This window comes from Streptomyces sp. NPDC005878 (assembly GCF_040629815.1).
GTDB lineage: Bacteria > Actinomycetota > Actinomycetes > Streptomycetales > Streptomycetaceae > Streptomyces.
Window position 1 is genome coordinate 1 of record NZ_JBEXWK010000010.1, and the last position, 57,671, is coordinate 57,671.

43 protein-coding genes, 8 tRNA genes and 1 riboswitch (1 of these 52 running past the window's edge) are annotated in these 57,671 nt (G+C 72.9%); of the genes, 20 read left to right on the forward strand and 31 right to left on the reverse strand.

Annotated features, from left to right (window positions below):
- Nucleotides 1–502: 502 nt before the first annotated feature.
- Complete coding sequence (locus ABZ404_RS17265; RefSeq protein WP_358837786.1) at nucleotides 503–1,078, reverse strand: MarR family transcriptional regulator; 576 nt, start codon at nucleotides 1,076–1,078, stop codon at nucleotides 503–505.
- Nucleotides 1,079–1,230: 152 nt separating this feature from the next.
- Between ABZ404_RS17265 and ABZ404_RS17270 the strand changes: the two genes are divergently transcribed.
- Nucleotides 1,231–2,508 (forward strand): MFS transporter, encoded by a 1,278-nt coding sequence (locus tag ABZ404_RS17270; protein ID WP_358990548.1) that lies wholly within the window; start codon nucleotides 1,231–1,233, stop codon nucleotides 2,506–2,508.
- Nucleotides 2,509–2,550: 42 nt separating this feature from the next.
- On the opposite strand, the gene ABZ404_RS17275 is transcribed toward ABZ404_RS17270, so the two are convergent.
- Entirely contained in the window at nucleotides 2,551–4,200 is a 1,650-nt protein-coding gene (locus ABZ404_RS17275) for a SpoIIE family protein phosphatase (RefSeq protein WP_358837426.1), read from the reverse strand.
- A gap of 101 nt (nucleotides 4,201–4,301) precedes the next feature.
- Nucleotides 4,302–5,765, reverse strand: a complete 1,464-nt coding sequence (locus tag ABZ404_RS17280; RefSeq protein ID WP_358837427.1) for an NAD(P)/FAD-dependent oxidoreductase — start codon at nucleotides 5,763–5,765, stop codon at nucleotides 4,302–4,304.
- Between the two features lie 323 nt (nucleotides 5,766–6,088).
- Between ABZ404_RS17280 and ABZ404_RS17285 the strand changes: the two genes are divergently transcribed.
- Nucleotides 6,089–6,943 carry a helix-turn-helix domain-containing protein gene (locus tag ABZ404_RS17285; protein WP_358837428.1) on the forward strand — a complete coding sequence of 285 codons (855 nt, stop codon included), beginning with the start codon at nucleotides 6,089–6,091 and terminating at the stop codon, nucleotides 6,941–6,943.
- Between the two features lie 656 nt (nucleotides 6,944–7,599).
- Nucleotides 7,600–9,279, forward strand: coding sequence for a sigma-70 family RNA polymerase sigma factor (locus tag ABZ404_RS17290; RefSeq protein ID WP_358990551.1), 1,680 nt, complete (start codon nucleotides 7,600–7,602; stop codon nucleotides 9,277–9,279).
- 27 nt (nucleotides 9,280–9,306) lie between these two features.
- Here the strand turns inward: ABZ404_RS17290 and ABZ404_RS17295 are convergent, their stop codons facing one another.
- Both ABZ404_RS17295 and ABZ404_RS17300 read right to left on the reverse strand, forming a co-directional pair.
- The gene (locus ABZ404_RS17295; RefSeq protein WP_358837531.1) at nucleotides 9,307–12,480 is read right to left on the reverse strand and encodes a BTAD domain-containing putative transcriptional regulator; all 3,174 of its coding nucleotides are present in this window, start codon (nucleotides 12,478–12,480) and stop codon (nucleotides 9,307–9,309) included.
- Nucleotides 12,481–13,138: 658 nt separating this feature from the next.
- Complete coding sequence (locus ABZ404_RS17300) at nucleotides 13,139–15,250, reverse strand: asparagine synthase-related protein (RefSeq protein ID WP_358990518.1); 2,112 nt, start codon at nucleotides 15,248–15,250, stop codon at nucleotides 13,139–13,141.
- A gap of 703 nt (nucleotides 15,251–15,953) precedes the next feature.
- On the opposite strand from ABZ404_RS17300, the gene ABZ404_RS17305 reads away from it, so the two are divergent.
- The 4 genes from ABZ404_RS17305 to ABZ404_RS17320 all read left to right on the forward strand — a co-directional run bounded on the left by ABZ404_RS17305 (nucleotide 15,954) and on the right by ABZ404_RS17320 (nucleotide 20,985).
- Nucleotides 15,954–17,369, forward strand: a complete 1,416-nt coding sequence (locus ABZ404_RS17305; protein ID WP_067162776.1) for an MFS transporter — start codon at nucleotides 15,954–15,956, stop codon at nucleotides 17,367–17,369.
- 70 nt (nucleotides 17,370–17,439) lie between these two features.
- Complete coding sequence (gene lhgO / locus ABZ404_RS17310; RefSeq protein ID WP_358835822.1) at nucleotides 17,440–18,648, forward strand: L-2-hydroxyglutarate oxidase; 1,209 nt, start codon at nucleotides 17,440–17,442, stop codon at nucleotides 18,646–18,648.
- Between the two features lie 51 nt (nucleotides 18,649–18,699).
- On the forward strand, nucleotides 18,700–19,482 hold the full coding sequence (trmB, locus tag ABZ404_RS17315) for a tRNA (guanosine(46)-N7)-methyltransferase TrmB (RefSeq protein ID WP_358835823.1): 783 nt from the start codon (nucleotides 18,700–18,702) through the stop codon (nucleotides 19,480–19,482).
- A 54-nt stretch (nucleotides 19,483–19,536) separates the two neighbouring features.
- Nucleotides 19,537–20,985: a PrsW family intramembrane metalloprotease gene (locus ABZ404_RS17320; protein WP_358835824.1), complete on the forward strand. Its 1,449-nt coding sequence runs from the start codon at nucleotides 19,537–19,539 to the stop codon at nucleotides 20,983–20,985.
- Between the two features lie 15 nt (nucleotides 20,986–21,000).
- On the opposite strand, the gene ABZ404_RS17325 is transcribed toward ABZ404_RS17320, so the two are convergent.
- The 14 genes from ABZ404_RS17325 to ABZ404_RS17390 all read right to left on the reverse strand — a co-directional run bounded on the left by ABZ404_RS17325 (nucleotide 21,001) and on the right by ABZ404_RS17390 (nucleotide 34,360).
- Nucleotides 21,001–21,945, reverse strand: a complete 945-nt coding sequence (locus ABZ404_RS17325) for an aldo/keto reductase (protein WP_358835825.1) — start codon at nucleotides 21,943–21,945, stop codon at nucleotides 21,001–21,003.
- Between the two features lie 62 nt (nucleotides 21,946–22,007).
- A complete protein-coding gene (locus ABZ404_RS17330; protein ID WP_358835826.1) occupies nucleotides 22,008–23,087 on the reverse strand; it encodes a M23 family metallopeptidase in 1,080 nt (359 codons plus the stop codon).
- A gap of 11 nt (nucleotides 23,088–23,098) precedes the next feature.
- Nucleotides 23,099–23,279, reverse strand: a riboswitch (cyclic di-AMP (ydaO/yuaA leader).
- Nucleotides 23,280–23,434: 155 nt separating this feature from the next.
- Complete coding sequence (locus ABZ404_RS17335) at nucleotides 23,435–24,571, reverse strand: PP2C family protein-serine/threonine phosphatase (protein WP_358835827.1); 1,137 nt, start codon at nucleotides 24,569–24,571, stop codon at nucleotides 23,435–23,437.
- Between the two features lie 116 nt (nucleotides 24,572–24,687).
- Nucleotides 24,688–24,981, reverse strand: a complete 294-nt coding sequence (locus ABZ404_RS17340; protein WP_358835828.1) for a hypothetical protein — start codon at nucleotides 24,979–24,981, stop codon at nucleotides 24,688–24,690.
- Between the two features lie 100 nt (nucleotides 24,982–25,081).
- Nucleotides 25,082–25,155: transfer RNA gene (locus tag ABZ404_RS17345), tRNA-Met, on the reverse strand.
- Nucleotides 25,156–25,220: 65 nt separating this feature from the next.
- Entirely contained in the window at nucleotides 25,221–26,288 is a 1,068-nt protein-coding gene (locus ABZ404_RS17350; protein ID WP_358835829.1) for a PhlD, read from the reverse strand.
- Nucleotides 26,289–26,431: 143 nt separating this feature from the next.
- Nucleotides 26,432–27,307, reverse strand: a complete 876-nt coding sequence (locus ABZ404_RS17355) for a helix-turn-helix domain-containing protein (protein WP_358835830.1) — start codon at nucleotides 27,305–27,307, stop codon at nucleotides 26,432–26,434.
- Between the two features lie 698 nt (nucleotides 27,308–28,005).
- Nucleotides 28,006–28,078 (reverse strand) — tRNA-Lys (locus tag ABZ404_RS17360).
- 113 nt (nucleotides 28,079–28,191) lie between these two features.
- Nucleotides 28,192–29,772, reverse strand: a complete 1,581-nt coding sequence (locus tag ABZ404_RS17365) for an amino acid permease (protein ID WP_358837223.1) — start codon at nucleotides 29,770–29,772, stop codon at nucleotides 28,192–28,194.
- Between the two features lie 130 nt (nucleotides 29,773–29,902).
- On the reverse strand, nucleotides 29,903–32,131 hold the full coding sequence (locus tag ABZ404_RS17370; protein WP_358990521.1) for a DEAD/DEAH box helicase: 2,229 nt from the start codon (nucleotides 32,129–32,131) through the stop codon (nucleotides 29,903–29,905).
- Nucleotides 32,132–32,363: 232 nt separating this feature from the next.
- The gene (locus ABZ404_RS17375) at nucleotides 32,364–32,921 is read right to left on the reverse strand and encodes a hypothetical protein (RefSeq protein ID WP_358837225.1); all 558 of its coding nucleotides are present in this window, start codon (nucleotides 32,919–32,921) and stop codon (nucleotides 32,364–32,366) included.
- Nucleotides 32,922–33,150: 229 nt separating this feature from the next.
- The gene (locus tag ABZ404_RS17380; protein ID WP_358837226.1) at nucleotides 33,151–33,513 is read right to left on the reverse strand and encodes a CrcB family protein; all 363 of its coding nucleotides are present in this window, start codon (nucleotides 33,511–33,513) and stop codon (nucleotides 33,151–33,153) included.
- On the reverse strand, nucleotides 33,510–34,013 hold the full coding sequence (locus ABZ404_RS17385; protein ID WP_358990524.1) for a CrcB family protein: 504 nt from the start codon (nucleotides 34,011–34,013) through the stop codon (nucleotides 33,510–33,512). The genes ABZ404_RS17380 and ABZ404_RS17385 overlap by 4 nt, the downstream gene beginning before the upstream one ends.
- A complete protein-coding gene (locus ABZ404_RS17390; protein ID WP_358836015.1) occupies nucleotides 34,010–34,360 on the reverse strand; it encodes a metallopeptidase family protein in 351 nt (116 codons plus the stop codon). Before ABZ404_RS17390 ends, ABZ404_RS17385 begins: the two co-directional genes overlap by 4 nt.
- Nucleotides 34,361–34,571: 211 nt before the next feature.
- Here ABZ404_RS17390 and ABZ404_RS17395 point away from each other — a divergent pair.
- The 3 genes from ABZ404_RS17395 (at nucleotide 34,572) to ABZ404_RS17405 (ending at nucleotide 34,859) form a co-directional block, all read left to right on the forward strand.
- Nucleotides 34,572–34,644 (forward strand) — tRNA-Glu (locus ABZ404_RS17395).
- Nucleotides 34,645–34,683: 39 nt separating this feature from the next.
- Nucleotides 34,684–34,758: transfer RNA gene (locus tag ABZ404_RS17400), tRNA-Asp, on the forward strand.
- Between the two features lie 24 nt (nucleotides 34,759–34,782).
- Nucleotides 34,783–34,859: transfer RNA gene (locus ABZ404_RS17405), tRNA-Phe, on the forward strand.
- 39 nt (nucleotides 34,860–34,898) lie between these two features.
- Here ABZ404_RS17405 and ABZ404_RS17410 read toward each other — a convergent pair.
- From ABZ404_RS17410 to ABZ404_RS17420, 3 genes are all read right to left on the reverse strand, one after another.
- Complete coding sequence (locus ABZ404_RS17410; protein ID WP_358836014.1) at nucleotides 34,899–35,741, reverse strand: cytochrome c biogenesis CcdA family protein; 843 nt, start codon at nucleotides 35,739–35,741, stop codon at nucleotides 34,899–34,901.
- Nucleotides 35,738–36,538: a thioredoxin domain-containing protein gene (locus ABZ404_RS17415; protein ID WP_358836013.1), complete on the reverse strand. Its 801-nt coding sequence runs from the start codon at nucleotides 36,536–36,538 to the stop codon at nucleotides 35,738–35,740. Before ABZ404_RS17415 ends, ABZ404_RS17410 begins: the two co-directional genes overlap by 4 nt.
- An 85-nt stretch (nucleotides 36,539–36,623) precedes the next feature.
- Nucleotides 36,624–36,989: a hypothetical protein gene (locus tag ABZ404_RS17420; RefSeq protein ID WP_358836012.1), complete on the reverse strand. Its 366-nt coding sequence runs from the start codon at nucleotides 36,987–36,989 to the stop codon at nucleotides 36,624–36,626.
- Between the two features lie 82 nt (nucleotides 36,990–37,071).
- On the opposite strand from ABZ404_RS17420, the gene hrpA reads away from it, so the two are divergent.
- From hrpA to ABZ404_RS17435, 3 genes are all read left to right on the forward strand, one after another.
- On the forward strand, nucleotides 37,072–40,992 hold the full coding sequence (hrpA, locus tag ABZ404_RS17425; RefSeq protein ID WP_358836011.1) for an ATP-dependent RNA helicase HrpA: 3,921 nt from the start codon (nucleotides 37,072–37,074) through the stop codon (nucleotides 40,990–40,992).
- Between the two features lie 118 nt (nucleotides 40,993–41,110).
- Nucleotides 41,111–41,185 (forward strand) — tRNA-Asp (locus ABZ404_RS17430).
- Nucleotides 41,186–41,556: 371 nt separating this feature from the next.
- Nucleotides 41,557–41,784 carry a DUF6274 family protein gene (locus ABZ404_RS17435; RefSeq protein ID WP_358836010.1) on the forward strand — a complete coding sequence of 76 codons (228 nt, stop codon included), beginning with the start codon at nucleotides 41,557–41,559 and terminating at the stop codon, nucleotides 41,782–41,784.
- A gap of 360 nt (nucleotides 41,785–42,144) precedes the next feature.
- Here ABZ404_RS17435 and bldC read toward each other — a convergent pair whose 3' ends face one another.
- A complete protein-coding gene (bldC, locus tag ABZ404_RS17440) occupies nucleotides 42,145–42,351 on the reverse strand; it encodes a developmental transcriptional regulator BldC (protein ID WP_003949541.1) in 207 nt (68 codons plus the stop codon).
- 542 nt (nucleotides 42,352–42,893) lie between these two features.
- Nucleotides 42,894–43,736, reverse strand: a complete 843-nt coding sequence (locus ABZ404_RS17445; protein WP_358836009.1) for a hypothetical protein — start codon at nucleotides 43,734–43,736, stop codon at nucleotides 42,894–42,896.
- 176 nt (nucleotides 43,737–43,912) lie between these two features.
- On the opposite strand from ABZ404_RS17445, the gene ABZ404_RS17450 reads away from it, so the two are divergent.
- Together ABZ404_RS17450 and ABZ404_RS17455 are read left to right on the forward strand one after the other, a co-directional pair.
- Nucleotides 43,913–45,016, forward strand: coding sequence for a Glu/Leu/Phe/Val dehydrogenase dimerization domain-containing protein (locus ABZ404_RS17450; protein ID WP_358836008.1), 1,104 nt, complete (start codon nucleotides 43,913–43,915; stop codon nucleotides 45,014–45,016).
- A gap of 292 nt (nucleotides 45,017–45,308) precedes the next feature.
- A complete protein-coding gene (locus ABZ404_RS17455) occupies nucleotides 45,309–45,572 on the forward strand; it encodes a DUF3073 domain-containing protein (protein ID WP_358836007.1) in 264 nt (87 codons plus the stop codon).
- A gap of 119 nt (nucleotides 45,573–45,691) precedes the next feature.
- On the opposite strand, the gene purM is transcribed toward ABZ404_RS17455, so the two are convergent.
- The 4 genes from purM to ABZ404_RS17475 form a co-directional block, all read right to left on the reverse strand.
- Nucleotides 45,692–46,765: a phosphoribosylformylglycinamidine cyclo-ligase gene (gene purM, locus ABZ404_RS17460; RefSeq protein WP_358990527.1), complete on the reverse strand. Its 1,074-nt coding sequence runs from the start codon at nucleotides 46,763–46,765 to the stop codon at nucleotides 45,692–45,694.
- A 46-nt stretch (nucleotides 46,766–46,811) separates the two neighbouring features.
- Entirely contained in the window at nucleotides 46,812–48,338 is a 1,527-nt protein-coding gene (gene purF / locus ABZ404_RS17465; protein ID WP_358837543.1) for an amidophosphoribosyltransferase, read from the reverse strand.
- 340 nt (nucleotides 48,339–48,678) lie between these two features.
- On the reverse strand, nucleotides 48,679–49,485 hold the full coding sequence (locus tag ABZ404_RS17470) for a sterol carrier family protein (RefSeq protein WP_358837542.1): 807 nt from the start codon (nucleotides 49,483–49,485) through the stop codon (nucleotides 48,679–48,681).
- A gap of 552 nt (nucleotides 49,486–50,037) precedes the next feature.
- Entirely contained in the window at nucleotides 50,038–50,697 is a 660-nt protein-coding gene (locus ABZ404_RS17475; protein WP_358835786.1) for a TetR/AcrR family transcriptional regulator, read from the reverse strand.
- A gap of 219 nt (nucleotides 50,698–50,916) precedes the next feature.
- Between ABZ404_RS17475 and ABZ404_RS17480 the strand changes: the two genes are divergently transcribed.
- Nucleotides 50,917–52,362: an MFS transporter gene (locus ABZ404_RS17480; RefSeq protein ID WP_358835787.1), complete on the forward strand. Its 1,446-nt coding sequence runs from the start codon at nucleotides 50,917–50,919 to the stop codon at nucleotides 52,360–52,362.
- Between the two features lie 98 nt (nucleotides 52,363–52,460).
- Here ABZ404_RS17480 and purL read toward each other — a convergent pair whose 3' ends face one another.
- Genes purL through purS form a run of 3 tightly spaced genes read right to left on the reverse strand, consistent with a single transcriptional unit; the run spans nucleotide 52,461 to nucleotide 55,644 of the window.
- The gene (gene purL / locus ABZ404_RS17485; RefSeq protein ID WP_358835785.1) at nucleotides 52,461–54,710 is read right to left on the reverse strand and encodes a phosphoribosylformylglycinamidine synthase subunit PurL; all 2,250 of its coding nucleotides are present in this window, start codon (nucleotides 54,708–54,710) and stop codon (nucleotides 52,461–52,463) included.
- A complete protein-coding gene (gene purQ / locus ABZ404_RS17490; RefSeq protein ID WP_358835784.1) occupies nucleotides 54,710–55,390 on the reverse strand; it encodes a phosphoribosylformylglycinamidine synthase subunit PurQ in 681 nt (226 codons plus the stop codon). The genes purL and purQ overlap by 1 nt, the downstream gene beginning before the upstream one ends.
- Nucleotides 55,387–55,644 carry a phosphoribosylformylglycinamidine synthase subunit PurS gene (purS, locus tag ABZ404_RS17495; RefSeq protein WP_358835783.1) on the reverse strand — a complete coding sequence of 86 codons (258 nt, stop codon included), beginning with the start codon at nucleotides 55,642–55,644 and terminating at the stop codon, nucleotides 55,387–55,389. Before purS ends, purQ begins: the two co-directional genes overlap by 4 nt.
- 324 nt (nucleotides 55,645–55,968) lie before the next feature.
- On the opposite strand from purS, the gene ABZ404_RS17500 reads away from it, so the two are divergent.
- The 4 genes from ABZ404_RS17500 to ABZ404_RS17515 form a co-directional block, all read left to right on the forward strand.
- A complete protein-coding gene (locus ABZ404_RS17500; RefSeq protein ID WP_358835782.1) occupies nucleotides 55,969–56,286 on the forward strand; it encodes an Lsr2 family protein in 318 nt (105 codons plus the stop codon).
- A 137-nt stretch (nucleotides 56,287–56,423) separates the two neighbouring features.
- Nucleotides 56,424–56,495: transfer RNA gene (locus tag ABZ404_RS17505), tRNA-Gly, on the forward strand.
- 78 nt (nucleotides 56,496–56,573) lie between these two features.
- A tRNA-Gly gene (locus ABZ404_RS17510) sits at nucleotides 56,574–56,646 on the forward strand.
- Between the two features lie 134 nt (nucleotides 56,647–56,780).
- Nucleotides 56,781–57,671, forward strand: partial view of an ABC transporter ATP-binding protein gene (locus tag ABZ404_RS17515; RefSeq protein WP_358835781.1) — the 5' portion only. It continues 33 nt past the right edge of the window; the window shows 891 of its 924 coding nt (coding positions 1–891); the start codon lies at nucleotides 56,781–56,783; its stop codon lies beyond the right edge, outside the window.

Consider the following 57,671-nt stretch of genomic DNA (forward strand, 5'->3'; position numbering starts at 1 on the left):
CAATCTGGCGTTGACTTTTGGCACGCTGTTGAGTTCTCAAGGTACGGACGCTTCCTTCGTTCCCGTTTCCGGGCCCTCCGGGCGCTTCCTTCGTTTCCGACTCTATCAGACTCTTTCGTGTCCGATTTCCCTGTCGGCGGGATTCGCTTTCCGACCTTTCGGCCTTCCGGCGGTTCCGACTCTATCAGATCCTTTCGGGCCTGATTTCCGGTCTCCCGGACCAAGTCGGTTTGTCTTCCCGGCTGTTGGGCCGTTCCGACGTCCCAAACCCTAGCGGATCTCCCGGGCGGCTCCTAATCGAGCCGGCCGATCCATCCAGTCCATCCGGCCCCCTTCGAAAAGAATTCGGCATGCCGAAATTCATCCCGATCGGGAGGTCGTACGGAGTTGGGTTGCCGCAGATCTGCGGCGGACGGCTGCCGCAGAACCGTTCCGGCTCCGTGACAACTCGAAGAACCTTACGCGCGGGGAAGGGCAGTGTCAACCCCCCTCAAGTCCGGCCTCAGTCCAGGTCGGTGAGGCGTCCGCCCGCGTCCGGCTGGGCGTGCTCCACCCGGCGCAGCAGGCGGATCAGCATCTCGCCGAGCGCCCCCCGCTCGTCCGGGGTGAGGTCCTGGAGCAGATCCTCCTCGAAGTCGGTGGCCATCTCCATGGCCTCCAGCCACTTCGTACGCCCCTCGTCCGTCAGCTCGACGATGACCCGCACCCGGTTGCTCTCGTCGCGGTCGCGCGTGACCAGGCCCTCGCCCGCCATGCGGTCGATGCGGTGGGTCATGGCCGCCGGGGTGAGGCCGAGGCGCTTGGCCAGCTCGCCCGGGCCCAGCCGGTACGGCTTGCCCGCGAGGACGAGGGTCTTGAGGACCTCCCACTCGGCGTTGCTGATGCCCAGCGCGGCGACCTGGCGTCCGTACGCCACGTTCATCCGCCGGTTCAGCCGCCCCAGGGCCGAGACGACCTTCTCGACCTGGGGGTCGAGGTCGCGGAACTCGCGCTGGTACGCCGCGATCTGCTCGTCGAGGGTCGGCTCCTCGGGGCCGGCGGGGCCGGTGGGCCCGCCGCGCTCGGTGGTCTCAGCCATGCCGCGAGTATCGCACGGGACGCGTTGGCGTCTAAGTCCTTGAGTGTGTATTGTTGAGGTTCTAACTTTAGTGTTGAAGTCTTCGCATCTGAGTCCTTCAGGTTCGAGTACTTCCACTTCGAGATCTCAAGGTGGTGAGTGTGACCAAGGTGATGGGCGCGGCGATGCGCCGGATCCAGGCGGGGAACGCGCTGAGCGCGTTCGGACTCGGGTTCACCGTTCCGTATCTGTACCTCTACGTGGCGACGGTGCGAGGGCTCGGCTCCTTCTGGGCCGGGATCGTCCTCGGCGTCTTCGCCCTGGCCGCGCTGGTCGCGCTGCTCTTCACCGGCCGGGTCATCGACCGGCGCGGCCCCCTGCCCGTCCTGGTCGGCGCCGCCGTGACGGCCGCCGTGGGCGCGCTTTGCCTCGGGCTCGCGAACAGCCTGGTGACCGTCCTCGGCTCCGCCGCCCTGCTCGGCGCGGGCACCGCGGTCATGCAGCCGGCGCTCGCCACTATGATCGTGTGGTCTTCGGGGCCGACCTCCCGGACCCGCGCCTTCGCCCTGCAGTTCTTCCTGCAGAACCTCGGGCTCGGCATCGGCGGGCTCTTCGGCGGCCAGATCGTCGACGAGAGCCGTCCGGCGTCCTTCACCCTGCTCTTCGCCATCGAGGCCGGGATGTTCCTGGTCCTCGCCGCGATCGCGCTGTCCGTGAAGCTGCCGCGCAACGCGGCCATCGCGGACGCCCGCCCCCAGGGCGGCCGGAGCGGCGGCGGTCTGAAGGCCGTGCTCGGGCACCGCGCCATGCTCCAGCTCTGCGCCCTCGGGTTCGTGCTGTTCTTCGCCTGCTACGGGCAGTTCGAGTCGGGTCTCGCGGCGTACGGCACCGAGGCCGCCGGGATCGACCCGTCGGCCCTGGGCCTCGCCCTCGCCGCCAACACGGCCGTCATCGTGGTCGCCCAGTTCCTGGTGCTGCGCTTCGTCGAGCGCCGCCGCCGCAGCCGCGTCATCGCGGCCGTGGGGCTCATCTGGACCGTGGCCTGGCTCTTCGCCGGGTACGCGGGGCTCGGCCACGGCAGCCAGACCATGGCGACCGCCGCGTTCGTCTCCACGTACGCGCTCTTCGGGCTCGGTGAGGCGATGCTGTCGCCGACCGTGGCGCCGCTGGTCGCGGACCTGGCGCCGGAGGCGATGGTCGGTCAGTACAACTCGGCGTTCGCGCTGGTCAAGCAGATGGCGCTGGCGCTCGGCCCGTTCGTGGGCGGGCCCATGGGGGCCACGCTGCACGGCCCGTACATCGTGACGTTCATCCTGTTCTCGCTCGGGATCACCATCCTCGCGCTGCGGCTCGGCCGGAGGCTGACGCCCGCGCAGGACCAGCCGGCGCTCGCGGCTCCGTCGCGGGTGGTCGCGGTGCACCGGAGCGAGCAGGTCGGCGCGGCGGCCTGAGCCGCCTTGCCCGCCCCGGCCGGGGCGGGCTGCCCGCCGGCCTCAGTCCGGCAGGGCGAACTCGCACCACACCGCTTTGCCGCCGCCCGGTGTGCGGCGCGAACCCCAGGACGAGGCGATCGTCGCGACGATCGAGATACCTCGTCCCGACTCGTCCCCGGGCTCGGCGCGGCGGCGGCGCGGCAGATGGTCGTCGCCGTCCGTCACCTCGATGATCAGACGGCGGTCGGTGCGGCGCAGGCGCAGCCGCATCGGCGGGGTGCCGTGCTGGAGCGAGTTCGCCACCAGCTCGCTCGCCGCCAGGACGCCCAGGTCGCGCAGCTCGATGGGGAAGCGCCAGGAGGCCAGGACCCCGGAGGCGAAGGCACGCGCGCGTGGCGCGGCTTCGACGCCGCCGAGCAGGTCGAGCGCCGCGTTGTGGAACAGCTCGGCGTCCGGGCCGCTGCGCGCGGGATGCTGGAGGACCAGGACCGCCACGTCGTCGTCGTGCTCGGCGGTCACCCCCAGGGCACGGATCAGCCGGTCGCAGACGACCTGCGGGGGGCCGTCCGCGCCGGACAGCGCGCGCTCCAGGGCGGCGACGCCCTCGTCGATGTCCTCTCCCCTGCGCTCGACCAGGCCGTCCGTATAGAGGACGGCGGTCGCGCCGGGCGGCAGGGCGATGGTGCCGGAGGTGTGCACCCAGCCGCCGGTGCCCAGCGGGGGTCCGGTCGGGTCGGCCGCGCGGTGCACGCTGCCGTCCGCGTGGCGTACGAGGAGGGGCAGATGGCCCGCCGACGCGTACTCCAGGCGGCCCTCGTTGGGGTCGTGGACCGCGTAGACGCAGGTGGCGATCTGGCTGGCGTCGATCTCGGCGGCCAAGCCGTCGAGCAGCTGGAGCACTTCGTGCGGGGGCAGGTCCAGGCGGGCGTACGCCCGCACCGCCGTGCGGAGCTGGCCCATCACGGCCGCCGCGCGCACCCCGCGCCCCATCACGTCCCCGATCACCAGGGCCGTGCGCCCGGCGCCCAGGGTGATCACGTCGTACCAGTCGCCGCCGACCGCGGCGTCCGTGCCGCCCGGCTGGTACGTGCAGGCGACCCGCAGGTCGTCGGGCTGCTCCAGCTCCTGCGGGAGCAGGGAGCGCTGGAGCGTCACGGCGGTCTCGCGGTGCCGGCGCTCGCTGGCGCGCAGCCGCTCGGCGGCCTCGGCGTGGTCGGTGACGTCGGCGGCGAAGACGAGCACCCCGCCGGCTCCGTCCCCGTGCGCGGGGATCTCGACGGGGGTGCAGGTGACGGTGTACGACCCGCCGCCCTGGGTCTTGCGGGACTTGACCGTACGCGGCTTGCCGCTGCGCAGGACCTGGTCCATCAGGGGCAGTAGGCCCAGCTCGTCCAGCTCGGGGAGCGCCTTGGCGGCGGGCGCGCCGACGGGGCGGGGGCCGAAGGCGGCGGCGTACGCGTCGTTCACGAACGCCACGCGGTGCTCCGGGCCGTAGACCAGGGCGGCGAGGGCCGGGATCTGGGCGAGGAGCCGGCGCACCGACAGCTCCTCCAGGACGGGCGCGGGGCGGTCCGCCTCGTCCCCGTCCGGCCAGGTGTCGGTCCCCGGGCCGGACTCACCGCGCGCGGCGGGCACGGAGCCCCGGTCGGTCCGTGCGGCGGCGCGCCGCTGCGTACCGGGGAGCCGGGCGCTCCAACGCGTGAAGTTCACGGATCTCTTGGCCTCGTGTGTCGCTGGCTGCTGGGTCACTCTGTGCAGGTGTGGGCCCACCTATGGTCACACGTCCAGTGTGACGGACCGCACTGACAACGTCAGTTCTCCTTGGTGCCGGGCTCCTCGGGTCCCGGCTCCGGGCGCGGCTTCGGCCCGGGTCCGGGGCCAGGTCCAGGGGGCCCGGCCGGTCCGGCGCCCGCCGCGAGCGCGAACTCGGCGCGCGGGTGCTCCAGCGAGCCGAGCGAGACGATCTCCCGCTTGAACAGGCCCGCCAGCGTCCACTCGGCGAGCACGCGCGCCTTGCGGTTGAAGGTGGGCACCCGGCTCAGGTGGTAGGCGCGGTGCATGAACCAGGCCGGGTAGCCCTTGAGCTTGCGTCCGTACACATGGGCGACGCCCTTGTGCAGGCCGAGCGAGGCGACCGAGCCCACGTACTTGTGCGCGTATTCGCGCAGGGGGCGTCCTTCCACGGAGGCGGCGACGTTCTCGGCGAGCGTCCTGGCCTGGCGCACGGCGTGCTGCGCGTTGGGCGCGCACTCCTTGTCCTTCTCCTCGGACGTCACGTCCGGCACGGCGGCGGCGTCCCCGGCCGCCCAGGCGTGCTCGGCGCCCTCCACCTGGAGCTTCGCGGTGCAGGTGAGGCGGCCGCGCTCGTTGAGGGGCAGATCGGTGGCGGCGAGCAGCGGCGCGGGCTTGACGCCCGCGGTCCACACGACCGTACGGGTGGGGAAGCGGGAGCCGTCGCTGAGGACGGCGACCCGGTTCTCGCAGGAGTCCAGGCGGGTCCGGAGCCGTACGTCGATGTTGCGGCCGCGCAGCTCGCGGATGGCGTACCGGCCCATCTCCTCGCCGACCTCGGGCAGGATGCGGTCGCTGGCCTCCACGAGGATCCACTTCAGGTCCTCGGGCTTGATGTTGTGGTAGTACCGGGCGGTGTAGCGGGCCATGTCCTCCAGCTCGGCGAGCGCCTCCACGCCCGCGTAGCCGCCGCCCACGAACACGAAGGTGAGGGCGGCGTCGCGGACGGCCGGGTCGCGGGTGGAGGAGGCGATGTCCATCTGCTCGATGACGTGGTTGCGCAGGCCGATCGCCTCTTCGACGGTCTTGAAGCCGATGGCGTAATCCGCGAGCCCCGGGACCGGCAGGGTGCGCGAGATCGAGCCGGGTGCCAGGACCAGCTCGTCGTAGCCGATCTCGATGGGGCCGCCGCCCTCCTCCTCGGTGGCGAGGGTGGCGACGGTGGCGGTGCGCGCGGCGTGGTCGATGCGCCGGGCCTCACCGATGACGATGTGGCAGCGGTCCAGGACGCGGCGCAGCGGTACGACGACGTGGCGGGGCGAGATGGACCCGGCGGCCGCCTCCGGCAGGAACGGCTGGTACGTCATGTACGGGTCCGGGGCCACCACGGTGATGCCCACCCGGCCGTCGCGCAGACGCGCCTTGAGCTCGCGCTGGAGACGCAGCGCCGTGTACATCCCGACGTAGCCGCCGCCGACGACGAGAATGCGGGTGCCGGGCGGTGGTTCGGGGCTCGACCCCCGATTGATCGCAGCCTTCACCATCCCATGAGGCAACGGACGCGGGTGTTTGTCCACAGGCCCGGCAAATTGTGTGACTGACGGATGTGGCCGGAACAGGTCGGGCCATTTCTCGCCGTCCGGCGTGAATGTGCAGGTCAGGGCTGGGAGATGGGGGTGGCGCAGGGGGCCGAATCGGGAAGGTTCCGGCCCTTGCTCCGATCGGGGGGCACACCGTGCGGAACAACCCCCTTCTGAATTGACTCCGGCTCAACTATGTTCGTACCTCGTCGGGGTGTCGGGTCCGGCCACCCGACTGTCAGGGCGGGGAGTCTCCGGGGGGAGACGTCATTACCGGGGGAACGGTTATGCATATTCAGGACTCTCATTGGCAGTCCGCCGTCGTCGCGTCGGCGGACGGCAATGGTCGTGTGGGCGGTGGTGGGAGCGCTTCCGCTTCCCGCTCCGCGCCGCTGCGGGTGGATGCCCAGCGCAATCTGGAGCACGTGCTGCGCGCCGCGCGCGAGGTGTTCGGTGAGCTGGGGTACGGGGCGCCCATGGAGGACGTGGCCCGTCGCGCGCGCGTCGGCGTGGGCACGGTCTACCGGCGCTTCCCGAGCAAGGACGTGCTGGTCCGGCGGATAGCCGAGGAGGAGACGGCGCGCCTCACCGACCAGGCGCGCACCGCGCTGGGCCAGGAGGAGGAGCCGTGGTCGGCGCTCTCCCGGTTCCTGCGGACGTCGGTGGCGTCGGGCGCCGGGCGGCTGCTGCCGCCGCAGGTGCTGCGCGTCGGGGTGGACGTGGACGCCGAGGAGTCGCCGGTTGTCGGGGGCGCCGGGGGTGTCGCGGGCGGCGTGCCGGTGCTGGAGCCGGTGGAGTCGCTGGACCCGGCGGGCTCCGCTGCCGGGGTACGGGTGCCGCAGCAGCGCCAGGCCGGGATGCCCGGCGGGTCCGGCGTGCCCGACCTGCGGGTCGTCGAGCCGCGCACGGCGCCGGCGGACGAGCTGGACGACCCGGGGGCGGCCGAGCTGCTCGCGGTGGTCGGGCAGCTGGTGGACCGGGCGCGTGAGGCGGGTGAGCTGCGGCGCGATGTGACCGTGGCCGACGTGCTGCTGGTGATAGCCACCGCGGCGCCGTCGCTGCCCGATCCCCACCAGCAGGCCGCGGCTTCCGCCCGGCTCCTGGACATCCTGCTCGAAGGGCTGCGTTCGCGCCCGGTGTGAGGCGCGGCCCGTGGGTGCGGACCCGCCCCGTGCGGGGCGGGTTCCCCTAACGGGTGGTTGGCAGCGGGCGGGCTGCTGGGGTGCGGGGCTCTGTGGGACGCTTGGCGCGTGGTCGGGTCTGAGCGTGCTGACGGGGGCTTTCCGCGATGAACGTTGAGGGGCGGGACGAGCTCGGCGCCAGCAGCGGCACGGAGCCGGAGGGCACGCCCTCCGCGCGGGTGCCGGGCCAGGCGGGCCGCGCCCACCGGCCGGACACCGAGAGCGGCGAGCCCGGCGGCACCGTACTGCCCGGCCCGTGGGGACCCGTACGGGAGCCCGAGAAGCCGGTCGGCGACGCGGACCCGTGGGGACCCGCAGGAGAGAGCGAGCGCCCCGCCGGTGACGCGGGTCCGTGGGGACCCGCAAGGGAAGCCGAGAGCCCCGTCGGTGACGCGGGTCCGTGGGGACCCGCAAGGGGGCCCGAGAGCACGGTCGTTGACGCAGCCGACGTGACTGGCGCGACCGGTCCGGCCGACCCCGCCGGCCCCTCCGACCCGGCTGCTCCGGTCGCCGTCCCGTCCGCTGTTCCGGCCGAGGCCGTGCCCGGTGTTCCGCCACAGCGCGAGCGGGTCACCGGGTCCGGGTCCGCCACCGCCGACGCCGAGCTGATCCAGCGCATGCGCGGCGGCGACGACACCGCGTACGAGGAGCTGTTCCGCCGCCACTCGGACGCGGTGCGCCGGTACGCCCGCAGTTGCTGCCGGGACGCGTACACGGCCGACGACCTCACCGCCGAGGTCTTCGCCCGTACGCTCCAGGCGGTGCGCGGCGGCGCCGGGCCCGAGCAGGCGGTGCGCGCGTATCTGATGACCACCGTGCGCCGCGTCGCCGCCTCCTGGACGAAGACGGCCAAGCGCGAGCAACTGGTCGAGGACTTCGCGCTCTTCGCCGACCAGGCCGCCCGTACCTCGGACGGCAGGGACGACGACACGGTCGACCTCGGCGCGGACGTCCGGGCGATGCACGAGGCCGAGCAGTCGCTCGCCATGCAGGCGTTCCGGTCGCTGCCGGAGCGGTGGCAGGCGGTGCTGTGGCACACCACCGTCGAGGAGGAGTCGCCCAGCGAGATCGCCCCGCTGTTCGGGCTCTCCGCCAACGCCACGGCGGTGCTGGCCAGCCGCGCCCGCGAGGGTCTGAAGCAGGCGTACCTCCAGGCGCACGTCTCCACCGCGCTCACCGAGGGCGGTGACTGCGCCCGCTACGCCGACCGCCTCGGGGCGTACGCGCGCGGCGGACTGCGGGTGCGGGCCGAGCGGGGCCTGAGCAAGCACCTGGAGGAGTGCGGCAAGTGCCGGGTCGCGGTCGTCGAGCTCAGGGACGTCAACGCCGGGATCCCCGCGCTGCTGCCGGTCGCGGTGGTCGGCTGGTTCGCCGCCGGGTACTCGCTCAAGGCCGCGGGGCTCGTGGCGGGAGGCGCCGCCGGTGCGGCGGGTGCCGGTGCCGCCGCGGCGGCCACGGGCGGGAGTTCGTCCGGGGGCGCGGCCGGCGGGGCCGTCGCCTCCGAGGGGCTCGGCGCCCCCGCCAAGGCCGGCATCGCGGCCGCGGTCGCCGTGGCGGTCGCCGCGGGCGTGGTCTTCGCCCTCACCGGCGGCGACGGCAAGCCGGTCGCGAAGCCCGAGGCCGAGCCGCCGGCCGTGGTGCCGATGGTCCCCCACAAGCCGCCGCCCACCCCCGCGCCAAAACCCCCGGCGCCGCCCGCGCCCGTACCCCCGCGGGCCAAGCCCGTGCCCAGGCCGCCGAAGCCCGCGCCGCCCGAGCCCCGGCCGAAGCCGGTGCCGAAGCCCCCGGCGCCCAAGCCGGTACCGAAGCCCACGCCGCCCCAGCCGAAGCCGACGCCGCCTCCGGTACCGCCACCGCCCCCGGCGACGGTCTACCAGGTCAACCGGCTCCAGTACGGCACGTTCGGCGACCACACCAAGCCCGAGGTGCGGCTCGGCTCGTCCAGCTGGCTCTGGCAGCGCTGGGGCCTGGCGATCGACGGCAAGCCGTACGGCCACGGCGTGACCGTGCACGCCCGCTCCGCCGTGACCATCGACCTCAACCGGAAGTGCTCCAGCTACGACGCGTTCGCCGGGGTCGACGACCTGACCCTGGGCCTGGGCGCGGTGCGGTTCTCGGTCTACGGCGACCGGACACTGCTGTGGCGCTCGCCCGTGATGCACGGCGGGGACCCGGCGGTGCCGGTCCACGCCGACCTCACCGGGCACCGCGCGATCCGCCTGGTGGTCGACCCGCACACGCCGTTCGGTTCGGTGGCGCTGGCGGACTGGGCGAAGTCGGTCATCAACTGCCGTTGACCGGGACCGGGGTTCGAAGCCAGGCCGTCAGTCCCCGTGACCGCCGCCGACGACGCCTTCGAGCAGCTCCGCGGTCTCCAGCGCGGTGAGCGCGGAACCCGCCGCACGCTGCTCCTCGTAGGCGGCCCGGCCCAGCTCCTCGCGCAGACGGGTGCGCAGGGCGTCCAGGGCCGCGCGGTCCGGGACCCACAGCGGGATGCCGTCGCGCCAGGCCTCGGCGGCGGCCAGCACCCGTACCGCGAGCACGGCTTCCCCGAGGTCGGGCAGGAGCCGGGCGGCGCCCTCCGCGAAGTGGGCGAGGAGGATCTCGGCGCAGCCCGCCGCGTCGGCGTGGCGCAGCGCCGACGCCAGTCCCCGTACACCGGTGGCCGGTCCGCTCTCCTCGGCCGCGATGCGCGCGTCGAGACCCTCCAGGACGGCGCTGAAGTGCGGCGGCGGGGTGGTGCGGGCGCTCTCCGCGTGGCCCGCGTCGCACTCGGCGCGCGCGGTGGCCGTGTCACCGGCGTCCAGGGCCATGCAGCCGCGCAGGTAGTGGATGTAGGAGCGGGTGTCGAAGACCCTGTAGCGGACGGCCTCCGCCTCGGCCTCCTCAAGGATCTTCGCACCGCCGGCCAGGTCGCCCGCGCGGTAGGTGAGTTCGGCGATACGGGCCAGCAGGAACGGTGCCTCGGCGTGGGCGCCCACCTCGCGGGCGAGGCCGAGCGCCTCCTCGTACTCGGGCCGGGCGAGCGCCGGGAGCCCGCGCATCATCGCGGCCTCCCCGGCGGCGCTGGCCACCTGGGCGCGCATCCAGCGGTCGCCGACGCGACGGCTCAGGGTCCGCAGCTCCGCGAGGTCGCCGTCGATGTCCCAGACACCGCCGGGCATGTCGATGACCATGTGCGTACGGAACATGAGGCTGACGCCGATCTCCCATTCGCCGCCGTACGCGCGGCAGTTGGCGACGACGGAGTCGACGCAGTCGCGCACCTGCGCGGTGGTGCGGGTGAGGAACGCGGCGAACGGCCACAGCAGCCCGGGGAAGCTCGCCGCCTGGGGGCCGCCGCGCCCGAACGCCTCGCGCAGCCGGTCCATCTCCGCCAGGGTCTCGGCCCGGCGCAGCCGGTCCGCCGCGCCGGACTCCTCCAGCAGGAAGATCCGCAGCAGCGCGAGCCGCATCCGGGGCCAGTAGCGCGGGTCGTCGGGCCCCTCGGCGTCCTCCTCGCACGCGAGGACGCGGTCCACCCACGCCACTCCCTCGCCCCGGTAGTTGCGCAGCCACCAGAACCAGCCCATGGCCAGGCCGATGTCCCGGGCCGCGGCCGGATCGGGGCCGGTGGCGGTGGTGCGGTGCAGCGCGGCCCGGATGTTGTCCAGCTCGCGCTCCAGGCGGCGGATCCAGGCGAGCTGCCCGCGCGAGCGCAGCAGCGGGTCGGCCTCCTGGGCCAGGTCGCGGTAGTACGCGGTGTGGGCGCGGGCGGCCTCGGCGAGGAGCTCCGGGGTCTCGGCCGCGCGCTCGGCGGCGTACTCGTGGATGGTCTCCAGGAGCCGGTAGCGCATCTGGCCGGTGTCCGGCTCGGGGGCGGCCACCACCAGGGACTTGTCGACCAGGGCGGCGAGGTCGTCGGTGGGGCCGCACACCGCCTGGGCGGCGGGCAGGTCCCAGCCGCCGGCGAAGACGGAGGCGCGGCGCAGCACCGCGCGCTCGCGCTCCTCCAGCAGCTCCCACGACCAGTCGACGACCGCGCGCAGGGTCTGCTGGCGGGGCAGTACGGTCCGGCTTCCGCTGGTCAGCAGGCGGAAACGGTCGTCGAGCCGGTCGGCGATCTGGCGCGGGGAGAGCAGCCGCAGCCGGGCGGCGGCCAGCTCGATCGCCAGCGGCAGCCCGTCGAGCCGCCGGCAGATCTCGGCGATGGCCTCGGGGTCCTCGGCCGGGTCGAAGTCGGGCCGTACGGTACGGGCGCGTTCGGTGAAGAGGCGGTACGCGGGGTCGGGCGGCAGCGGCTCGACCGGGCGGACCCGCTCCCCCGGCACCCCGAGGGGTTCGCGGCTGGTGGCGAGGACGCGCAGGCCCGGGCAGCGGGTCAGCAGCGTCTCCGCGAGGCGCGCGGCGGCGTCGACGAGGTGCTCGCAGTTGTCGAGGACGAGCAGGGTGGGGGCGGGGGCGGCGGCGAAGTGGTCGGCGAGCCGGGCGAGGGGGTCGTCCTGGTGCGGCTGCCCGTCCCGTCCGAGCAGGGTCGTCTCGCGCAGCCCGAGCGCGGAGACGACGGCGCCGGGGACGGCGTCCGGGTGGTCGAGCGGGGCGAGCTCCACGAGCCAGGCGGGGCCGGGGGCGGCGGCCTCCTCGGCCAGGCGCGTCTTGCCGGAGCCGCCGGGCCCGGTGAGGGTGACGAGCCGGTGCGCGGCCAGGTCCTGCCGGATGGCGGCGAGTTCGGGTTCGCGTCCGACGAAGGAGGTGAGCCGGGGCCGCAGATTGCCCCGCGCCTCGGGGACGGGGTTGAGCAGTTCGCGGTGGAGGGCGGTCAGCTCCGGGCCGGGGTCGGTGCCGAGGGAGTCGGCGAGGGTGCGGCGGGCGGTCTCGAACGCCATCAGCGCGTCGGCCGTACGCCCCTCGGCCCGCAGGGCGCGGATGAGCTGGGCGTGCAGGGGTTCGTCGTACGGGCGGGTCTCGATCAGCGCGGTGAGCTCGGCGGGGAGGTGGGCGGTGGCGCCGCGCCGCAGGTCCGCCTCGATGCGGCCGCGCAGGGCGTCGAACCGCCGCGCCTCCGGGCGGGCGGCCGCCGCGGTGCGGTCGGGCAGGTCGGCGAGGGCGGGGCCGCGCCACAGGGCGAGGGCGGCGCGCAGGATCTCGGCGGCGGACTCGGGGTCGCCGTCGGCGAGCCGGCGTTCGCCGGTGCGGGTGCGGTGCTCGAAGGCGAACAGGTCGACGTCCTTCTCCGGCGCGTCGACGGCGAGCCGGTAGCCGCCGGCCTCCGAGACGACGGCGTCACGGCCGATGGCGCGGCGCAGGCGGCCGATGAGGGCCTGGAGGGCGGCGTGGGCGTCGTGCGGGGGGTCTTCGGGCCAGATCTCGTCGATGAGGGTGGTGGGAGGGAGGGGGGTGGCGTGGTGGGCGTGGGCGGCGAGGGTGGTGAGGAGGGCGCGGAGGCGGGGCCCTCCGAGGGGGAGGGGGTGGCCTTGGTCGTCTTGCGCCTCTGTGGCGCCCAGGATTCGGTACCGCACGGGGTCATTGTGTCTCGGCCTCAATCCGCCTGCGGCGGGCTGCCGGGGGTGCGCCCCTTTTGGGCCCGGACTTCGGCTGCCGGCCGGTGGTGGGTTGCTCGCGCAGTTCCCCGCGCCCCTGATCGGCCCGGACTTCGGCAGCCGGCCGGTCGTGGGTTGCTCGCGCAGTTCCCCGCGCCCCTGATCGGCCCGGACTTCGGCAGCCGGCCGGTCGTGGGTTGCTCGCGCCGTTGCCCGCGCCCCTGATCGGCCCGGACTTCGGCAGCCGGCCGGTCGTGGGTTGCTCGCGCCGTTCCCCCCGCCCCTGATCGGGCCGGGGGTCGGCTCGTCGCGCCGTTCCCCGCGCCCCTTTTTCGCCCGGTGGGCATCCGCGGGTTTGTGGGTGGCTGAGCGCGCAGTTCCCCGCGCCCCCTGAGTACCTAGGGGCGCGGGGAACTGCGCGAGCAACCCTCCACGGTCCGCAGGCGAAAGGCGAGGCGTTCAGGGGCCGCAGGCCCCGCCTTGGGGGGCCTAGGGCCGCAGGTCCCGTCATGGGGGCGAGGGCGCTGCCCCCATGGACGCGGGGCCGGGGTGCAGGCCCCAGGGACGCGGGGCCGGGGTGGAGACCCCGGGGAGGGGTGGCCGGGGTGGAGGCCCCGGGGAGGGGTGGTGTGGGCTTCTAGGCTCGTAGTGGCGGGCGGGAGCGGGTTATTCCGCCCGCCACCGCCCGCTGCTTCGGCGCAGCCGTCCCCGTCCAGCACGTGCCCCGCCGCGCCAGCAGCCGCCGCAGCCACAACTCCGTGGAGACCAGGTCCGCAAGCCCGTCCAGCGGCAGGCGTTCGCCCGCGGCGGCGGCCCGTAGGGCGCGGCGGACCGTGCGGGCCTCGATCAGGCCCGCGTCCGCGAGCAGCGGGGCCTCGAAGAGCGAGATCAGGGGGTCGATCGCGCGGCGCAGACCCGCGCGGACCGCCGCCGTGGAGGAGGCGTGGGACGTGGCGCCCCAGCCGGGCGGCAGGTCCCGGACCCCGGACCCCGCAAGCACCGTCCGCAGGATCGCCGCCCGCGCCCCCGGCTGCACCCGTACCGCCTCGGGCAGGGCGCGGCACGCCCGTACCACCTGGTTGTCCAGGAACGGGGCGTGCAGCCGCTGGCTGCGGATCTCGGCGGCCTGCTCCAGGACGCGGTGGTCGGCGGCGTAGCGGGCGAGCGCCGCGCGGGCCCGCGCCTCGCCGGGCCGCAGCACCGTCGCCGGGCGCGTCGCCGACGCCATCAGCCGGATCGATACTTCAGCCAGCGCCTCCCCGGTGAGCCATCGCGCGGCCGGTCCTGGCCGCGTCCAGGCCAGGGACGCGAGCGAGGCGTCCAGCGGGGTCTCGGCCGCGGCGTCGACGAGGTCGGCGTCGCGCCGCAGCCGCTCGGCCGCCGACTCGATGCCCGCCCGGTAGGGCGTACGGGCGAGTCTGCGGGCCGCCCGGTACACGGTGAGCGGGACGAAGAGGGAGTGGGCGGAGGGGCCGCCCGCCTTGGCCAGCGCCGCCGCGGGGCGCAGCAGGTGGCGGCGCTGACGGTCCATCAGCAGGTCGGCGAGGCGCGCCGGGTGCGCGTCCAGGACCTGTCGCGCCCCGCTGCCGGTGAAGTGGTCCGCGCTGCCCGCCGCGAGCCGGCGCCGGTGGCGCTCCGCCACGACCAGGGAGGGGCCCGGCTCGTCGGTGAGCGGTCCGGCCAGCTCCGCGTACGGCAGGGCCTCCTCATCGCCGGCCACCACCACGTGGTGCAGCCGGGGGTTGGTCGCGATCGCCCCGGCCCGCTCCACCTCGGCCTCGCCGCGCCGGCCGGGTACGGCGAGGTCGTTGAAGGTGACGGCGAGGAGCCGTTCACCCGCGCCGGTGCCGTGGCCGAGCACCGTGCCGGGGTTGCCCGGCAGCCCGGCGGCGAGCAGGGCGAGGGTGGCCGAGGCGGGACCGCCGGAGAGGTCGGCGCCGATGCCGGGGGCCGGGCCCCCGCGCGCGGCGCGCCGCTCGGCGGGGCCCATGCCGGGCACCGGACCCGGGTCCGGCGGCAGTGTCTCGGGGGCGTGGCGCGGCGCGGTGAGCCGGGCCCGTACGGCGGCGACCAGCGCCTCCCGTACGCCGTTCACCGCGCTCTCCTCGTCGACCTGGGCGGCGGCGACGGCGAGCGAGGCCATCGGCTCGTACCCGGTGATCTCCCGCGAGCCCTCGCGCAGGACGAGCGCGTGGCCGGGCGGGATGCGCCGCACCCCGGCGTAGGGGGTGGAGTCGCCGAGCGCCTCGGGTACGTCCGGGCAGGCGAGCAGCGCCGCCAGGTGGCCGATGTCCAGCTGGGCCTCGATGAGGTCGGCGAGCGGCAGGGCGGCCGTGGCGTACGCGGTGCCGCTCGCCCAGGGCGTGTAGAAGACGGGGCGGGCACCGGCCAGGTCACCGACGACGGTGACCCTGCGTCCGACCTGGGCAACGGCCGTATAGCTGCCGGGCCATGCCGACAGGTGCCGCAGTGCGCCCCCGCGTGCCGCGAACAGCCCGACCCGCAGCTCCTCGTCGCTGGCGGCGCAGCAGCCCAGCACCGCGAGCCGGGTGTCCGCCCCCACGCTGACCACGCGGATCTCATCGGGGCGCCAGTCGCCGACCGCCCAGAGCGGGTCGGGGTCGCCCCACAGCAGCTGGGAGCCGACCGGATGCACCGTGCGCCCCTCCTCGGGCGCGCCCAGGGCGCCGGCCGTCCCGGCGGCGCCGAACCGCGCGGCGACACTGCTCCAGCCCACCAGCCACCGCATCGCCGCCTCCACAGCCTGTGGACAACCCGTCGCCCGCGCCGACAGAACCGGGTCAAGCCGCAGGCATGCGGTTCTGAGGTCGCTCGGGACCATGCTGCCATGACAATGGCGTGCGGGAGGGGCCTCGGGGTAGCGCGCGCAAAAAGTGAACGCGCTCCCATGGATGGCCGATTGACAGCTCCCCAGCCGCGCGGAAGCGGCGTTTCCGGGTGGTGCGGGACCGTCGCTTTTCGGCCAACTTCACCCCGGGGGCGCGTGGCGGACACCCCGGAGCGGGCATGAAACGGGCAGCGGAGCCGGTCCGCGGGACCCCCAGTCCGGGAGGCGCTGTCCGCCTCCCGGACCGGTCCGCCGCCCGCGGGGATTGAGGCGACGGTGTCCCCCAGCCCACTGGATCCAGTTCAGCGGGCCGACCCACGCACCTGACATGGAAGCGCTGTCCGCCCTCGGCGGGCCAGAGCGCACGCACCGCGCACGGCCACACACCCGGAGCACACACCCCCGGCCCCAACTCGTCCGTACGGAAAGCAATCCCGCCATCCGGAACACCGCCCCTTAACGGTAGGGATGCGGCGAACTACGCTGGGTGCACTGCTGTTCTCCGCGGGCGGCATATTCCTGGGGGCTCGGCCACACGAGTGTGCGGCCGGACGGACCCGGGGCGCCGCCCCCGGGGGACGCCGTCTGTGTCGAGGGGTGGCGCATGTCCAGGGAGCAACGCGGGCCGAACGAGAAGCTCGGCACCGTTCTCGCCCTCGCGGGAATCAGCAACGCCGGACTGGCCAGAAGGGTCAACGACCTCGGTGCGCAACGCGGTCTGACCCTTCGTTACGACAAGACATCGGTGGCCCGCTGGGTCTCCAAGGGGATGGTGCCCCAGGGCGCCGCGCCCCATCTGATCGCTGCGGCCATCGGCGCCAAGCTCGGGCGCCCGGTGCCGCTGCACGAGATAGGACTCGCCGACGCCGACCCGGCGCCCGAGGTCGGTCTGGCGTTCCCGCGCGACGTGGGCGAGGCGGTCCGCTCCGCGACCGAGCTCTACCGGCTCGATCTGGCCGGACGGCGGGCGGGCGGCGGCATCTGGCAGTCGCTGGCCGGATCCTTCGCGGTCACCGCGTACGCGACCCCGGCCTCCCGCTGGCTCATAACCCCCGCCGACTCGTCGGTGGCGCGCGACCACGACGGGGCGGCCGGAACACCCCTGAAGGTCGGCCACAGCGATGTGGCCAAACTCCGCGAGGCGGCGGAGGACGCCCGCCGCTGGGACTCCAAGTACGGGGGCGGGGACTGGCGTTCGTCGATGGTTCCCGAGTGCTTACGGGTGGACGCGGCCCCGCTGCTGCTCGGCTCGTACTCGGACGAGGTCGGGCGGGGCCTGTTCGGGGCGACCGCGGAGCTGACCCGGCTGGCCGGCTGGATGGCCTTCGACACCGGCCAGCAGGAGGCCGCGCAGCGCTACTACATCCAGGCGCTGCGCCTCGCGCGCGCGGCGGCCGACGTGCCGCTGGGCGGCTATGTGCTCGCCTCCATGTCGCTCCAGGCCACCTACCGGGGCTTCGCCGACGAGGGCGTGGACCTCGCGCAGGCGGCCGTCGAGCGCAACCGGGGCCTGGCGACCGCCCGCACCATGAGCTTCTTCCGGCTCGTCGAGGCACGCGCGCACGCGAAGGCGGGCGACGCGCTCGCGGCCGGCGCCGCGCTCAAGGCCGCCGAGTCGTGGCTGGAGCGCTCCCGGGACGGCGACGCGGACCCCTCCTGGCTCGGCTTCTACTCCTACGACCGCTTCGCGGCGGACGCGGCCGAGTGCTACCGCGACCTGAAGGCCCCGCGCCAGGTGCGCCGCTTCACCGAGCAGGCGCTGTCGCGCCCCACCGAGGAGTTCGTGCGCTCGCACGGCCTGCGGCTCGTGGTCTCGGCGGTGGCCGAGCTGGAGTCGGGCAATCTGGACGCCGCCTGCGCCGCGGGCACGCGCGCGGTGGAGGTCGCGGGACGGATCTCCTCGGCACGCACCACCGAGTACGTACGGGACCTGCTGCACCGCCTGGAGCCCTACGGGGACGAGCCGCGCGTGGTGGAGCTGCGGGAGCGGGCCCGGCCGCTCCTGGTGGCCCCGGCGTAGATCACTTCCGCCACGGGTTTACGGGCATTGTCAGTGGGCCAGTGCACTATCTGGGGTGGGAGGTGTGGTGGTGACGGCGTACGACTGCGACGTGCTGGTGATCGGCGGCGGGATCGTCGGTCTGTCGACGGCGTATGCCCTGGCCCAGGCCTCGCCCGGCACCCGGGTGACCGTCCTGGAGAAGGAGTCCGGCCCCGCCCGCCACCAGACCGGCCGCAACAGCGGGGTGATCCACAGCGGGATCTACTACCGCCCCGGCTCCCTCAAGGCGCGGTACGGGGTGCGGGGAGCCGCCGAGATGGTGGCGTTCTGCGCCGAGCAGGGCCTGCCGTACGAGGTGACCGGCAAGCTCATCGTGGCCACCGACCGCACCGAGCTGCCCCGGCTGCACGCCCTGGTCCAGCGCGGCCGGGAGAATGGCATCCCGGTGCGCGAGCTGGGCCCGGCCCAGATCGCGGAGTACGAGCCGGAGGTCCAGGGCCTCGCCGGGATCCACGTCGCCACGACCGGCGTCTGCGACTACCCGGCGGTGGCGGCCCGCCTGGCCGAGCTGTCCGGCGCGGAGATCCGGTACGGGACGGAAGCCGTCCAAATAGCGCGCCGCCCCGGTTCGGGTGTGGCCGTGCGCACCTCGACCGGGGCGGTGATCCGGGCCCGGGCGCTGGTGAACTGCGCGGGGCTGCACTGCGACCGGGTGGCCCGCCTGGCCGGGGACGACCCGGGGGTGCGGATCGTGCCGTTCCGGGGCGAGTACTACGACCTGGCGCGGCCCGGCCTGGTCAAGGGTCTGGTGTATCCGGTGCCCGACCCGGCGTTCCCCTTCCTCGGGGTGCATCTGACCCGGGGGATCGGCGGCGGCGTCCACGTCGGGCCGAACGCGGTCCCGGCCGCGGCCCGCGAGGGCTACGACTGGCGCACGGTCCGTCCCGCCGAGCTGGCCTCGACCCTTGCCTGGCCCGGCACCTGGCGCATCGCCGCCCGCCACTGGCGGTACGGAGCGGGCGAGATCCACCGCTCGCTCTCCCGCCGCGCCTTCACCGAGGCGGTCCGCCGGCTGTTGCCCGACGTCCGGGACGAGGACCTGCGCCCCGCCCCGTCCGGAGTGCGCGCCCAGGCGGTGCTCCGCGACGGCACCCTGGTCGACGACTTCCTCATCCGCGAGGCGCCCCGCACGATCCACGTCCTGAACGCCCCGTCCCCGGCGGCCACCGCGTCCCTGCCGATCGGGCGCGAGGTGGCCCGGCGGGCGCTGGGGGTGCTGGGGGCGGCGCGGGTGTAGCGGGCCGCGTGCGGGCCGCGTGCGGGCCGCGGCACGTAGAATCGGCTCATTGTGTCTGAGCTGCCGCCCCCCGCCCCCGCCCGTCGCCCCAAGGGCGAGCCCCGGTTCCCCGGGGGTCCCGTCGCCGACCCCGCCGGGTCCCACCACGAACGGCGCATCCGCAGTTTCCAGCCGCGCCGCAGCCGGGTGACCACCGGCCAGGGCGAGTACCTGGAGCGGCTGTGGCCGCAGTGGGGCCTCGACATCGACGGGCGCGGCACGCTCGACCTGGACGAGATGTTCGGCGGACTGCCCGTCGTCCTGGAGATCGGCTTCGGGATGGGCGAGGCGACCGCCGAGATGGCCGCCGCCGACCCCGGCACCGGCATCCTCGCCGTCGACGTCCACACCCCCGGCCAGGGCAACCTCCTCGGCCTCGCCGAGCGCGGCGGCCTCACCAACGTCCGGGTCGCCAACGGCGACGCGATCATCCTGCTGCGCGAGATGCTGCCGCCCGAGTCGCTGGACGGGCTGCGGGTCTACTTCCCCGACCCCTGGCCCAAGAAGCGCCACCACAAGCGCCGCATCATCCAGCCCGACTTCCTCACCCTGGCCGCGCCCCGGCTGAAGCCCGGCGCGCTGCTGCACTGCGCCACCGACTGGGAGCCGTACGCCGAGCAGATGCTTCAGGTGCTGAACGAGCACCCCGCGTTCGAGAACACCCAGGCGGACGGCGGTTTCGCGCCCAGGCCCGCGTTCCGGCCACTCACGCGCTTCGAGGGGCAGGGCCTGGACAAGGGCCATGTGGTCCACGACCTGCTCTTCACCCGCGCGGCCGAGCTGCCCTCCGCCTGACGGCGACCCCACGCACCGTCGCGGATTGTCCGTACCCCTCGTTAGGGTCGTCTGGTGTCGTCCGAGTCGCTTCCGCAACGCCAGCCGCCGGGCCCGCTCCAGCCGGTCCCGGAGCGCGGCGCCGAGCCGCGGTTCGACGCCGTCCCGGAGCGCGCCAAGTGGCGCTACCGGCCGCGGCGCGACTTCTGGCGCTCCCGGGCGTTCCGGGCCGGCGCGCTGATCACCCTGCTCGCCCTGTGCGGTCTGGTCATCCTCGCCATCGTGCGGGACCAGACCGGCACCGAGGGGTTCCTGGTGGGGCTCGCGCTCGCCGTACTGCCGGTGCCGCTGCTGGTCACCGCGTTCCGCTGGCTGGACCGGGTGGACCCGGGCCCCTGGCGCAACCTGCTGTTCGCGCTCGCCTGGGGGGCGTGCGCCGCCGCCCTTGTGGCGATCATCGCCAACTCCTTCGCGACCAAGTGGATAGCCACCGCGACCGCCGATCCGTCCTCCGCCGACCACCTGGGCGCGACCGTGATCGCGCCGGTCGTCGAGGAGAGCGCCAAGGCGGCCGCCGTGCTGCTGCTGTTCCTGTTCCGCAGACGGGACTTCAAGGGGATAGTCGACGGCGTCGTCGTGGCGGGCTTCACCGCGACCGGCTTCGCCTTCACCGAGAACATCCTGTACCTCGGCAACGCCTTCGGTGAGGACCAGGTCAGCCACACCGCCGGGCTCTCCTCGACGACCGCGGCGACGTTCTTCGTCCGGGTCGTGATGTCGCCGTTCGCGCACCCGCTGTTCACGGTCTGCACCGGCATAGGCTTCGGGGCCGCGGCGCTCGCGGCCCCGGGCCGCCGCCGGCGCCGGATCGGCTGGCCGGTGCTCGGCCTGCTGTCCGCGATGGGGATGCACGCGCTGTGGAACGGCTCGTCGTCGTTCGGGACGTACGGCTTCTACCTGGTCTACGCCGCGTTCATGGTGCCGGTGTTCGGGCTGCTCACCTGGCTCGCGGTCTGGAGCCGCCAGCGGGAGCTGCGCACCGTCGCGGCGGAGCTGCCCGCCTACGCGGCGGCGGGCTGGCTCGGCCCGGCCGAACCGCTCGCGCTCTCCTCGATGCGGGCCCGCTCGATGGCCCGCGACTTCGCCCACCGCACCTTCGGGGGGAAGCGGGCGGCGCGGACGGTCGCGGAGTACGAGGCGTTCGCGACGGCCCTGGCGTTCCTGCGCCGCCGGGCCCGCCGCTCCGAGGCCGGCCCGGACTTCACCGCCCGCGAGCAGGAGCTGCTGCACCACCTGTGGGCGCGCCGGGAGGTGGCAGGCCCCGCTCTGCTGTACGCGGCGGGCGCGGCGGGCCGCATCTGGATCCCGTCCCAGCCCTACCCGTACGGCCACCAGACCCCGTACGGAACCCAGACCCCGTACGGCCACCAGCCCCCGTACGGCTACGGCCAGGGCGCGTACGGGAACCACGCCCCGTACGGCTACGGCCCGGCCGCCTCCCCGTACGACCCCTACCGGCGCTGAGAGCCTGTCCCCGGTCTACGCCGAGGCGGCCTTCAGCTCGCTCAGCTCCGCGTCCGTGAGCTCCAGGTCCGCGACCGCGAGGAGCGCGGGCAGCTGCTCGACGGTCCGGGCCGAGGCGATCGGGGCGACCACGGTCGGCTGCGCGGCGAGCCAGGCGAGGGCCACGCTCGCGGGCTCGACACCGTGCGCCAGCGCGACGCGGTCGAGCGCGGCGAGCACCTTCACGCCCCGCTCGGTGCCCAGGTACCGGCCGGCGCTGCCGGCCCGCGCGCTGTCGACGTCCTGGCCGGGGCGGTACTTGCCGCTGAGGAAGCCGGAGGCGAGCGCCGAGTAGGGCACGGCGGCCAGACCCGAGCGGCCGGCGGTGTCCTGGAGGGTGCCCTCGTAGGTGTCGCGCGAGACCAGGTTGTAGTGCGGCTGGAGCGCGACGTACTTGGCCAGGCCCTCGCGGTCGGAGAAGTCCAGGGAGTCCTGGAGCCGCTCCGGGGAGATGTTGGAGGCGGCCACCGCACGCACCGTGCCGTCCTTGACCAGCTGGTCGAGGGCGGTGACGATCTCCTCGACGGGGACGGACTCGTCGTCGAAGTGCGTGTAGTACAGGTCGATGTAGTCGGTGCCGAGACGGCGCAGCGACTCCTCGGCGGCGGCCTTGATGGTGGGGGCCGCGAGCCCCTTGAACGAGGCGTGCGCGCCGCCCTTGGTGGCGATCACGACGTCCTCGCGGTTGCCGCGCGCCGCCAGCCACCTGCCGATGATCCGCTCGGACTCGCCGCCCTCGTTGCCCGGGGCCCAGGCCGAGTAGACGTCGGCGGTGTCCACGAAGTTGCCGCCCGCCTCCGTGTACGCGTCGAGCACCGCGAAGGAGGCGGCCTCGTCGGCGGTCCAGCCGAAGACGTTGCCGCCCAGGGCGAGCGGGAAGACGGACAGGTCGGAAGAGCCCAGGGGGCGCAGCGTGGTCATGGGGGGTGAACGGGCCGACGGGGCACGCCTATTCCGCGCCCCCGCCCGCCGGGCAGGCCCCCCTACGGGTTGAGGCCCTTCGACTGGAGCCACGCCATCGGGTCGACTCCCGTGCCGCCCGGGGTGTGCACCTCCAGGTGCAGATGCGGGCCCGTCACGTTACCGGTGGCACCGACGCGGCCGATCGTCTCGCCCGTCGACACCTTCTGCCCGGCGCCGACCGCGATGGAGGACTGGTGGCAGTACCAGAGCTCCGAGCCGTCCTCCAGCTCGATCACCGTGCGGTAGCCGTACGAGCCGGACCAGCCCGCCGACTTGACCGTCCCGCCGTGGACCGCCTTGAGCGGGGTGCCGGTGGGCGCGGCGAAGTCGAGGCCGGTGTGGTGGCCGGAGGACCACATCGAACCGGCTTGGCCGAAGGTGGAGGTGATCGTGTACGAGGCGACCGGGAGCGAGTAGCTCTTGGCCAGCTCGGCCAGCCGCTCCTCCTCGGCCTTCTTCGCGGCGGCCTCCTCGGCGGCCTTCTTCTCGGCGGCCGCCTTCTGCTGGGCGGCGCTCTGCGCGGCCTTCGCCTCGGCCGCCGCCTGCTGGGCCGCGGCCTTCTCGGCGGACGCCTTCGCCTCGGCCTCGGCGCTGCTGCGCTGCTGCTCGGCCTGCTGGAGGATGCGGGCGCGCAGGGCCTCGCCCGCGCCGGTGGCGCCCTGTTCGGCCGCGGCCCGGGAGACGCCCGCCATGGTGAGGGGGGCGCTCGCGACGGCTCTGTCGGCCGCGGCCACGGGGGACGCGTCGGGCTTGTCGTCGCCCGCGATGCCGGTGATGAGCGCGCCCACGCCCGGCAGGGACTTCACATCGGGGAGATTGTCCGCGACGGAGTCGGGCAGGGATATGGAGACCGGCGGTTTGGTCTGCGCACTGGCCATGCCGCCCGCGCCGACGGCCGCGATGACGCCGACGCCGAGGACGGTGGAGCTGCGGGCGAGCCCGCCGCGCTGCTTGATCACGCGGTGCCGGCCGCGTACCGAGGAGACGGATTCCTCCGTGGGGTTCCACTCCTCCCACACCTCGGTGCCGCTGGGCGCGGGCCCGTACGGGGCGACGGGGGGAAGCGGCGGGGTGCCGAGGGCAGGCTCGTTGGACGCCACGGGGGCGCACTCCTTTCCTTCCTTCTCGCCTACCGGGTCAGCGGTGGGGGTTCCCCCTGCTCCTTGAGAGCTCGGGGGAGGGATCGGAGCAGGAAGGTCTCCTACGGGCACTTTTCGACGGTGCGAAGGTGCTCGATTCACCCCAAGGTGGTGGTTCCCCGGTTCCCTTGCGGAATTCGGCGCGTGCGCACGGTGCCGCCTCTACGACGGCTGGGACGACCGCGCTGCGTTATCGAACGTTAATAGACAGGCGGACCGGATTCCAAGCCGTTCCCCGTAATCCCCGGCGCCAGCGACTGATGGTCCGTCAAACCACGTGCGCTGGGGCGTCGTTCGGGCACGGACCGTCACGGAACCACCGGCACCGTCCGCCGCCGCGCCCCGGGCCGCCGCACCGCCAGCAGCGCCATGTCGTCGTTCGCGCCGCCGCCCGTATGCCTGCGCACATCGTCGACGAGCGCGTCCAGGAGCTGGTCCGGCCCCGGGAAGATCCGGCCGCGCAGCCGTTCGTGCGGGTCGTAGAAGACCCCGGGCGGCCGGGCCGAACGCGCCTCGGAGAGGCCGTCGGTGTAGAGGAGCAGCGTCGCCCCGAGCGGGAAGGGGTACGTGTCCGCCCGGTCCGGCCACACCCCGAGCTCCGCCATCCCCAGCGGCAGCGCGGGATCGGAGGGGGTGAGCGCGTCCAGCGCCCCGTCGGCGTGGAGCAGCAGCGGTTCGGGGTGGCCCCGGTTCACCAGGCGTACGGCCGTGGCGTCGCGCGGGATCTCGGCGAGCACGGCCGTGGTGAACCCCTCGAACGCGTCCAGGCCGTCGCGCCGGGTGCCCTCCCGGGCCAGCGCGCGCTCAAGGCGTCCGGCCACCGCCTCCAGCGTCTGCTCCTGCTCGGCCGCCTCCCGGAACGCCCCGATCACCACGGCCACCGCCTCGACCGCCTCAAGGCCCTTGCCCCGGACGTCCCCGACGACCAGGCGCACCCCGTACGGCGTGTCCTGGACGGCGAAGAGGTCCCCGCCGATGAACGCGCCGGCCTGCGCCGCCTCGTACCGCGCGGCCACCTGGAGGCCGCCGATCCGCTCGGCGGGCGTGGGCAGGACGGCGCGCTGGGCGGTCTCCGCGATGACCCGCGCCGAGGCCAGACGTTCGCCGCTGCGGCGCAGCATGCGGTTGGTGAGCAGGGCCAGCGCGCCGACGGTGGTGACGGTGAACAGCTCGCTGACCGCCTCCCCGGTGCTGGGGACGTCGTGGAGGTACTCGGTGAGGAGCACCGCCCCGACCGCCGAGGCGCCCGCGGCGGCGGTGCCCGCGGGGCCGAAGAAGGGGGCCGCGGTCAGCGGGACCGCGGCGAACAGGGCCGCCGCGGTGAGGTCGGGCGGTGTCGCCACGTCGAGGACGACCCCGGCGACCAACAGCAGCGCGGGCAGGGCGCGCACCAGGGCCGGACGCCGGGAGCCCTCCCGGCCGCCGCCGTCCGTTCGCTGCCGCACCTGTGCTCTCCCGCCCGTCCGCGGGGCCGCCGCCGTTCCCGGCGCCCCACTCAGGGTGCCGGGCCGGGCCGCCCGCCGCGAACGCTCCTCGGCCAACCGGGTGCGCCCGGGGCCCCTCAGTGCCGTTCGGCGCCGGTCGCGATCAGCCGCGCCCGGCATCTGCGGGGCCCGGCCCGGCCGTGGACGCAGGTCCCCCGGGCGTGGCGGCGGGCCGCCGGGCCGCCGTGGACGGTGGGGACGCCGCCCTTGGCGTGCGAGGGCGCGGAGATCCAGGGCGAGGCGGGCGACAGGGGCAGCGACAGCGGCAGGGAGAGGCACATCAGGAGCGCGCACAGGGCGAGGAACAGCGGCACCGCGGGCGCCTTGCGCCGCGTCGCCGCCCACAGCGGTCCGTCCATGTGCTCGCGCATGGCAATCGGGAGACTACTGTACGTACACGCGCCCGCGCGGGCCGTCGGGGAAATGCCGAAGGCCCGGCACATTCGCATGTGCCGGGCCTTCGGTCTTCAGTAGCGGGGACAGGATTTGAACCTGCGACCTCTGGGTTATGAGCCCAGCGAGCTACCGAGCTGCTCCACCCCGCGTCGGTAAACACAACTGTACGGCATCCCGGACGGTGCTCCGTACCGCTTTACGGACGGCTCCGCGCTCACGCCGACCAGTGCCCCCGCGAGGCGGCCAGCACGAAGCCCGGGCCGAAGCCGATGATGAGGCCGGACTGCCGGTCGCCGGGGGCCTGCGCGAAGGTGCGGGCCAGCACGTCGAGGACGGCCGAGCCGCCCAGGTTCCCGTTGGCGGCCAGGCTCGCCCAGGCGTGCCGCAGGGCGCCGTGGTCGCGGTCGCCGTCCAGGCCGAACCCGGCGGCGGCGTCCTGGAGGACCCGGGGCCCGCCGGGGTGGACGACCGCGAACTCCAGGGCCCTGCCGCTGCCGCCGAGCCAGGCGCGTACGGCGGGAAGGCTGTCGTTGAGCGAGGTGGTGGCGGCGGTCGTGGAGTCGAAGTGCAGTCCGGCGCCCGAGAGGCGGCCCCGGTAGCGGTCGAGGCTGTCGGGCAGGACGTACTCGAAGGTGTCCTCGATGACGAAGCTGGGCCCGCTCCAGGCCGGGGTGTCCGAGACGACGACGGCGCCCGAGCCGTCCCCGAAGAGCACCTTGTAGATCATCGACTCCCGGCTGGTGTCGGTGTGGTTGTACGTGGCCGTCGACAGGCACTCCGCGACGACGACCAGCACGTGCGAGCCCGGGTGGGCGGCGATGTCCTGGTGGGCCCTGACCAGGCCGTGCGCACCGCCCGCGCAGCCGACGGTCGCCATCGGGACACGACGGACGTCCGGGCGCAGGCCGAGTTCCCGGACGAGGGCGACGTCGAGGGAGGGCACGGTCCAGGAGGTGGTGTGGCTGGTGATCAGGCAGTCGATGTCGTCGGGGGCGAGGCCGGCGTGGACCAGGGCCCGCCGCCCGGAGCGGACCGCGAGCCCCAGGGCGTCCTCGTACCCCGCTCTGTTGCGCTCCTCGACCGTGGCATTTCCAGCCACGGTCGGGGCGTGCAGCGGGCGGGTGAAACGACGGGTGCGGACGGTGGTCGCCCGGGCGATCCGCAGGTGCGCCTCCAGCCGCGGCCGGTCGGGGTTGGCCCGCCGGATGTCCGCGCAGATCTCGTCCGTGGCGATGACGTGGTCCGGCAGGACGACGGCCGGGAGGGCTATGTGAGCGGGCACGAGTGGGCTCCCTCGGAGGGCCGGAGGACGAGAGCTCAACTTAACTGAGACGGCTGGAATTCGTCCCTGGAAAGGGGCGGGGAGCTCAGCCGGAGGGAGTCGTTCCGAGGGGGTCCAGCGAGCCGGTCACGCCGGTCGCGCGCTCAGCTCGTCAGCGGCGCGCTCAGCACCGGGTGACGGCTCACGAGGGAGGCGCCCGGGGTGTAGAGGAGCAGCATCACCCGGGCCCCGGGCGAGGTGACGGGCTCGGCCACACAGGTGGTGACCCAGCCGGGCCCGTACCGGCTGTGGCGGATGGGCCGCTCCGAGCCGTCCGGGTACGGGATCGGGGTGTCGCCCGCCTCCCGGTAGAGCGGACCGGCGACCGGGTCGGCCTGCACGTCGGCCTCCAGGCGCCGCAGCTCCGCGTGGTTGGGCCGCATCTCCACGCCGTGCCGCAGCTGCGGCAGCACCATCGGGGCCCAGCGGTCCTCCCACTCGGTGAGGACGTCCTCGCGCGCGCGGGGGTCGAGGAGCATCCAGCGCATGGTGTTGGCCGGGACCTCCCCGCCCGGGAAGAGCTCGGCGAACGCGGTGTTGTGGGCGAGCAGGTTCCAGGCGGCGTCGGTGATGTAGGCCATCGCCCCGTCGATCTGCTCGACGACCCGCTGCCAGACGCCCGGGACGGACATGCCGGAGTCGCGGTGCAGGGTGTACGGCGGGTACTCGCGCCGGGTGAGGCGCCAAAGGAACGTCCACTCCTGCTCGTTGAGGCGCAGGGTGCGCGCCACGTTCGTCAGGAACTCGGCGGTGGGGTTGAGTTGCCCGTTCTCGAACCGGTTGTACGTCCCCGGGGTGCGCTCCAGCAGGAGGTCCATCTGCTCCTGGCTCAGCCCGGCGACCCGCCGGCCCGGCCCCGCCTGGCGCGGCGGGAACCCGGCGGACTCCGGGTGGATGGCGGCGCGCCGCTCCTGGAGGAGCCTCTTGAGGGACGTACGGTCACGGGCGGCGAGCGGCGACAAGGCGGGACCTTCGTTCACGGGGAGACGGGGACGAACGGCTGTCGCCGTGGCGGGACGACGGGCCCGGGGCGGCCGGGGGCGGCCCGGGACGACGTGCCGCGACGTGCCGGCGACCTGATGCGACCCGAGGGTCTGACGTGTGGGGGGCTCTCCTGTCGCCGGGGCCGGATGTTGATGGCTGGATCATTATCTGCAATTCGGCCCCCTGGAAAGGGGGCGGGGTGCCCCTCCACACTGTTGCGCACGAAGCCCCTAGGGGTCTCGTGCGTATCGACCCAGGTGAAAGCGGTTGCTCGGTGTTCTTCGCCGAAGGCCGACCACCAGGGGCGCGGCGGCTGACCCCGTGCCGCGGGGACGGCCGGCGTACACGCACCCAGAACAGCGGCCGGTGTCGACAATCGCCAACACGTCGCGTCCTCGACACCGGCCGCCCGCGGCGCGCCGGAGAGCAACATTCCCCCGTCTCCGGCCAGCCCCGGCATGCGGGCCGGGGTTGAGACGGCCGGCGCCGTGGAGCCCGCCCTCGGGCGGCCCCACGGCGCCGGCCGTGTGCGCGGGGGGCCGCACGCCCCCTTCCAACTGCCCCCCGAGCGGCGGCGACTCCTGACCGGGACCGGACCACCGAACGGGCGGACACAGGACAGCGCCCCGCCCGGGGAGCCCGGGCGGGGCGCTGGAGCGCAGGTCAGGGGGTGTGCCACCCCTCCTGCGGCCGGTAGGCCATGTCGGACTCGAACCGACAACCAACGGATTAAAAGTCCGCTGCTCTGCCAATTGAGCTAATGGCCCCTGGCATACCGCACCCCCGCAGCATAGCCCGACCGCGCCCGGCAGCCGATCGGGTATCGGGTGCCGGGCCTGTTGCGGCCCGTTCGGGACCCTTCGTGGCCGGTATGCGCAGGTCACGAACGGCGGTGCGGGGAGTCGGCGGGGCCCGGGCCGGGCGGGCGGAGGAACCAGTGGCGGGCCGAGGCCAGCCACCACGCCGTCGCGAAGCCCAGCACCACCAGCACCGCCACCGGCGCGTAGTTGAAGTTCTCCCACGTCACCGGGGACAGCTGGGGCAGCATGAACAGGACCGTGATCAGCGCCACCCAGGCCACCGCCGCCACCCCGACCGGGCGGGACCAGCGCCCCAGCTGCCAGGGGCCGGGGGTGAACGCGTCGCCCTTCAGCAGCCTCAGCAGCGTCGGGATCACATACGCGATGTACAGGCCGATCACCGCGATCGACGTCACCGCCGCGTACGCCGTCACGTTGATCAGGTACGGCAGGCCCAGCGCCAGCGCGCCCGCCGTCGCCAGCCACACCGCCGCCACCGGCGTGCGGGTACGGGGGCTCACCGTGTGCCAGACGCGGGAGAACGGCAGCGCGCCGTCGCGCGAGAACGCGTAGATCATGCGGGAGTTGGCCGTCACCGACGCCATCCCGCAGAACAGCTGCGCCCCGATCACCACCAGCAGGAGCAGCTTGCCCGCCGTCGCCCCCAGCGCGTCCAGGAGGATCTGGGCGGGCGGCGCGCCGGTCGCCGAGCCGAGTTCGTCGTCGTACGACTGGATGGCGTACGTGAAGCCGAGCAGCAGGACGAAGCCGGCGATCCACGAGGTCCAGATCGCGCGCACGATCCCGCGCGGGCCGGCCGTGGCGGCGTCGTGGGTCTCCTCCGTCATGTGCGCGGAGGCGTCGTAGCCGGTGAAGGTGTACTGGGCCATCAGCAGGCCGAGCAGGACGACGTAGAAGCCGCTGCCCCAGCCGGTGTTGTTCACGTAGTGGGTGAAGACGAACCGCGTGGAGCGGTGGTGGTCCGGGGTGAACGCCAGCGCGCCCGCGATCGCCGCCACGCCCAGCACGTGCCACCACACGCTCACGCTGTTGAGGAGCGCCACGATCCGTACGCCGAAGGTGTTCAGCAGGCCGTGCAGGAGCAGGATCGCCGCGAAGAGCGCGATCGTCCGGCCGGGGGTCACCCCGAAGTCCCACTGGAGGTTCAGGTACGCGCCCAGGAACGACGCCGCGCCGAAGTCGATCCCGGCGGTCACCGCGACCTGGCCGAGCACGTTGAACCATCCCGTGAACCAGGCCCAGGCCGCCGCGCTGCGCTCCGGCGCGAGTCGGTGCGCCCAGAAGTACAGGCCCGCCGAGGTCGGGTACGCCGAGCAGATCTCGGCCATCGCCAGGCCGACCAGCAGCGTCATCAGCCCGACCCCGACCCAGCCCCAGGTGATCACGGCCGGGCCGCCGGTGTTCATGCCGAACGCGTACATCGTCAGACAGCCGGAGAGCACCGAGATGATGGTGAACGAGACGGCGTAGTTGGCGAAGCCGGACATCCGGCGGGCCAGCACCTGGGTGTAGCCGAGCTGTGCCAGCCGCTCTTCGTCGGACGCCGCCGCGCCGGTCGTGTGCACCGCGCCGCCGCCCGCCGGACCGAGACCGTCCGGCGCCCCGTGGGCGTCCGGATTCGTACTCGCGTCACTTGTCATGCCCCCAGCGATTCCCTCGCGGGAGGTCCGGCATGCGCCACCGCTGGCCAAAAGAAGCCCCCGTACGCGGAAGGGCCCGTACCGCACCCCTGGGGTGCCGTACGGGCCCTTCACTCACTCGGTCGACGGATCAGCCGTTGCGCTTCCAGCGCGGCTTGTCGTCGCGGCGGCCGAAGGAGCCGGTGTTCGTGCCGGTGCCGGTGCCACCGCGGTGGTCGTCACGACGGCCGTAGGGACGGTCGCCGGAGCCGCCGGAGCGGAAGCCGCCCGAGGGACGGTCGTTGCGGTCGCGGTTGAACGGGCGGTCGCCGCCACCGGAGCGGAAGCCGCCGCCGGCCGGACGCTCGTTGCGGTCGCGGTTGAAGCCGCCACCGCGGTTGTCGTCACGACGCTCGAAGCCACGGTCGTTGCGGTCACGGTTGAAACCACCGGACGGACGGTCGTCGCGACGGAAGCCGCCACCACGGTTGTCACGCTCGTTGCGGTCGCGGTTGAAGCCACCGCCGCGGTTGTCGTCACGACGCTCGAAGCCACGGTCGTTGCGGTCACGGTTGAAACCACCGGACGGACGGTCGTCGCGACGGAAGCCGCCACCACGGTTGTCGTCACGGCGCTCGAAGCCGCGGTCGTTGCGGTCGCGGTTGAAACCGCCGCCCGCGGGACGGTCACCGCGGTCGCGGTTGAAGCCGCCACCCCGGTTGTCGTCACGACGGTCGTCGCGGCGGAAGCCACCGCGGTCGCCGCGGTCGTCACGACGGCCGAAGTTGCCCCGGTCGTCACGGCGCTCGTACGGACGCTCCTGGGCGACCGGCTCGGCGGCCACCACGGCGGCGACCTCGGCCTCGGCGGCCACGGCGACCTCGGCCACGGCGACCTCCGGGTCCTCGCCGCGCTCACGGGCGGAGCGGGCGACCAGACGGTCGGCCTCCTCGCGCAGCTCGGCGGCGCGGCGCGTCAGACGCTCCAGCTCCTTGGTGAGCTCGGCGACCTCGCGCTCGGCCTGCTTGGCGGCGTTGTTCGCCGAGTCGGCCTGGACCTCGGTCAGCGAACGGGCGCCGGTGATCTCGGCGACCTCCGGGTCGAACGCGCCGGCGCTCTGGATGATGTGGCGCGAGGCGTCGACGCCCGCGTCCTCCATCAGCCGGAAGATCTGGCGGCGCTGGTGCGGCAGCGACAGCGAGACCACGACACCGGACTTGCCGGCGCGGGCGGTGCGGCCCGAGCGGTGCAGGTAGTCCTTGTGGTCACCGGCCGGGTCCACGTTGAGGACCAGGTCGATGCCGTCGACGTGGATGCCGCGGGCGGCGACGTCGGTGGCGACGAGGGCGTTGACGTAGCCCTTCTTGAAGTCCTCCAGGACGCGGGTGCGCGCGCCCTGCGTCATACCGCCGTGCAGCGCGTCGGCCTTCACGCCCGACTCGCACAGCTGCTCGGCGATGCGGTCCGCGCCCAGCTGGGTGCGGACGAAGATGATCGTGCGGCCCTTGCGGGCGGCGATGGCGGCCGTGACCGGCGCCTTGTCCTTCGGCTTCACGACCAGGACGTGGTGGGTCATCGTCGAGACGTTGCCCTGCGCGCTGTCGACCTCGTGCGTGACGGGGTTCGTCAGGTAGCGCTTGACCAGCGTGCTGATCTCGTTCTCCATGGTGGCGGAGAAGAGCATGCGCTGGCCGCCGCCGGGGATCTGGTCGAGCAGCTCGGTGACCTCGGGCAGGAAGCCCAGGTCGGACATCTGGTCGGCCTCGTCGAGGACGGCGACCTGGACGTTGGCGAGCGAGCAGGCGCCGCGGTTGATGAGGTCGCGCAGACGGCCCGGGGTGGCGACGAGGACGTCGACGCCGCGCTCCAGGGCGTAGATCTGGTTGCTCATCGACGTACCGCCGCAGACGACCTTCATCTTCAGGCCGAGCACGTCGCCGTACGGCTGGAGGGCGTCCGCGACCTGCATCGCGAGCTCACGCGTCGGCGTGAGGATGATCGCGCGGGGCTTCTTCTTCTCGGTGTGGCCGCCGGCGAGCTGCGCCAGGGTCGGCAGACCGAAGGAGAGGGTCTTGCCGGAGCCGGTGCGGCCACGGCCGAGGATGTCCTTGCCGGCCAGGGCGTCCGGGATGGTCGCGGCCTGGATCGGGAAGGGGCTGGTCACACCGTTCTGGGCGAGCTTGCGCACGACGCCCTCGGGCAGACCGAGGTCCGCGAAGGTGACGGTGGGCTCGGCGGCCTCGTCGGCCTCGTCGGCGGCGATGACCTCGACGACCTCAGCGGTCTCGATGACGTCGGTGGTCTCGGTGACGACGGCCTCGGCGACGACGATCTCGTCGTTCTCGGGCATGACGGTGTTGTCAGTACTGGAAATGGACATGCGAAATGCGAAACCTTCCGGAGTCTCGGCACGCGCCCGTCAACTCCGTGATTCGCAATTCGACCGCCTCGATGCGGTCAGCCACGGCTAGGGAGAGTACGCGCCACACGGCGCTCTTCTGTGTCGGCGCCGGGCAATGGGATCAAACGATCTACCACCATACGCACTCCCCCCGCAGGAGCGCAAACCGCTCCCTTGCGATCCACGTCACAAAGCCCCTCACCCGCCCCGCCTATACCGGCCCGACCTGCGGGGATGCCGCCGGTTCGGCCCGTGAGGCCTGGCTTCCCCCGAGGTCGCGCAGGGCCGTGGTGCGGGTGTCCGCGGCCGGGGAGGCGGACGGCGAGTCGCTCGGCTTCGGGCTCGCCGGCGGGTCCGGCGGAGGCTGGCTCGTCGGGGGCGCGGGCGGGCTCGACGAGGCGGGCGGCGACGAGGGGTGCTGCGGGGGCGCGGAGGGGCCGCCCGCGCTGCCGCCGCCGGGCCGCGGCGGGTTCTGGGGCCGGGGGCGGCCACCGGGTGTGGCCGCGGGCGCGCCGGGCGCCGAGCCGCTCGGGCTCGCGGCCGAGGACGCGCCCGGGGACGGCTTGGCGCCGTGCTTGCCGGAGCGCCCCTTGCCGGCCCCGGCGGAGACCGCGGCGACTCCCTCCGACTCGACCGCCGCACCTTCGCGCCCGACCGAGACCGACGGCTTGGGAGCCTTTCCGTCGTCCCTCACACTCATGCAGCCCGCCGACGCCGCGACCACCAGTGCGGTCACGGCCAGACGGGCGGGGGCGGACAACTGGCGCACGGGCGGCCTCCGGAGCGCGGGCGGGGCAGGGTCGCCCTGACCAACTCCCTTTCCCCCGCCGGGGACACGCCCGAGGCGCCGCCCGTACGAACGGGATTCCGACGGGTGGTCCTTCGGTGGCGAATCCGGTCCCACCCGATCAGGTCGGGGCGGACCCGGTCGGGTCAGGGCCCGTCGTCGCGCCTCCGGCGTCCGCCCGGCGCGCGGGCGGGGGTGCGCTGGACGGCTCTCACGCCGGAGTGCCGCCGGTGAGGCCCGCGCCGAGGAAGACCGCGCCGAGCCCGGCCAGCACCGACGCCGCCACGTTCGCCGCCGCCAGGAACGTCCGGCCCCGCTCGGCCAGTCGGAGCGTCTCGTACGAGAACGTCGAGTACGTGGTGAGGGCGCCGCACAGCCCGGTGCCGAGCAGCGCGTACGTACCGGAGGAGGCCGCCGCGCCCGCCAGCGCGCCGAGCAGCAGGCTTCCGGCCGCGTTGACCACGAACGTCCCCCAGGGGAACACCGAGTCGTGGCGGGCCTGCACCGCGCGGTCGGTCGCGTAGCGCAGCGGCGCGCCGACGGCCGCGCCCACGACCACCAGGAGCCACGTCACGTCCGCACCTCCCGCTCCGCCCCGGCGCGTGCCGCCAGCACCCGCCGGGTCGCCCCCGCCGCCAGGCACACCGCGCCGAGCGCCCCGAGGAGCGTCCCGGCCGCGTAGACCATCGCGAGACCGGGCTGCCGGCGGGCGAGGAGCCGGGCGACCTCCACGGCGTACGTCGAGAAGGTGGTGAAGCCGCCGAGCACCCCGACCCCGAGGAAGGGCCGCACCAGGTGGTGGGCGCCGCGTCCGCCCTCGCTGATCAGCGGCATCAGGACGCCGATGAGGGCGCAGCCCAGGACGTTGATCAGCAGCGTCGACCACGGGAAGCCGCCGGCGTGCGTCGGCCAGGCCAGCGCGAGGCCGTACCGGGCGCTCGCCCCCAGCGCCCCGCCCGCCGAGATCACCGCGAGCACCGGCCACTTCGCCCCGCCGGCGGTCTCGGCGCGCTGGGCGGGGACGTGGAGGTCGACGTCCGGGTCGATCGGCTCCGGGCGTCCGGGCGCGCTCACCCGTAGCCCAGGGCGTGCAGCCGCTCGTCGTCGATGCCGAAGTGGTGGGCGATCTCGTGGACGACGGTGACCTCGGTCTCGGCGACCACGTCCTCCCGGGACTCGCACATCCGCAGGGTGGGGCCCCGGTAGATGGTGATCCGGTCCGGGAGCACGCCCGCGTACCACTCGCCGCGGTCGGTGAGCGGAGTCCCCTCGTAGAGCCCGAGCAGCTCGGGGTCGTCGGTGGCGGGCTCGTCCTCGACGAACACGGCGACGTTGTCCATCAGCCGTGTCAGCTCCGGCGGGATGCGGTCCAGCGCCTCGGCGACCAGTTCCTCGAACTCCTCGCGCGTCATCTCCAGCACGCGGCCATTGTCACGCATGGGGCGCGGCGGCGCCCCGGGCGGGCGCCCCCGCCTCCCGGCTCCCGGTTCCCGGCCCGGGGGCCCGGGCCGCCCCGGCGGCCTCCGCGGGGGACCCGGCGAGCCGCCGGGAAACCGTTTTGGCGATAGCTCCTTCCATCCCATATGCTTCTCACGTCCCCGACGCGCTGCGAAGCGCCCAGGTGGGCCCTTAGCCCTCATCGTCTAGTGGCCCAGGACGCCGCCCTTTCAAGGCGGTAGCACGGGTTCGAATCCCGTTGGGGGCACGCATTACCGTGTGCGAGACTAGTGCTCGCACATTGCTTGGTCCTGTGGAGCAGTTTGGAGTGCTCGCCACCCTGTCAAGGTGGAGGCCGCGGGTTCAAATCCCGTCAGGACCGCTGGTGTTTCACGTGAAACACCGTGGCTGGGTAGCTCAGTTGGTACGAGCGATCGCCTGAAAAGCGATAGGTCGCCGGTTCGACCCCGGCCCCAGCCACCACCGGAAGGCCCCGTCCCCAGGACGGGGCCTTCCGCGTTCTCACTCCCTCTCCGCCGCCTCGCGCTGCCGCGCCCGCAGGCCGCGTACGCCGAGGACCAGCGCGACCGCCGCCACGACGGCCGCCAGCAGCGCCCAGTCCGGAACGGCGTCGCCGACCGAGCGGGCCCATTGCTCGGCCGCGTAGGAGTCGTCGACGTCCAGCAGCCCGGGCAGCGCCGTGGCCCCGTCGAACGCCAGGAACAGGCCGCCCAGGACGATGAAGAACAGCCCCGAGAGCAGCGAGGTGGTGTGCAGCTCGAAGCGGCCGAGCCGCACCGCCCGGCCGCGCAGCCAGCGCCGGCGGCCGAGCCCGAAGCGCTCCCACAGCAGTGCGAGCAGGAACAGCGGGGCCGCCATGCCCAGCGCGTACACCGCCAGGAGCAGCCCGCCGTAGGCCGGGCTGCCGCTGACCGCCGCCACCGTGAGGACGCTGCCGAGGATGGGCCCGGCGCAGAAGCCCGCAAGGCCGTAGACCGCGCCCAGGGCGTAGACGGAGGCGGCCGTGGTCGGGCGGATGCGGCCGGACAGCTCGGTCATCCGGCGGCTGGCGAAGCCCATGCCGAGGATCTGCGCGGCACCGAGCGCGATGATCAGCCAGCCGCCGAAGAGGACCAGCTGGTCGCGGTGGCCGTAGAAGAGGCGCCCCGCGTACGAACCGGCCGCCCCCAGCGGGACCAGGGTGGTGGCCAGCCCCGCGTAGAAGAGACCGGTGCGGGCCAGCAGCCGGGAGGCGGAGTCGATCGAGTACGCGAAGAAGGCCGGCAGCAGCAGCGCGCTGCACGGGCTGAGCAGCGCCAGCAGCCCGCCCAGGAACGCGGCCAGATAGCCGATGTCCGCGGTCACTCTCCGGTGCCCTTCGCACCGGCGGCGGTCCGCGCCGCCCGGTAGGCGGCCGCCTCGTCGACGGCCTGGGCGAAGGTGTCCAGCGGCTGGGCGCCGGCCAGCGGGCGCCCGTTGATCACGAAGGACGGGGTGGAGCTCGCGCCGAGCCCGTACGCCTCCTCCTGGTCCTTCTTCACCGAGGCCTTCGCCTCGTCGCTGTCGGCGTCCCGGGCGAAGCGGTCGAGGTCGTTCACGCCCGCCTCCTTCGCCAGCGCGCGCAGCCGGTCCTTCCCGAAGCCCTTCTCCTTGGAGCCATGGGCGTAGGCGGCCGTGTGGAACTGCCAGAAGCGGCCCTGCCGCCCGGCCGCCCAGGCCGCCCGCGCCGCCGCCTCCGACTCCGCGCCGAAGATCGGCATGTTGCGCCACTCGATGCGCAGGGTCCCGGCGTCGACGTACTTCCTCACCAGCGCCGGTTCGGTGTCGCGGGCGAACTTGCCGCAGTAGGAGCACGCGAAGTCGGCGTACTCGATCATCACGACGGGGGCGTCCGGGCGGCCCTGGGCCAGCGCGTCGCCGCGGTCGCGCCGGGCCAGCTTCTCCAGCTCGGGGAAGGTCCCGGCGGGCGGCTCGACCGCCTCGGCGGCGGCGCTCCCGCGACCGTCGCCGGAGGAGTTCGCGCCGTACGAGACGGCCCCCAGGAGGGCCGCCGCCGCGACGACGGCCGCCCCGATCACGAAGGGCTTCCTGGGCCTCGGGCGGGAGGAGGACCGGGGCTTGGACTTGGGCTTGGACGCAGGGGTGCCCTGGGGCTGGGACATACGGGTCTCCGTGGACGTACCGCCGCCACGGGAAGGCGGCGGAAAAGGGAAGGGGAAAGGGACGGCCGGTCGGGGGACCGGCCGTCTAGACCCTCAGTACGGAGAGCTCGACGGGGCTGGGCGCGGTGAGCGTGGGGCCGCGCACCGGCGGGTCGCGGTGCGCCGCGGCCCGCGCGGCGAGGGCCGCCGGGGCGAGCCGCTCCCCCAGGGCCGGGGCCTGGTCGCCCGCGGTACGGGACCGCACGGGCGCGGCCGGGTCGCCGCCCCGGTCCTGCTTGCCGCCCTGCTCACAGCCGGGCGAACGGTCCAGGGTCACGGAGATCCGGGTGGGCGGCGCCTCGTTTGGGGAGGCCGCCGCCGGGGACGGCCCGCACAGCAGCACCGTCGCCACGCCGAGCACCATCAGCAGCACGGCCGCGAGGCGGCGGTGCGGGGCTGCGGTGCGGGACATGCCCGAAATGGTACGGGCGGGGCGGGCCCCTTCCGAAATGCGTTCGCCACCGCCGCTCGGCGGGTGAGATCCTGAAGCAGGTATGTCTACTTCCTTTGCCGATCTCCAGACCCTGCTGGGCGAGATCTCGCTGCGTGACGCCCATCGGCTCGGCCGCCGTCTGGACGGTGCCCGGCGCATCAAGAAGCCCGAGGCCCGGCAGGCCGTGCTCGACGAGATCGCCGCCGAGGCCGCCAGGTCCGCCGAGCGCGTCGCCCGGCGGGCCTCCCGCGTGCCCGAGGTCACGTACCCCGAACAGCTCCCGGTCAGCCAGAAGAAGGACACGATCCTGGAGGCGATACGGGACCACCAGGTCGTGATCGTCGCGGGTGAGACCGGCTCCGGCAAGACCACCCAGATCCCGAAGATCTGCATGGAGCTGGGCCGGGGCGTGCGCGGCATGATCGGGCACACCCAGCCCCGCCGGATCGCCGCCCGTACGGTCGCGGACCGCATCGCGGACGAGCTGAAGACCCCGCTCGGCGAGGCGGTCGGCTGGAAGGTCCGGTTCACCGACCAGGTCGACCAGGACGCGACCTTCGTGAAGCTGATGACGGACGGCATCCTGCTCGCCGAGATCCAGACCGACCGCGAGCTGCGCGCCTACGACACGATCATCATCGACGAGGCCCACGAGCGGTCCCTGAACATCGACTTCCTGCTGGGCTATCTGGCCCAGCTGCTGCCCCGGCGCCCCGACCTCAAGGTCGTGATCACCTCGGCGACCATCGACCCCGAGCGCTTCTCGCGCCACTTCGGGGACGCGCCCATCGTCGAGGTCAGCGGGCGTACGTATCCGGTGGAGGTGCGCTACCGCCCCCTGCTGGAAGAGGATTCCGAGGACGCCGACCGGGACCAGATCACCGCGATCTGCGACGCCGTCGACGAGCTCCAGGCGGAGGGCCCCGGCGACATCCTGGTCTTCCTCTCCGGAGAGCGCGAGATCCGCGACACGGCGGACGCCCTTAACAAGAGGAACCTCCGGTCCACCGAGGTGCTGCCGCTGTACGCGCGCCTGAGCCACGCCGAGCAGCACCGCGTCTTCCAGCAGCACACCGGCCGCAGGATCGTGCTCGCCACGAACGTCGCCGAGACGTCCCTGACCGTGCCGGGCATCAAGTACGTCATCGACCCCGGCACCGCCCGTATCTCCCGCTACAGCCACCGCACCAAGGTGCAGCGGCTGCCCATCGAGGCGATCTCGCAGGCCAGCGCCAACCAGCGCAAGGGCCGCTGCGGCCGTACCAGCGACGGCGTCTGCATCCGGCTCTACTCCGAGGACGACTTCCTCTCCCGGCCCGAGTTCACCGACGCGGAGATCCTCCGTACCAACCTGGCGTCCGTCATCCTCCAGATGACCGCGGCCGGGCTCGGCGACATCGAGAAGTTCCCCTTCATCGACCCGCCGGACCACCGCAACATCCGCGACGGCGTCCAGCTCCTCCAGGAGCTGCACGCGCTGGACCCGGCGGAGAAGGACCCCCGCAAGCGGCTCACCCCGATGGGCCGCAAGCTCGCGCAGCTGCCGGTCGACCCGCGGCTCGCCCGGATGGTCCTGGAGGCCGACAAGAACGGCTGTGTCCGCGAGGTCATGGTCATCGCCGCCGCGCTCTCCATCCAGGACCCGCGCGAGCGCCCCTCCGACAAGCAGCAGCAGGCCGACCAGCAGCACGCCCGCTTCAAGGACGAGACGAGCGACTTCCTCGCCTTCCTCAACCTGTGGCGGTACGTGCGCGAACAGCAGAAGGAGCGCGGCTCCTCCAGCTTCCGCCGGATGTGCAAGCAGGAGTACCTGAACTTCCTGCGCATCCGGGAGTGGCAGGACATCTACTCCCAGCTGCGGACGGTCGCCAAGACCATGGGCATCCACCTCAACGAGGAGGACGCCCCCGAGCAGAGCGTCCATGTGTCGCTGCTGGCGGGCCTCCTGTCGCACATCGGGCTGAAGGACACGGACAAGAACGAGTACTTGGGCGCCCGCAGCGCCAAGTTCGCGATCTTCCCGGGCTCCGCCCTCTTCAAGAAGCAGCCCAAGGTCCTCATGTCGGCCGAGCTCGTGGAGACCTCCCGCCTGTGGGCGCGGGTCAACGCGAAGATCGAGCCCGAGTGGATCGAGCCGCTCGCCCAGCACCTGGTCAAGCGCACCTACAGCGAGCCGCACTGGGAGAAGGACCAGGCCGCGGTGATGGCGTACGAGAGGGTCACGCTGTACGGCGTGCCGATCGTCGCCAACCGCAAGGTGAACTACGGCCGTATCGACCCGGAGGCCTCGCGCGAGCTGTTCATCCGCAACGCGCTGGTCGAGGGCGACTGGCGCACCCACCACAAGTTCTTCGCCGACAACCGCAAGCTGCTGACCGAGGTCGAGGAGCTGGAGCACCGGGCGCGGCGCCGCGACATCCTGGTCGACGACGAGACGCTCTTCGACTTCTACGACCAGCGGGTGCCCGAACACGTGGTGTCGGGGGCGCACTTCGACTCCTGGTGGAAGCACAAACGCCATGAGGAGCCGGAGTTCCTGGACTTCGAGCGGGAGATGCTCATCCGGGAGTCGGCGCTCGCCGTCACCAAGGACGACTACCCGGACAACTGGCGCCAGGGCCGGCTCAAGTTCAAGGTCACCTACCAGTTCGAGCCGGGCGCGGACGCGGACGGCGTGACCGTCCACGTCCCGCTCCAGGTGCTCAACCAGGTCACCGACGAGGGCTTCGACTGGCAGATCCCGGGCCTGCGCGAGGAGGTGGTGACGGAGCTGATCCGCTCCCTCCCCAAGCCGATCCGGCGCCACTACGTGCCCGCGCCCAACTTCGCGACGAAGTTCCTGGAGCGTGCGGTGCCGTTGCAGGAGCCACTGCCGGTGACGCTGGCGCGCGAGCTCCAGCGGATGGTGGGAGTGCCGGTCACGGCCGAGGACTTCGACCTGACGCGCGTCCCCGACCACCTGAAGATCACGTTCCGGATCGTCGACGAGCGGCGCCGCAAGCTGGCCGAGGACAAGGACCTCGAAGCGCTCAAGCTCCAGTTGCGCCCCAAGGCCCGCCAGGCGCTCTCCCAGGCCGCCGCGGCGGCGGCCCCCTCGGGCGGGGTCTCCATCGAGCGCACGGGCCTGACCGACTGGACGATCGGCACCCTGACGAAGGTCTTCGAGACCAAGCGCGCGGGACAGCCGGTGAAGGCCTACCCGGCCCTCGTCGACTCCGGCGAGACCGTCTCCGTACGGCTCTTCGACACCGAGGCCGAGCAGCAGCAGGCGATGTGGCGCGGCACCCGGAAGCTGATCCTGCTGAACATCCCGGTGAACCCGGCGAAGTTCGCCTCGGACAAGCTGACCAACCAGCAGAAGCTCGCCCTGTCCCGCAATCCGCACGGCTCGGTGCAGGCGCTCTTCGATGACTGCGCCACGGCCGCCGCCGACAAGCTGATCGCGGACCACGGGGGTCCCGCGTGGGACGAGGAGTCCTTCCGCAAGCTCTTCGACAAGGTGCGCGCGGACCTCGTCGACGCGACCGTACGAACGGTCGGGCAGGTCCAGCAGATCCTGGCCGCCTGGCAGGCCTGCGAACGCCGTCTGAAGGCCACCAACAGCCTGGTCCTGATCAACAACCTCCAGGACGTACGGGAGCAGCTGGCGGCCCTGATGCCCGCGGGTTTCGTGACCCTGACGGGGCTGCGCCGGCTGCCGGACCTGATGCGCTATCTGGTGGCGGTGGACCGGCGGCTCCAGCAGATGCCGACGTCGGTGCAGCGCGACACCACGCGCATGGAGAAGGTCCACGAGATGCAGGACGAATACGCCTGGCTCCTGGAGCAGATGCCGCAGGGGCGGCCGGTGCCGCGGGAGGTCCTGGACATCCGCTGGATGATCGAGGAGCTGCGGGTCAGCTACTTCGCACACGCGCTGGGCACGGCGTTCCCCGTCTCGGACAAGCGGATCGTGAAGGCGATCGACGCGGCGGCGCCGTGACGCCGGCCGTGGACGGACGCCGTGACGGCCCCATCGCCCTGAGTGAGTTCGACCTGACCAGCTGACCTGCTGTAGAGTCTCTCTCGCAGCCAAGGAGCAAGCACAGGCTGCGAAACCTGGTCCTGTGGAGCAGTTTGGAGTGCTCGCCACCCTGTCAAGGTGGAGGCCGCGGGTTCAAATCCCGTCAGGACCGCAGCGAATTCGAAGCCCGCCTCCCCCGTGGATGCGGGCTTCGGTGCTGTTTCAGCACCGGCCCGCCGGAGGCCGCGCCCCGCGGCGGAGCCGCGCAACAGACACAGCAAATCCCGTCAGGACCGCAGCGAGACCGAAGCCCGCATCCACGGTGGATGCGGGCTTCGGTGCTGTCCAGCCCCGGCCCGCCGGGCGCGGCCCGCGTCCGCCACGGAGGCGGGCCCCTGTGCTTGCTGCCCGCCCCCCGCATGACAAGTGGGTCCAGATCCCCCTGGATTCGGGCCCACTTGGCGTTTCCGGCCGTCTTGACGCGGTCATCCGGCGCCGGTACCCAAGGAGGAGGTACAGCGGGCCCCACTCCGGAGGTGGCGCATGAAGGCGTCGTCCGCGAGGCACGAGACACGGGCGCTGCTGCGCGCCCACCTGTCGGCCGCGAGCGGCTACCGGCACGTCACCCGCCACTGCCCCGTCTGTTCGCGCCTCCTGCGGCTCGCCATGGAGCCCTCCACCGAGCCCGACCCCTTCCTCGCCCTCCCCGAGACACCCCAGGAACCCCGGCCCGGCATCGCGGCCGAGGACGAAAGTCCCGCCGAGCGGTGACCTACGGCGGGTTCGCCGGCCCCCGGACGGTGGCAGGCTGTCCTCGGAAAGCGCTCCGGACGGTGTGACGCGAGTCACCGAACGAGTTTTGGGAACCGGGGAACTTACACCGTGCCTACAACCCCCCAATTTAATATGTGCAATTGCACCACTCCCCGAAGGGCACCGGGGATGCCCCGCGAACTACCCCCGGACGGCCCGGACAGTCCCGGACCGGGACATGAAAAAGACCGCGCTGGACCCGGCGGAGTCCAGCGCGGCCGATGACGGCGAGCCCGTTGGGGCGGGCAGGGCGCCAGTGGAGCTATGGGGTGGGCGACCGGGGTGGGGGCCCCGGAATGCCCGTTATCGGGGTGTTGTTCAGGCCTCGCTACGCTGCTGCGGAATACCCGCAAGCAGCGCACGGACCTCTGCTTCGCGGTACCGGCGGTGTCCACCCAGCGTGCGGATGGACGTGAGCTTGCCCGCCTTCGCCCAGCGGGTGACCGTCTTCGGGTCCACGCGGAACATCGTGGCAACCTCAGCCGGGGTCAGCAGCGGCTCGGCATCAGGGGTGCGAGCGGTCATGAGCGGCCTCCTCGGGAGAACCGAACCTTCTCGGTTCTTTCCTCTAAATTCTGCACCTTGACCCGCGTTGCCCGAAATGGCGGACGCGAGCCGAGTCGGTTATAGGACGAACGGCTTGTCCTCGGCACTACAACTACACCATCTGTCCAGCCACGTCGGCCAAACCGATGGAATTGCCCTCCCAGGTGTTCATCAGCGACGGAAGCCGATGGACCATGCCATAGCGGACAGTCACGCCACAGTGACGATCAGTCACAGAGCGATCAGGAGTCATCAGACCCCCCATAGCAGGCAATACCAAGCAATCCGCCATTAGTTGGACGGAAGGAGCCCTCCCCGGACTCCTTGTCCTATTTTGGCACGAGGATGGGGGATCGACGCAAGGGCCCAGTAAGTGCGGTCCGTCACGCTTGAGGCAAAGGCCCGGATCAGGACCTACGTCCCGAGCACCCGCTCGCAAGGGTCACTCAGGCGTACGAAGACACCCACCCGAACGGGTGAGCGCGCGGCGCGTTCGGACGCCTCTTCAGTCCGACAGGCCGTCAGTTCGCCATCCGGCGCTCCCGTACGGTCCGCCAGCGCTCCGTGAAGCGCTCGTACGCCCTCGCCGCCCCCGCGCCGTCCCCGGCCCGCAGCGCGGCGATCCCCTCGGCCACGTCGGCCGCCGAGCGGTCCTCCTCCAGCCGCGCCCTCGGCAGGGCGTGCACCAGCCCGCCGTAGTCCAGCTCCACCAGCGAACGGGGGTGGAACTCCTCCAGCCAGCGCCCCACGTCGACCAGGCCCTCCGTCAGGGGCCCCTCGTCGATGTGGTCGCGCAGGGTCCGCAGCGCCCACGCGAGGCGGCGACGGGCCTGGACCATCGGGGTGCGGTAGCGCAGCACGGGCGCCGCGCCGCTCTCCGCCCGGACATACTCCCTCTCTTCGTCCGAAAAGACTGTGAACCAGCTCACAGGGATGTGCCAGACCGCCGTCAGGATCCACGGCCGGGCGTCCGGGTTCGCCTCCCGCCACCGCTCGTAGTCCGCCGCGGCCTGCCGGCGCACCACCGGCGGCAGCAGCGCGTCGAGCACCGGCGCCGGGAACTGGTCCGCCAGCACCTCCAGGGCCTGCCAGCCGCGCAGCCGGGTCCGCCACGGGCAGACGCACACCACCCCGTCGACCTCGGCCACGAAGGCGTCCGCGCTCTCGTGGACCGGCACCGCCACCGGCGGCGTCGGCACCAGGTCGGCCAGCGCGCGCCGGTGTTCGTCCTGGGCACCGGGGGTGCGCCCGCGCTCCGCGTACCGCGCCCAGTGGGCGCGCTCCGGTTCGGGGAAGGCGGCCAGCGGCTCGTACACCCGCAGATAGGACGCGTACGGGACGATCACCGAGGACACCACCGCCATGGGTCGAATCGTCCCACGCGCGCGGGGGACGGGAGGGTGATCCTCGGCACTGCGCCTGATCTACGCACGCGTAGGACTTACTCTGCTCCCAGCGCGGCCCCGGGCGGGCCGCGACGCGGCCCGCCCCACCCACAGGCGGACCGCCAAACGCCGCTTCGTACTTGGGAGTCACCACCGTGACCGATGTGACCGGCGACGCCGTCAGCTCAGCGGATGTTCTGCACACCCTGTTCCGATCGGACCAGGGCGGACACGAACAGGTCGTGCTGTGCCAGGACCGCGCCACGGGCCTCAAGGCCGTCATCGCCATCCACTCCACCGCCCTGGGCCCGGCCCTCGGCGGAACGCGCTTCTACCCCTACGCCACCGAGGCCGAGGCCGTCGCCGACGCGCTCAACCTCTCGCGCGGCATGTCGTACAAGAACGCCATGGCCGGCCTCGACCACGGCGGCGGCAAGGCCGTGATCATCGGTGACCCGGAGACCGACAAGACCGAGGAACTCCTGCTCGCCTACGGGCGGATGGTGGCCTCGCTCGGCGGCCGTTACGTGACGGCGTGCGACGTCGGCACCTATGTGGCGGACATGGACGTGGTGGCGCGCGAGTGCCGGTGGACGACCGGCCGCTCCCCCGAGAACGGCGGCGCGGGCGACTCCTCCGTGCTCACCGCGTTCGGTGTCTTCCAGGGCATGCGGGCCAGCGCCCAGCACCTGTGGGGCGACCCGACGCTGCGCGGGCGCAAGGTCGGTGTCGCGGGTGTGGGCAAGGTGGGCCACTACCTCGTGGAGCACCTGGTGGCGGACGGCGCCGAGGTCGTGATCACCGATGTGCGCGAGGAGTCGGTGCGCCGCGTCCTCGACAAGCACCCGGGCAGCGTCACCGCGGTCGCCGACACGGCCGCGCTGATCCGGGTGGAGGGGCTGGACATCTACGCCCCGTGCGCCCTGGGCGGCGCGCTCGACGACGAGACCGTGCCGGTCCTCACCGCGAAGATCGTGTGCGGCGCGGCCAACAACCAGCTGGCGCACCCGGGGGTGGAGAAGGACCTCGCGGACCGCGCGATCCTCTACGCGCCCGACTACGTGGTCAACGCCGGTGGCGTGATCCAGGTCGCCGACGAGCTGCACGGCTTCGACTTCGACCGCTGCAAGGCGAAGGCCGCGAAGATCTTCGACACCACGCTGGCCATATTCGCACGTGCGAAGGAAGACGGGATTCCGCCGGCCGCCGCGGCCGACCGGATCGCCGAGCAGCGCATGGCCGAGGCGCGTCGGCGCTGACGCTCGCGGCGTCCGATCCGGCGCCCCATCCGGCGACAGGGGAGACAAGACTCACGCCGGTCGGCGGGTCGGACGCCGAGAAGAGGTTAAAATCGCGGTTGACCAGCGAGGAAAGGGCTCCTTGCGGGTTCTGTGAAGTGGCACGTCATGCGGGCGGCGTACCGTATGGCCGCGGAAGCAGGTACCGTTGAAGCCCTACGGACACGGTCTCTCCACGGAGAGCCCGCTCCGAACCATGAACGCGTGTCAAGACTCTGGGGCCGTCGAGCCCCGTCACCGAGGGGGTCGAGCCATGGGGCGCGGCCGGGCAAAGGCCAAGCAGACGAAGGTCGCCCGCCAGCTGAAGTACAGCAGCGGCGGGACTGACCTGTCGCGTCTGGCCAACGAGCTGGGCGCATCGACTTCGCAGCCGATCTCGAATCAGCCGCCGAATGGCGAGCCGTTCGAGGACGACGACGAGGAAGACGACCCGTACGCCCGCTATGCGGAGCTGTACAACGAGGACGACGACGAGGACGAGGAGTCCGGTCCGTCGTCCCAGCGGCGCGGTGCTTGACGCGCGCTCGTCTTTCAGGGCCTTCGGCTTTTCGCAGCCATCATTTTAGCTGCTCAAGGCAGTACCGAACCCGGCCCGGAGCTCACGCTCCGGGCCGGGTTCTGTGCTGTCCGCAGGCCTTACTTGGCGTAGTCGCCGGTGAGCTCGGCGCCGGTCGCGCGGTCACCGCGCTCGGTGATCCGGCCGGCCGGCCAGGCGTCCACACCCCGGTCCGCCAGCGCCGTCAGGGCCACGTCCACCGAAGCCTCGGGAACGATGGCGATCATGCCGACGCCCATGTTCAGCGTCTTCTCCAGCTCCAGCCGCTCGACCTTGCCGGCCGTGCCGACCAGGTCGAAGACCGCGCCCGGCGCCCAGGTCGAGCGGTCGACCACGGCGTGCAGGTGGTCGGGGATGACCCGGGCCAGGTTGTTGGCGAGTCCGCCGCCGGTGACATGGCTGAAAGCGTGCACCTCGGCGGTACGGGTGAGGGCCAGGCAGTCCAGCGAGTAGATCTTGGTCGGCTCCAGGAGCTCCTCGCCCAGGGTCCGGCCGAACTCTTCCACGTGGCTCTCCAGCGACATCTTCGCCCGGTCGAAGAGCACGTGCCGGACGAGTGAGTACCCGTTCGAGTGAAGTCCGGAGGACGCCATGGCGATGACGACGTCACCCGTGCGGATGCGATCCGCGCCGAGCAGCTGGTCGTACTCGACCACGCCGGTGCCGGCGCCGGCGACGTCGAAGTCGTCCGGGCCCAGCAGGCCCGGGTGCTCCGCGGTCTCGCCGCCGACCAGCGCGCAGCCCGCGAGGACACAGCCCTCGGCGATGCCCTTCACGATGGCGGCGACCCGCTCGGGGTGCACCTTGCCGACGCAGATGTAGTCGGTCATGAACAGCGGCTCGGCGCCGCACACCACGAGGTCGTCCACGACCATGCCGACCAGGTCGTGGCCGATCGTGTCGTACACGCCGAGGCGGCGGGCGAGGTCGACCTTCGTGCCGACGCCGTCGGTGGCCGAGGCGAGCAGCGGACGCTCGTAGCGCTTGAGGGCGGAGGCGTCGAAGAGCCCGGCGAAACCGCCGAGGCCGCCCAGCACCTCGGGGCGCTTGGTCTTCTTCACCCACTCCTTCATCAGCTCGACCGCGCGGTCGCCCGCCTCGATGTCGACGCCCGCGGCTGCGTAGCTGGCACCAGTGGATTCAGCAGATGACATGGCTCTGGAGAACTTTCGTGTCGTACTGCAGGGTTCGTGCGGGCGCCTACGGGCGGCGCAGCGCGTCGGCCGCGGCCGTGGCGGCGGGACCGGCCGCGAGCTCGGTCTCCAGGAGCTGCTTGCCGAGCAGCTCGGGGTCCGGGAGCTCCATCGGGTAGACCCCGTCGAAGCAGGCGCGGCAGAGGTTGTCCTTGGGGATGGTGGTCGCCTCGATCATCGCGTCCGTGGAGATGTACGCGAGGGAGTCGGCGCCGAGCGAGGTGCCGATCTCCTCGATCGTCATCCCGTTGGCGATCAGCTCGGCGCGGGTCGCGAAGTCGATGCCGAAGAAGCACGGCCACTTGACCGGCGGGGACGAGATCCGGATGTGGACCTCGGCGGCCCCGGCCTCGCGGAGCATCTTCACCAGCGCGCGCTGGGTGTTGCCGCGCACGATCGAGTCGTCCACGACCACCAGGCGCTTGCCCCGGATGACTTCCTTCAGCGGGTTCAGCTTCAGCCGGATCCCGAGCTGGCGGATGGTCTGCGAGGGCTGGATGAAGGTGCGTCCGACGTAGGCGTTCTTGACCAGGCCCGAGCCGTACGGAATGCCGCTGGCCTCCGCGTAGCCGATGGCCGCGGGGGTGCCGGACTCGGGAGTCGCTATCACCAGGTCGGCCTCGGCCGGCGCTTCCTTGGCGAGTTTCCGTCCCATCTCCACGCGGGAGAGGTAGACGTTCCGCCCGGCGATGTCGGTGTCGGGGCGGGCCAGGTACACGTACTCGAAGACACAGCCCTTGGGCTTCGCTTGTGCAAATCGAGAGGTACGCAGACCGTTCTCGTCGATGGCGACGAGCTCGCCCGGCTCGATCTCGCGGACGAAGCTCGCGCCGCAGATGTCGAGGGCGGCGGTCTCCGACGCGACCACCCAGCCGCGCTCCAGCCGGCCGATGACCAGCGGGCGGATGCCCTGCGGGTCACGGGCGCAGTAGAGCGTCTGCTCGTCCATGAAGACCAGCGAGAACGCGCCCTGCACCTGGGGGAGGACCTTGGCGGCCGCCTCCTCCACGGTGAGGGGCTTGCCGTCCTCGTCGGTCTGCCCCGCGAGCAGGGCGGTGACGAGGTCGGTGTCGTTGGTGGCGGCGACCTGGGTCGCGCGGCCGTTCTCCTTGGGCAGGTCGGCGACCATCTCCGCCAGCTGGGCGGTGTTCACCAGGTTGCCGTTGTGGCCGAGCGCGATCGAGCCGTGGGCGGTCGCCCGGAACGTCGGCTGCGCGTTCTCCCACACGGAGGCACCGGTGGTCGAGTAGCGGGCGTGACCGACCGCGATATGGCCCTGGAGGGAACCGAGAGAGGTCTCGTCGAAGACCTGGGAGACGAGTCCCATGTCCTTGAAGACGAGGATCTGGGAGCCGTTGCTGACCGCGATTCCCGCGGATTCCTGGCCCCGATGCTGGAGGGCGTAAAGCCCGAAGTAAGTGAGCTTGGCGACCTCTTCACCCGGAGCCCAGACGCCGAAGACGCCGCAAGCGTCCTGGGGGCCTTTCTCGCCGGGGAGCAGATCATGATTGAGTCGACCGTCACCACGTGGCACGCCACCGAGTGTAGGCGAGATCGACCACTGGTCCGAATTGGGGATACGGACGAGAGGAGGGCAGTGGGCGGTTTGTGGCATCTGCCGGACGGGGTGGAGCAGGGCTTTTCCCGCCACGGCGGGAAATGCGCGGTGGGGGGGACCGGGCGGGGAATGTGACGGAGGTCGCGCGCGGGGGTGCGGGGTGCTGCCCGGGCGTCACCTGCCGTAGCCATATGACCACCCTGGCCGGGGCGGCATTCGGGCGGCCATTCGGGCGGCCCTTTCCGGGCCCGGCGCCCGGCCAGGGGGGTCCTTCTTTCAGCGGGAGAGCACCGGTGTCAGCGGGCGGGCACCGGCGTCAGCGGGAGAGCACCGGCAGGAGCGCGGAGAGGTCCGCCCGCTCCCCGCTCGCCGCGATGCGCGCCGCCTCCACCTCGTCCGCCCACGCCCGGCGCCCGGTGGCGAGCCGGAGCCAGGTGAGCGGGTCGGTCTCGACGACGTTCGGGGGCGTGCCCCGGGTGTGCCGGGGGCCCTCGACGCACTGCACCACCGCGTACGGCGGGACGCGCACCTCCACCGAGCCGCCCGGCGCCTTCGCCGCGAGCGCGTCGGCGAGCAGCCGGGTGCAGGCGGCGAGCGCCTGTCGCTCGTACGGGATGTCGAGGCCGGGCACGGCGTCGTTCAGGTCGTCGGTGTGGACGCAGAGCTCCACCGTGCGGGTGACCAGGTGGTCGGCGAGGGTCATGGTGCCGACGCGGGTCGACACCAGCCGGGTGTCCGGCGCGTCGGGCAGGAGCCGGGCGGTACGGGTGGCGATGTCGTCGTAGAGCACGTCGAGGCCGGTGGTGGTGTCCGTCGGCGGGGCGTGGGGCCGTACGGGCTCGGCGAACGGCCACTCCAGGAGGGTGAGCTCCGGGCGGGCGGGGGGCGCGAGCGGGGGCGGGGGCGGCTCGGCCAGGTTCCGGGCGACCACGTCGACGGCTTCCGCCAGATGGAGCGCGAGGTCGCGCACGCTCCACCCCGCGAGCCGGGTCGGCCGCCCCAGAACCTCGGGTCCCAGCCCCGCCACCGCCTCGCGCACGTGCGCGAACTGGCCGAGAACGGCGGGGCGGATTTTGGCGGAGTCATAGGTACGGGGGCGCTGGCGCTTTTTGGCGGGGGGCATGCGGGGAGCCTATTCGGCGGGGCGGTGTGGGGCCCGGACTTCGACTGCCGGTCGGCGGTGGGCTGGTCGCGCAGTTCCCCGCGCCCCTTAACCGGCCGGGGCTTCGGCCGCCGGTCAGTGGTGGGTTGCTCGCGCAGTTCCCCGCGCCCCTTAACCGGCCGGGGCTTCGACTGCCGGTCGGTGGTGGGTTGCTCGCGCAGTTCCCCGCGCCCCTTAACCGGCCGGGACTTCGACTGCCGGTCGGTGGTGGGTTGCTCGCGCAGTTCCCCGCGCCCCTTAACCGGCCGGGGCTTCGACTGCCGGTCAGTGGTGGGCTGCTCGCGCAGTTCCCCGCGCCCCCTAGGGGGTCGGCCTCAGCCGGAAGCGTTGGCTCAGCCACTGGCCTTTAGGGGCGCGGGGAACTGCGCGAGCAGCCCACCACAACCCGCAGGCAAAAACGGACCCCAGGGGCGCGGGGAACTGCGCGACCAGCCAGCCAGGGTCCGCCGCCCGTCGGCGACCACCCGCCCCCGGGGCCGCTCGCGGGCCGTCGGCCGACGGCGGGGCCGAGGGCTAGCTCGTGGGGAAGTCGCGCAAGCCGAACTCCACCAGATCGAACCCCCGCCCAGCCAACCGCACCGCATCCGGAACGATCCGCTCGGCCGGTTCGCCGAGCAGCAGGCGGCGATGGTTCTCGCTGATCAGCGTCGCGCGCGTCCCCATCAGCTGGGCCGCCGCGACCCGCGCGAGCACCGGATCCCCGGTCTCCTCCCGGAGCGCCTCCGCGACCAGGTCGGAGCTGCGGACGAGCGCCGCGTGGGCCCGGTTCAGCAGCACCGGGGTCTCCATGATGAGCCGCAGCAGCTTGACGACCAGCGGCTGGTCGCAGAGGCCCACGGCGGCGTCGCGGGCCTCCACGGCCGCCAGGTAGTGGCGGCGTACGGCGGTGGTCACCGACTCGCCGGGGGCCCGCTCGCGGACGGCGCGGACCACGTCCTCGGTGTGCTCCTCCACGGGCCCGAGCGCCAGATCCTCCTTGCTGCCGAAGTGGTTGAAGACGGTCATCTTCGACACCTCGGCCGCCTCGGCGATCTCCGCCACCGAGACCTTGTCGAACCCCCGCTCGGTGAAGAGCTCCACGGCCGTGGCCATGAGCCGGCGCCGGGTCTGCCACTTCTTGCGCTCCCGCAGGCCCAGACCGGCCGGGGCGGGTGACTCCTCGTACTCCACCATGAGCATCACTGTACCAGGATGAATATTAGCCCTGGATAAAACATTGACTCGGTATAGATAGATGCTCCACAGTGGTGCCGAAGACGACCACGGCGTACGGCCCGTACCGGCGCCCCGGAGGGGGAATTCACCATGTCCAGGACACCGGGCACAGCCATGCCCGAAGCAGCGCGGACGCTCCCGCGTACCAGCACACCGGCCCACGCGGCCGACACCCCGATGTCCCCGGCCCGTACGAAGATCGCGTTCGCCGTCTGCCTGGTGACGATCCTGCTCGCGGTGCTCGACACCAACATCGTCTCGGCCGCGACCGTCCCGATCGTCCAGGACCTGGACCCGGTGCACGGGGTGGACAAGATCCCGTGGCTGATCAGCGCGTTCGCGCTCGCCTCGGCGGCGGTGCTGCCGCTGTACGGGAAGCTGTGCGACACCATCGGCGCCAAGAAGGTGTTCGTGGGCGCCATCGCCACCTTCCTGCTCGGGTCGGCGCTGTGCGGGGCCGCCCAGTCCATGGGTCAGCTCATCGCGGCCCGCGCCGTGCAGGGCGTCGGCGGCGGCGGCCTGATGAGCGTGACCATGGTCGTCCTCGCCCAGCTCCAGGCCCCCGGCAACGGCGGCGGCGGGCGCGGCAAGGGTGGCAGCATCGGCGGAGTCGTGGCCGGGGCCGGCATGGCGCTCGGCCCGTGGCTCGGGGGCACGCTCGCGGACCACGCCGACTGGCGCTGGATCTTCTACGTCAACCTGCCGGTCGGCATCGCCGTGCTGGCCGGCGCGGCCGTGGTGCTCCGGCTGCCGGTCACCCCGGTGCGGCACCGGATCGACTTCGCGGGCGCGGTGCTCGCGGCGGCGTTCTCGGTGTCCCTGCTGCTGGTGACGGAGTGGGGCGGCAAGGACTACGCCTGGTCCTCGCCGCAGATCCTCGGCCTCGCGGCGGCGAGCGCGGCGGCGCTGGCCCTGTTCCTGCGCCGCCAGACCACGGCGGCCGAGCCGATCCTGCCGCTGTCGATGTTCAAGGTCCCCGCGATGCGGCTCGGCTTCGCCATCCAGGCGCTGGTCGGGGCCGCGATGATGGGCACCCTGGTCTACGTGATGATCTACCTCCAGGTCGTCCGGGGCATCGGGGCCACCTCGGCGGGCCTCTACCTCATCCCGATGGCGATCGGCATGACCGCGGTCGGCATCGCCTCGGAGCGGCTCGCGGCACGCGGCTGGTCCCAGAAGACCTTCGTCCTGGCCGGCTCGACCGCGTCGACGGCGGCTCTGGCCCTGCTGGCGACCACCGGGGTGACCACCAGCCTGTGGCAGATCCGGGCCGAACTGCTGCTGATGGGCGTCGGTTTCGGGCTGCTCGTCGGCCAGCTCGTCCTGATCGTCCAGCAGGCGGCCCCGCCCCGGCAGCTGGGCGTCGCGACGACGGGCACCCGCTTCTTCCAGACCCTCGGCAACGCCCTGGGCGCGGCCCTGTTCGGCACCCTGCTGAGCCGGGTGTACGAGGCGAAGGGCCCGGGCGGCTCCACGAGCGCGCTCGGCGCGCTGCGCGGACCGTCGCACGCGTCGGGGGTGCAGGCCCTCACGACGGGGATGGACGTGGTGTTCGTGGTGGGGGCGGTGCTGATGGCGGCGGCCGCCGCTCTGGCGACGCGCCTGCCCCGCCAGGCCGGTTGAGCCCCGGGGAAGACGAGGGAGGGCCGAAGGAGAGAGGACCGACGAAGGGGCCCCGGGAAAACCCCGGGGCCCCTTCGTCGTACGGCCGACAGGTCACCTCACGCCAGCAGCGCCGGAATCGTCGCCTCGTGGACCTCGCGCAGCTCCGCCAGCCCCACGGTGAACTCGCCCTGCACCTCGACGGAATCCCCGTCGACGACACCGATACGGGTCGCCGGCAGCCCGCGGGCCCCGCACATGTCGGTGAAGCGGAGCTCCTCGCTGCGCGGCACCGCGACGACCGCCCGTCCCGCGGACTCGCTGAACAGGAAGGTGAACGCGGACAGCCCCTCCGGGACCACCAGCCGCGCCCCGTGCCCGCTCCGCAGGCAGGACTCGACCACGGCCTGGACGAGACCGCCGTCGGACAGGTCGTGCGCCGCGTCGATCATCCCGTCGCGCGAGGCCGAGATCAGGATCTCGCCGAGCAGCTTCTCCCGGTCCAGGTCCACCCGCGGCGGCAGCCCGCCGAGGTGGTCGTGGATCACCTGGGACCAGGCAGAACCGCCGAACTCCTCCCGGGTGTCACCGAGGAGGTACAGCAGCTGGCCCTGCTCCGCGAAGGCGATCGGCGTACGGCGCGTCACGTCGTCGATCACACCGAGGACGGCGACCACCGGCGTCGGGTGGATGGCGGTGTCACCGGTCTGGTTGTAGAGCGAGACGTTGCCGCCGGTCACCGGGGTGCCCAGCTGGAGGCAGCCGTCCGCCAGACCGCGGGTGGCCTCGGCGAACTGCCACATCACGTCCGGGTCCTCGGGCGAACCGAAGTTCAGGCAGTCCGAGATGGCCAGCGGCTTGGCGCCGGAGGCGGCCACGTTGCGGTACGCCTCGGCCAGCGCGAGCTGCGCGCCCGCGTACGGGTCGAGCTTCGCGTACCGGCCGTTGCCGTCCGTCGCCATCGCGACCCCGAGGTTCGACTCCTCGTCGATACGGACCATGCCCGCGTCCTCGGGCTGCGCCAGGACGGTGTTGCCCTGCACGAAACGGTCGTACTGGTCCGTGATCCAGGCCTTCGACGCCTGGTTGGGGGAGCCGACCAGCCGCAGGACCTGCGCACGCAGCTCCTCGGACGTCGACGGCCGCGGCAGCCTGCCCGCGTCGTCCGCCTGGAGGGCGTCCTGCCAGGAGGGACGGGCGTAGGGGCGCTCGTACACCGGGCCCTCGTGCGCCACGGTCCGCGGCGGTACGTCCACGATCTGCTCGCCGTGCCAGAAGATCTCCAGACGCTCGCCGTCCGTCACCTCGCCGATGACCGTGGCGATGACGTCCCACTTCTCGCAGATCTCCATGAAGCGGTCCACATACCGCGGCTCGACCACCGCGCACATGCGCTCCTGGGACTCGCTCATGAGGATCTCCTCGGGCGAGAGCGTGGCGTCGCGCAGCGGGACCGTCTCCAGGTCCACGCGCATACCGCCGGAGCCGGCGCTCGCCAGCTCCGAGGTCGCGCAGGACAGGCCCGCGCCGCCCAGGTCCTGGATGCCCGCGACCAGCTTCTCCTTGAAGATCTCCAGGGTGCACTCGATGAGGAGCTTCTCCTGGAAGGGGTCGCCGACCTGGACCGCGGGCCTCTTCGCCGGACCCGTCGACTCGAAGGTCTCCGAGGCCAGGACCGACACACCGCCGATGCCGTCGCCGCCGGTACGGGCGCCGTACAGGATCACCTTGTTGCCGGGGCCGGACGCCTTCGCGAGGTGGATGTCCTCGTGCTTCATCACGCCGATGCAGCCGGCGTTGACCAGCGGGTTGCCCTGGTAGCACTCGTCGAAGACGACCTCGCCGCCGATGTTCGGCAGGCCGAGGCAGTTGCCGTAACCGCCGATGCCCGCGACCACGCCCGGCAGGACGCGCTTGGTGTCGGGGTGCTCGGCCGCGCCGAAGCGCAGCGGGTCGACGACCGCGACCGGGCGGGCGCCCATCGCCAGGATGTCGCGGACGATGCCGCCGACACCGGTGGCCGCGCCCTGGTACGGCTCGATGTAGCTGGGGTGGTTGTGGGACTCCACCTTGAAGGTGACCGCGTAGCCCTGGCCGACGTCGACGACGCCCGCGTTCTCGCCGATGCCCACGAGCATCGCGTCGTTCTCGGGCACCTTCTCGCCGAACTGGCGCAGGTGGACCTTGCTGCTCTTGTACGAGCAGTGCTCCGACCACATCACGGAGTACATGGCGAGCTCGGCGCCGGTGGGGCGGCGGCCCAGGATCTGCCGGATCCGGGCGTACTCGTCCTCCTTGAGGCCGAGCTCCTTCCACGGCTGCTCGACGTCGGGCGTCCCGGTGGCGTGCTTGACGGTGTCGAGGCTCATCAGGCGTTGACCAGCTTCTTGAGGATCGAGGTGAAGAAACCGAGGCCGTCGGTGCGGCCGGTGCCGACCAGCGGCTCCACGGCGTGCTCGGGGTGCGGCATCAGACCGACGACGTTGCCGACGGCGTTGGTGATGCCGGCGATGTCGCGGAGCGAGCCGTTGGGGTTCATGTCCAGGTAGCGGAAGGCGACGCGGCCCTCGGCCTCCAGCTCGTCGAGCGTGCGCTCGTCGGCGACGTACCGGCCGTCCATGTTCTTCAGCGGGACCTGGATCTCCTGGCCCGCCTCGTAGTCGGCGGTCCACGCGGTCCGGTCGTTCTCCACCCGCAGCTTCTGCTCGCGGCAGATGAAGTGCAGGTGGTTGTTGCGGAGCATCGCGCCCGGCAGCAGGTGGGACTCGGTGAGGACCTGGAAGCCGTTGCAGATGCCGAGCACCGGCATGCCGGCCTTCGCCTGGTCGATGACCGTCTCCATCACCGGCGAGAAGCGGGAGATGGCTCCGGCCCGCAGGTAGTCGCCGTAGGAGAAGCCGCCGGCCAGGACGACCGCGTCGACCTGCTTGAGGTCCTTGTCGCGGTGCCACAGCGACACCGGCTCGGCACCCGCGATCCGCACGGCCCGCAGGCTGTCGCGGTCGTCGAGCGTCCCGGGGAAGGTGACGACACCGATGCGAGCGGTCACTTGGACTCCTCGACCTTCACGGTGAAGTCCTCGATGACGGTGTTGGCGAGGAACGTTTCGGCCATCTTGTGGATGCGGGCGAGGGCGGCCTCGTCGAGGGGCCCTTCCACATCCAGCTCGAAACGCTTTCCTTGGCGAACGTCGGCGATCCCCTCGAAGCCGAGACGGGGCAGTGCGCGCTGCACCGCCTGTCCCTGCGGGTCGAGGATCTCCGGCTTGAGCATGACGTCGACTACGACGCGTGCCACTGGCACTCCCGTGGTGGTGTGGTGCGAAGGCGGTTCCCTCAGAGTACCCGGCCCGAAAATCTACGCGAGTAGATATCGGAGAGGTCCGATCACGTTCCGGTTTCGGCCCCGACCGCGCGTGGGAAAAATCCCGGGAAAAACCGTCCCCGTGGATTGCGATCGGACACGCGCATGCAATTGTCTGGGCTTCACCATGCAATGCCGACGGCTGTACAAAGGTTTCTCGGGGGGAACCCGAGAGAAACACCTTGCTCCAAAACAGCCGGTAGGCCGGGATCGCCGCACGTCAGACACGTGAGAACGGCGGACCACAGGAAGGAACCGATATCCGTGGCTCAGCGCGTAGTAGTCACGCTCTCCGACGACCTGGACGGCGGAGAAGCGGCGGAAACAGTCACGTTCGGCCTGGACGGGAAGGCCTACGAGATCGATCTCAATCTCGTCAATGCGAAGAAACTGCGGAAGGCTCTGGCACCGTATGTGAAGGCCGGGCGCAAGCAGTCGCGGTCCGGGAAGGTCTTCCGGCACACCGACGTCGCCCCCGACCCGGCGGCGGTCCGCGCCTGGGCCCGCTCGCACCACATGGAGGTACCGACCCGGGGACGCATCCCCAAGAAGGTCTACGAGGCGTTCAGCGCGGCGAGCTGAGCCCCGGGACGGCGAGCGGCGCCGGGGCCCTCGGACTGCGGGCCCCGGCAACCGAGTTGCACGGCACCCGGGGTGATCGGCTAGAGTCTGGAGCACGCCGAGGGGCAAGGCCGAAAGGCCCGGGTCCACCGGAGCGTGCGGGTGTAGTTCAGTAGTAGAACACCCCCCTTCCAGGGGGGAGGCGCAGTGTGCAATTCCTGTCACCCGCTCTGCATCACTTACCGACCACGGTTGTGGATCAGGTAGAGTGGTGTTCGCACCGCCGGTGAGAGCCGAGCGGCAGCAATGCGGACGTGGCTCAGTTGGTAGAGCATCACCTTGCCAAGGTGAGGGTCGCGAGTTCGAATCTCGTCGTCCGCTCAGAAGGCGAAGGCCCCGGTCATCAGACCGGGGCCTTCGTCGTGTCGGCGTCCCGCCGGGCCCCTGACATTTGTCATGGGCGGCGGTGACACCGCGCACTGCCCCCGGCCCCGCTCCCGCGCGACGCTGGACGCATGCCAGATGTGATCGAGGTCGAGGAGCTGCGGCGCACCTACGCCGGAGGCTTCGAGGCCGTTCGTGGAATCTCCTTCTCCGTGGCGCGCGGTGAACTCTTCGCGCTGCTCGGCACCAACGGCGCCGGCAAGACGTCCACCGTCGAACTGCTCGAAGGGCTCGCCCCGCCGAGCGCCGGAACGGTCCGGGTGCTCGGCCACGACCCGTACACCGAACGGGCCGCCGTGCGCCCCCGCACCGGGGTGATGCTCCAGGAGGGCGGCTTCCCGTCCGAGCTGACCGTCGCGGAGACCGTACGGATGTGGGCGGGCTGCACCAGCGGCGCCCGGCCCGTGGGCGAGGCGCTGGAGCTGGTCGGGCTCGCCCGGCGCGCGGACGTACGCGTCAAGCAGCTCTCCGGCGGCGAGAAGCGCCGGCTCGACCTCGCGCTCGCCCTGCTGGCCCGGCCCGAGGTGCTCTTCCTCGACGAGCCGACCACCGGCCTGGACGCCGAGGGCCGCCACACCACCTGGGAGCTGGTCCGCGAACTGCGGGACGCGGGCACCACCGTGCTGCTGACCACGCACTACCTGGAGGAGGCCGAGGCGCTCGCCGAGCGGCTCGCCATCCTGCACGAAGGGCGCATCGCGGCCGCCGGGCGGGTGGCCGACGTGGTCGCCGCCCAGCCCGCGCGCCTCTGCTTCGACCTGCCCGACGGCTACCACCTGGGCGACCTCCCTCCGCTGGCCCGGCTCGGCGTCGGCTCCCACGAGAGCGAGGGCCGGACCGTACGGCTGCGGACCACCGCGCTCCAGCACACCGCCACCGAACTGCTGCTGTGGGCCCGGGAGAACCGCGTCGAGCTGGGCGGCCTCGACATCCGCTCGGCCACCCTCGAAGAGGCCTTCCTG

Coding starts and splice junctions, on each gene's coding strand:
- ABZ404_RS17325 (WP_358835825.1), bottom strand. CDS start 21,945: ATGACCACGCTGCGCCCCCTGGGCTCTTCCGACCTGTCCGTCTTCCCG.
- ABZ404_RS17475 (WP_358835786.1), bottom strand. CDS start 50,697: ATGGTGGAGTACGAGGAGTCACCCGCCCCGGCCGGTCTGGGCCTGCGG.
- ABZ404_RS17435 (WP_358836010.1), top strand. CDS start 41,557: ATGAAGGCGTCGTCCGCGAGGCACGAGACACGGGCGCTGCTGCGCGCC.
- ABZ404_RS17480 (WP_358835787.1), top strand. CDS start 50,917: ATGTCCCCGGCCCGTACGAAGATCGCGTTCGCCGTCTGCCTGGTGACG.
- ABZ404_RS17370 (WP_358990521.1), bottom strand. CDS start 32,131: ATGTCCATTTCCAGTACTGACAACACCGTCATGCCCGAGAACGACGAG.
- ABZ404_RS17420 (WP_358836012.1), bottom strand. CDS start 36,989: ATGTCCCGCACCGCAGCCCCGCACCGCCGCCTCGCGGCCGTGCTGCTG.
- ABZ404_RS17270 (WP_358990548.1), top strand. CDS start 1,231: ATGGGCGCGGCGATGCGCCGGATCCAGGCGGGGAACGCGCTGAGCGCG.
- ABZ404_RS17290 (WP_358990551.1), top strand. CDS start 7,600: ATGCGCGGCGGCGACGACACCGCGTACGAGGAGCTGTTCCGCCGCCAC.
- ABZ404_RS17305 (WP_067162776.1), top strand. CDS start 15,954: ATGTCCAGGGAGCAACGCGGGCCGAACGAGAAGCTCGGCACCGTTCTC.
- purL (WP_358835785.1), bottom strand. CDS start 54,710: ATGAGCCTCGACACCGTCAAGCACGCCACCGGGACGCCCGACGTCGAG.
- ABZ404_RS17340 (WP_358835828.1), bottom strand. CDS start 24,981: ATGCGCGAGCACATGGACGGACCGCTGTGGGCGGCGACGCGGCGCAAG.
- ABZ404_RS17285 (WP_358837428.1), top strand. CDS start 6,089: ATGCATATTCAGGACTCTCATTGGCAGTCCGCCGTCGTCGCGTCGGCG.
- ABZ404_RS17445 (WP_358836009.1), bottom strand. CDS start 43,736: ATGGCGGTGGTGTCCTCGGTGATCGTCCCGTACGCGTCCTATCTGCGG.
- purM (WP_358990527.1), bottom strand. CDS start 46,765: ATGTCATCTGCTGAATCCACTGGTGCCAGCTACGCAGCCGCGGGCGTC.
- hrpA (WP_358836011.1), top strand. CDS start 37,072: ATGTCTACTTCCTTTGCCGATCTCCAGACCCTGCTGGGCGAGATCTCG.
- ABZ404_RS17415 (WP_358836013.1), bottom strand. CDS start 36,538: ATGTCCCAGCCCCAGGGCACCCCTGCGTCCAAGCCCAAGTCCAAGCCC.
- bldC (WP_003949541.1), bottom strand. CDS start 42,351: ATGACCGCTCGCACCCCTGATGCCGAGCCGCTGCTGACCCCGGCTGAG.
- ABZ404_RS17265 (WP_358837786.1), bottom strand. CDS start 1,078: ATGGCTGAGACCACCGAGCGCGGCGGGCCCACCGGCCCCGCCGGCCCC.
- ABZ404_RS17280 (WP_358837427.1), bottom strand. CDS start 5,765: ATGGTGAAGGCTGCGATCAATCGGGGGTCGAGCCCCGAACCACCGCCC.
- ABZ404_RS17300 (WP_358990518.1), bottom strand. CDS start 15,250: ATGCGGTGGCTGGTGGGCTGGAGCAGTGTCGCCGCGCGGTTCGGCGCC.
- ABZ404_RS17470 (WP_358837542.1), bottom strand. CDS start 49,485: ATGCCCCCCGCCAAAAAGCGCCAGCGCCCCCGTACCTATGACTCCGCC.
- ABZ404_RS17365 (WP_358837223.1), bottom strand. CDS start 29,772: ATGACAAGTGACGCGAGTACGAATCCGGACGCCCACGGGGCGCCGGAC.
- ABZ404_RS17455 (WP_358836007.1), top strand. CDS start 45,309: ATGGGGCGCGGCCGGGCAAAGGCCAAGCAGACGAAGGTCGCCCGCCAG.